Annotated in this window: 57 protein-coding genes (2 of these 57 cut by a window edge); 36 read left to right on the top strand and 21 right to left on the bottom strand. The window is 36.3% G+C overall.

Translation table 11 applies throughout. The features are described from left to right. From K350_RS0115230 to K350_RS29010, 4 genes are all read left to right on the top strand, one after another. Positions 1-1150, top strand: the 3' portion of a protein-coding gene (locus K350_RS0115230) for a DUF58 domain-containing protein (RefSeq protein WP_037575785.1). The gene continues 626 nt to the left of window position 1, outside the view; only the last 1150 of its 1776 coding nucleotides appear in the window; the start codon falls outside the window, past its left edge; the stop codon is at positions 1148-1150. 2 nt (positions 1151-1152) lie between these two features. Further along, entirely contained in the window at positions 1153-1725 is a 573-nt protein-coding gene (locus K350_RS31330; protein WP_051313180.1) for a hypothetical protein, read from the top strand. Then, complete coding sequence (locus K350_RS0115220; RefSeq protein ID WP_028980646.1) at positions 1712-3064, top strand: AMP-binding protein; 1353 nt, start codon at positions 1712-1714, stop codon at positions 3062-3064. The genes K350_RS31330 and K350_RS0115220 overlap by 14 nt, the downstream gene beginning before the upstream one ends. 265 nt (positions 3065-3329) lie before the next feature. Continuing rightward, positions 3330-3866, top strand: a complete 537-nt coding sequence (locus K350_RS29010) for an MgtC/SapB family protein (RefSeq protein ID WP_051313179.1) — start codon at positions 3330-3332, stop codon at positions 3864-3866. 112 nt (positions 3867-3978) lie between these two features. Here the strand turns inward: K350_RS29010 and mnmE are convergent, their stop codons facing one another. From mnmE to K350_RS0115175, 8 genes are all read right to left on the bottom strand, one after another. Then, positions 3979-5361, bottom strand: coding sequence for a tRNA uridine-5-carboxymethylaminomethyl(34) synthesis GTPase MnmE (gene mnmE / locus K350_RS0115210; RefSeq protein ID WP_028980645.1), 1383 nt, complete (start codon positions 5359-5361; stop codon positions 3979-3981). 10 nt (positions 5362-5371) lie between these two features. Then, a complete protein-coding gene (locus K350_RS29005) occupies positions 5372-5926 on the bottom strand; it encodes a thioredoxin family protein (RefSeq protein ID WP_081671022.1) in 555 nt (184 codons plus the stop codon). A gap of 111 nt (positions 5927-6037) precedes the next feature. Then, positions 6038-6937: a metal ABC transporter permease gene (locus K350_RS0115200; RefSeq protein ID WP_028980644.1), complete on the bottom strand. Its 900-nt coding sequence runs from the start codon at positions 6935-6937 to the stop codon at positions 6038-6040. Between the two features lie 59 nt (positions 6938-6996). After that, positions 6997-8289, bottom strand: coding sequence for a metal ABC transporter permease (locus K350_RS0115195; RefSeq protein WP_028980643.1), 1293 nt, complete (start codon positions 8287-8289; stop codon positions 6997-6999). Between the two features lie 138 nt (positions 8290-8427). Beyond that, entirely contained in the window at positions 8428-9222 is a 795-nt protein-coding gene (locus tag K350_RS0115190; RefSeq protein ID WP_028980642.1) for a metal ABC transporter ATP-binding protein, read from the bottom strand. A 21-nt stretch (positions 9223-9243) separates the two neighbouring features. After that, entirely contained in the window at positions 9244-10173 is a 930-nt protein-coding gene (locus K350_RS0115185; protein ID WP_028980641.1) for a metal ABC transporter solute-binding protein, Zn/Mn family, read from the bottom strand. Beyond that, positions 10170-10829 (bottom strand): metal-dependent transcriptional regulator, encoded by a 660-nt coding sequence (locus tag K350_RS0115180; RefSeq protein WP_028980640.1) that lies wholly within the window; start codon positions 10827-10829, stop codon positions 10170-10172. Before K350_RS0115180 ends, K350_RS0115185 begins: the two co-directional genes overlap by 4 nt. 83 nt (positions 10830-10912) lie before the next feature. Continuing rightward, positions 10913-12046, bottom strand: coding sequence for a glycosyltransferase (locus tag K350_RS0115175; RefSeq protein WP_028980639.1), 1134 nt, complete (start codon positions 12044-12046; stop codon positions 10913-10915). Positions 12047-12089: 43 nt separating this feature from the next. On the opposite strand from K350_RS0115175, the gene K350_RS0115170 reads away from it, so the two are divergent. After that, positions 12090-12896, top strand: coding sequence for a 2,3,4,5-tetrahydropyridine-2,6-dicarboxylate N-succinyltransferase (locus K350_RS0115170; protein ID WP_028980638.1), 807 nt, complete (start codon positions 12090-12092; stop codon positions 12894-12896). A gap of 1036 nt (positions 12897-13932) precedes the next feature. On the opposite strand, the gene K350_RS0115165 is transcribed toward K350_RS0115170, so the two are convergent. Then, positions 13933-14823 carry a 3-hydroxyacyl-CoA dehydrogenase family protein gene (locus K350_RS0115165; RefSeq protein ID WP_028980637.1) on the bottom strand — a complete coding sequence of 297 codons (891 nt, stop codon included), beginning with the start codon at positions 14821-14823 and terminating at the stop codon, positions 13933-13935. A 279-nt stretch (positions 14824-15102) separates the two neighbouring features. On the opposite strand from K350_RS0115165, the gene K350_RS0115160 reads away from it, so the two are divergent. The 14 genes from K350_RS0115160 to K350_RS0115095 all read left to right on the top strand — a co-directional run bounded on the left by K350_RS0115160 (position 15103) and on the right by K350_RS0115095 (position 26050). Next, positions 15103-15912 (top strand): MotA/TolQ/ExbB proton channel family protein, encoded by an 810-nt coding sequence (locus tag K350_RS0115160; protein WP_028980636.1) that lies wholly within the window; start codon positions 15103-15105, stop codon positions 15910-15912. Positions 15913-15930: 18 nt separating this feature from the next. Further along, entirely contained in the window at positions 15931-16521 is a 591-nt protein-coding gene (locus K350_RS0115155) for an ExbD/TolR family protein (RefSeq protein WP_028980635.1), read from the top strand. A gap of 60 nt (positions 16522-16581) precedes the next feature. Continuing rightward, positions 16582-17091, top strand: coding sequence for an ExbD/TolR family protein (locus K350_RS0115150; RefSeq protein WP_028980634.1), 510 nt, complete (start codon positions 16582-16584; stop codon positions 17089-17091). Positions 17092-17123: 32 nt separating this feature from the next. Then, a complete protein-coding gene (locus K350_RS0115145) occupies positions 17124-17951 on the top strand; it encodes an energy transducer TonB (protein WP_051313178.1) in 828 nt (275 codons plus the stop codon). A gap of 141 nt (positions 17952-18092) precedes the next feature. After that, positions 18093-18248 (top strand): hypothetical protein, encoded by a 156-nt coding sequence (locus K350_RS32540; protein WP_162144182.1) that lies wholly within the window; start codon positions 18093-18095, stop codon positions 18246-18248. A 1-nt stretch (position 18249) separates the two neighbouring features. After that, positions 18250-19191: a PstS family phosphate ABC transporter substrate-binding protein gene (locus tag K350_RS0115135; RefSeq protein ID WP_028980631.1), complete on the top strand. Its 942-nt coding sequence runs from the start codon at positions 18250-18252 to the stop codon at positions 19189-19191. A 16-nt stretch (positions 19192-19207) separates the two neighbouring features. Next, complete coding sequence (locus K350_RS0115130) at positions 19208-20767, top strand: tetratricopeptide repeat protein (protein ID WP_028980630.1); 1560 nt, start codon at positions 19208-19210, stop codon at positions 20765-20767. 157 nt (positions 20768-20924) lie between these two features. Next, positions 20925-21299, top strand: coding sequence for a TerB family tellurite resistance protein (locus tag K350_RS0115125; RefSeq protein ID WP_028980629.1), 375 nt, complete (start codon positions 20925-20927; stop codon positions 21297-21299). A 190-nt stretch (positions 21300-21489) separates the two neighbouring features. After that, entirely contained in the window at positions 21490-22092 is a 603-nt protein-coding gene (locus K350_RS29000; protein WP_037575782.1) for a DedA family protein, read from the top strand. A 74-nt stretch (positions 22093-22166) separates the two neighbouring features. Continuing rightward, positions 22167-22427: a hypothetical protein gene (locus K350_RS0115115; RefSeq protein ID WP_028980628.1), complete on the top strand. Its 261-nt coding sequence runs from the start codon at positions 22167-22169 to the stop codon at positions 22425-22427. Positions 22428-22433: 6 nt separating this feature from the next. Next, positions 22434-23936, top strand: a complete 1503-nt coding sequence (locus K350_RS0115110; protein ID WP_028980627.1) for an OmpA family protein — start codon at positions 22434-22436, stop codon at positions 23934-23936. Positions 23937-23939: 3 nt separating this feature from the next. After that, positions 23940-24986, top strand: coding sequence for a Gfo/Idh/MocA family oxidoreductase (locus tag K350_RS0115105; protein WP_037575780.1), 1047 nt, complete (start codon positions 23940-23942; stop codon positions 24984-24986). Further along, a complete protein-coding gene (locus K350_RS0115100) occupies positions 24979-25476 on the top strand; it encodes a YkgJ family cysteine cluster protein (RefSeq protein ID WP_028980625.1) in 498 nt (165 codons plus the stop codon). Before K350_RS0115105 ends, K350_RS0115100 begins: the two co-directional genes overlap by 8 nt. 19 nt (positions 25477-25495) lie before the next feature. Beyond that, positions 25496-26050 (top strand): YdcF family protein, encoded by a 555-nt coding sequence (locus tag K350_RS0115095; RefSeq protein WP_028980624.1) that lies wholly within the window; start codon positions 25496-25498, stop codon positions 26048-26050. A 30-nt stretch (positions 26051-26080) separates the two neighbouring features. Here the strand turns inward: K350_RS0115095 and K350_RS0115090 are convergent, their stop codons facing one another. Genes K350_RS0115090 through K350_RS0115080 form a run of 3 tightly spaced genes read right to left on the bottom strand, consistent with a single transcriptional unit; the run spans position 26081 to position 29399 of the window. Then, positions 26081-27730 (bottom strand): leucine-rich repeat domain-containing protein, encoded by a 1650-nt coding sequence (locus K350_RS0115090; RefSeq protein WP_028980623.1) that lies wholly within the window; start codon positions 27728-27730, stop codon positions 26081-26083. After that, positions 27727-28824, bottom strand: a complete 1098-nt coding sequence (locus K350_RS0115085) for a SprB repeat-containing protein (RefSeq protein WP_028980622.1) — start codon at positions 28822-28824, stop codon at positions 27727-27729. The genes K350_RS0115090 and K350_RS0115085 overlap by 4 nt, the downstream gene beginning before the upstream one ends. Continuing rightward, complete coding sequence (locus K350_RS0115080) at positions 28821-29399, bottom strand: RNA polymerase sigma factor (RefSeq protein ID WP_028980621.1); 579 nt, start codon at positions 29397-29399, stop codon at positions 28821-28823. Before K350_RS0115080 ends, K350_RS0115085 begins: the two co-directional genes overlap by 4 nt. A gap of 105 nt (positions 29400-29504) precedes the next feature. Here K350_RS0115080 and K350_RS0115075 point away from each other — a divergent pair, with 105 nt between their 5' ends. Further along, complete coding sequence (locus tag K350_RS0115075) at positions 29505-30374, top strand: type IX secretion system membrane protein PorP/SprF (protein ID WP_051313177.1); 870 nt, start codon at positions 29505-29507, stop codon at positions 30372-30374. Between the two features lie 203 nt (positions 30375-30577). On the opposite strand, the gene K350_RS0115070 is transcribed toward K350_RS0115075, so the two are convergent. Then, positions 30578-30811 (bottom strand): hypothetical protein, encoded by a 234-nt coding sequence (locus K350_RS0115070; protein ID WP_028980619.1) that lies wholly within the window; start codon positions 30809-30811, stop codon positions 30578-30580. A gap of 223 nt (positions 30812-31034) precedes the next feature. Between K350_RS0115070 and K350_RS28995 the strand changes: the two genes are divergently transcribed. Next, complete coding sequence (locus tag K350_RS28995) at positions 31035-33893, top strand: T9SS type A sorting domain-containing protein (RefSeq protein WP_037575777.1); 2859 nt, start codon at positions 31035-31037, stop codon at positions 33891-33893. 285 nt (positions 33894-34178) lie between these two features. On the opposite strand, the gene K350_RS31325 is transcribed toward K350_RS28995, so the two are convergent. The 3 genes from K350_RS31325 to K350_RS0115045 all read right to left on the bottom strand — a co-directional run bounded on the left by K350_RS31325 (position 34179) and on the right by K350_RS0115045 (position 36805). Continuing rightward, positions 34179-35009: an endonuclease/exonuclease/phosphatase family protein gene (locus K350_RS31325; protein WP_051313176.1), complete on the bottom strand. Its 831-nt coding sequence runs from the start codon at positions 35007-35009 to the stop codon at positions 34179-34181. 323 nt (positions 35010-35332) lie between these two features. Then, positions 35333-36049: a DNRLRE domain-containing protein gene (locus K350_RS0115050; protein ID WP_028980618.1), complete on the bottom strand. Its 717-nt coding sequence runs from the start codon at positions 36047-36049 to the stop codon at positions 35333-35335. A 42-nt stretch (positions 36050-36091) separates the two neighbouring features. Beyond that, positions 36092-36805: a DNRLRE domain-containing protein gene (locus K350_RS0115045; protein WP_028980617.1), complete on the bottom strand. Its 714-nt coding sequence runs from the start codon at positions 36803-36805 to the stop codon at positions 36092-36094. A 95-nt stretch (positions 36806-36900) separates the two neighbouring features. Here K350_RS0115045 and K350_RS31320 point away from each other — a divergent pair, with 95 nt between their 5' ends. From K350_RS31320 to K350_RS28980, 4 genes are all read left to right on the top strand, one after another. Next, the gene (locus K350_RS31320; RefSeq protein WP_028980616.1) at positions 36901-37518 is read left to right on the top strand and encodes an RNA polymerase sigma factor; all 618 of its coding nucleotides are present in this window, start codon (positions 36901-36903) and stop codon (positions 37516-37518) included. Positions 37519-37520: 2 nt separating this feature from the next. Next, on the top strand, positions 37521-38141 hold the full coding sequence (locus K350_RS0115035; RefSeq protein WP_028980615.1) for a hypothetical protein: 621 nt from the start codon (positions 37521-37523) through the stop codon (positions 38139-38141). Positions 38142-38151: 10 nt separating this feature from the next. After that, positions 38152-38910 carry a hypothetical protein gene (locus tag K350_RS0115030; RefSeq protein WP_028980614.1) on the top strand — a complete coding sequence of 253 codons (759 nt, stop codon included), beginning with the start codon at positions 38152-38154 and terminating at the stop codon, positions 38908-38910. Positions 38911-39033: 123 nt separating this feature from the next. Continuing rightward, positions 39034-39774 carry a phosphatase PAP2 family protein gene (locus tag K350_RS28980; RefSeq protein ID WP_051313175.1) on the top strand — a complete coding sequence of 247 codons (741 nt, stop codon included), beginning with the start codon at positions 39034-39036 and terminating at the stop codon, positions 39772-39774. A 1-nt stretch (position 39775) separates the two neighbouring features. Here the strand turns inward: K350_RS28980 and K350_RS0115020 are convergent, their stop codons facing one another. Further along, positions 39776-40618 carry a phosphatase PAP2 family protein gene (locus K350_RS0115020; protein WP_162144181.1) on the bottom strand — a complete coding sequence of 281 codons (843 nt, stop codon included), beginning with the start codon at positions 40616-40618 and terminating at the stop codon, positions 39776-39778. Positions 40619-40706: 88 nt separating this feature from the next. Between K350_RS0115020 and K350_RS0115015 the strand changes: the two genes are divergently transcribed. The 3 genes from K350_RS0115015 (at position 40707) to K350_RS0115005 (ending at position 43013) form a co-directional block, all read left to right on the top strand. Continuing rightward, entirely contained in the window at positions 40707-41492 is a 786-nt protein-coding gene (locus tag K350_RS0115015) for a TIGR00266 family protein (protein ID WP_028980612.1), read from the top strand. Positions 41493-41674: 182 nt separating this feature from the next. Further along, on the top strand, positions 41675-42235 hold the full coding sequence (locus K350_RS28975; RefSeq protein WP_051313174.1) for a lipocalin family protein: 561 nt from the start codon (positions 41675-41677) through the stop codon (positions 42233-42235). Between the two features lie 166 nt (positions 42236-42401). Further along, entirely contained in the window at positions 42402-43013 is a 612-nt protein-coding gene (locus K350_RS0115005; protein WP_081671017.1) for an START domain-containing protein, read from the top strand. A gap of 2 nt (positions 43014-43015) precedes the next feature. Here K350_RS0115005 and K350_RS0115000 read toward each other — a convergent pair whose 3' ends face one another. Beyond that, positions 43016-43447 carry a DinB family protein gene (locus K350_RS0115000; RefSeq protein WP_162144180.1) on the bottom strand — a complete coding sequence of 144 codons (432 nt, stop codon included), beginning with the start codon at positions 43445-43447 and terminating at the stop codon, positions 43016-43018. 95 nt (positions 43448-43542) lie between these two features. After that, complete coding sequence (locus tag K350_RS0114995; RefSeq protein ID WP_028980609.1) at positions 43543-44640, bottom strand: PstS family phosphate ABC transporter substrate-binding protein; 1098 nt, start codon at positions 44638-44640, stop codon at positions 43543-43545. 147 nt (positions 44641-44787) lie between these two features. Between K350_RS0114995 and K350_RS0114990 the strand changes: the two genes are divergently transcribed. From K350_RS0114990 to K350_RS0114960, 7 genes are all read left to right on the top strand, one after another. Further along, entirely contained in the window at positions 44788-46014 is a 1227-nt protein-coding gene (locus tag K350_RS0114990; protein ID WP_028980608.1) for an OmpP1/FadL family transporter, read from the top strand. 13 nt (positions 46015-46027) lie between these two features. Further along, positions 46028-47365 carry an SGNH/GDSL hydrolase family protein gene (locus K350_RS0114985; protein WP_028980607.1) on the top strand — a complete coding sequence of 446 codons (1338 nt, stop codon included), beginning with the start codon at positions 46028-46030 and terminating at the stop codon, positions 47363-47365. A 521-nt stretch (positions 47366-47886) separates the two neighbouring features. Next, positions 47887-48588 carry a MotA/TolQ/ExbB proton channel family protein gene (locus K350_RS0114980; protein WP_028980606.1) on the top strand — a complete coding sequence of 234 codons (702 nt, stop codon included), beginning with the start codon at positions 47887-47889 and terminating at the stop codon, positions 48586-48588. Further along, on the top strand, positions 48569-48964 hold the full coding sequence (locus tag K350_RS0114975) for an ExbD/TolR family protein (RefSeq protein WP_028980605.1): 396 nt from the start codon (positions 48569-48571) through the stop codon (positions 48962-48964). Before K350_RS0114980 ends, K350_RS0114975 begins: the two co-directional genes overlap by 20 nt. A gap of 29 nt (positions 48965-48993) precedes the next feature. Next, the gene (locus K350_RS0114970; protein WP_028980604.1) at positions 48994-50607 is read left to right on the top strand and encodes an NADP-dependent glyceraldehyde-3-phosphate dehydrogenase; all 1614 of its coding nucleotides are present in this window, start codon (positions 48994-48996) and stop codon (positions 50605-50607) included. 80 nt (positions 50608-50687) lie between these two features. Next, complete coding sequence (locus K350_RS28970; protein WP_051313173.1) at positions 50688-52778, top strand: sodium-translocating pyrophosphatase; 2091 nt, start codon at positions 50688-50690, stop codon at positions 52776-52778. Between the two features lie 119 nt (positions 52779-52897). Then, entirely contained in the window at positions 52898-54343 is a 1446-nt protein-coding gene (locus tag K350_RS0114960; protein ID WP_028980603.1) for an amino acid permease, read from the top strand. Positions 54344-54473: 130 nt separating this feature from the next. On the opposite strand, the gene K350_RS31315 is transcribed toward K350_RS0114960, so the two are convergent. After that, positions 54474-55493 carry a patatin-like phospholipase family protein gene (locus K350_RS31315; RefSeq protein WP_051313172.1) on the bottom strand — a complete coding sequence of 340 codons (1020 nt, stop codon included), beginning with the start codon at positions 55491-55493 and terminating at the stop codon, positions 54474-54476. A gap of 187 nt (positions 55494-55680) precedes the next feature. On the opposite strand from K350_RS31315, the gene K350_RS0114950 reads away from it, so the two are divergent. Beyond that, positions 55681-56334 (top strand): class I SAM-dependent methyltransferase, encoded by a 654-nt coding sequence (locus K350_RS0114950; protein WP_028980602.1) that lies wholly within the window; start codon positions 55681-55683, stop codon positions 56332-56334. 73 nt (positions 56335-56407) lie between these two features. Here K350_RS0114950 and K350_RS0114945 read toward each other — a convergent pair whose 3' ends face one another. Then, a protein-coding gene (locus tag K350_RS0114945; protein WP_028980601.1) for a TonB-dependent receptor plug domain-containing protein crosses the window boundary here: on the bottom strand, positions 56408-57671 show its 3' portion. The gene runs 926 nt beyond the window's last position; the window shows 1264 of its 2190 coding nt (coding positions 927-2190); its start codon lies beyond the right edge, outside the window — the gene reads right to left on this strand; it ends in the stop codon at positions 56408-56410.

Below are 57671 nucleotides of genomic sequence, written 5' to 3'. Positions count from 1 at the left end.
TGGACGTTATGCTGCACTTATGTATCCTTATCTTATGGAAGATAAGGAGTATCAGAAAGGAAGACAATCATTTGTTCTGGTGCTGGATGCTGAACAGGCAGGAATGGGTGGAGGAGCATTGTCAGGCCTTACAGGAATTGATCCTGAAGAAATTGCCGGTGTTATAGATCCCAGAACTGAAGCTACAGGGGAAAATGGTAAAGGCCTTGCAGGTGGTCGTTTACCAGGTAAGAATGATAGTGGAGGCGAGGGACCCAGGCAAAGGTACATGAATCCGGGAAGATATATTGACCTTTTAAAACAGATTAACCCGAATGCTCAAGAACAAGAGCTCATCAATAATTATTACCGTGAAATAGCATTACCGCATTTGGTAGACTTTCCAACGGAAAACTCAACTCCCATATCGCTTTCTCTACCTGAAGGCACTGAAAGCTGGAATGTCGGAGACTCTTTAGATGAAATTGACTGGATTGAAACCGCAATTTCTGCTCCTGAAATTTTTCCAGGATTCAATACTGTAAAGAGGATTTATGGTGAAGATAAAGATGATAATGAAACTAAAATCCCATTAGATGTATATATAGGAATTGATTGTTCCGGATCTATGGGCAATCCCAGAGTACGCTTTTCTTGGCCTGTTCTTGCAGCTATCGTAATAGGGTTATCTGCTCTAAGGGCAGGTGCTAAAGTTATGGGTTGTCTTTCAGGAGAACCCGGCAGTTTTATGGAGACCAAAGGATTTAGCTCTTCTGATAAAGAGGTTTTAACTTTACTTACTTCTTATCTTGGAACAGGGTATTCTTTTGGTATTCCTCGTTTGAAAACTCCTTTTGACAAACCAGTGCAAAAGAAATCTCATATAGTAATTGTTACAGATGATGATATCTTTAGTATGCTCGATGCAACAAAAGATGCGAAGGATACTAGTGAGTGGGAAAGTAATTGGTCGATTATTGAAAGGGCGCTAAAAAATGCCGGAGGTGTTGGTACGCTTGTACTTCACTCCAATAGACAATGGAGACAGGAAGAGGTGAAGAGATTAATGAATATGGGTTGGCATATATATTATGTTACAAATGAACAGGAGTTGTTGGCTTTTGCTGCTGAGTTTTCACAGGATCATTACCACTTTAAAAAGCGCAGTTAACAATGGATGTATATTCATTAGTGAATCATTTAAAGAAATGTCCGGAGGAGTATTTGCAAAAGGTCAATGCAATGCCTGGAGACATGAGCCTTACAGAAATTCTTATAAAAGATACTTTCAGAAATTTATATGGAAGTTTTAATGTTTCTGATTCAGAGCTTCCTCCAGTAATTTCATTAGAGGGCCTTGATGACAGTTATCTCCAGTCTGTTCATATCGCTTGTTGGCTTTTTTCTTTTGATACGTTTAAAGGGGAAAAAAAACTTACGGATAAATTTTCTCTTTTTTTATTTCAGGATTTATCTGAAGTAAGTCCATTTGTGCCATACCGTCAATGGCTGGAGGATGAGGACAGAACTGAAGAATTTGTTCGCATTGCTTTAAAAAGATGCAAACTGATTCCTGATGGAGAAACGAAGGAAGAAGCTCATGAAAGGCTTGATGCATTGGATACGATTAAAAGAAATCAGGTTCTAAAAAAATCCAATAAAGCATTTGAGAGGATAATAGAGATCAGAAGAAAAATGGAAGAGGCAAAAGCCAGAGAAGCAGCAAATGTTTATGGCAGAGAATAAAAAGCCGGTTGTAGGCCTAAGTGATAAGGAACGATTTCCTTTAATCAGTGATCTGTCATTTCTGAATAAGCTTAGACAGGACGAGCTAGCTCCCTTGTTTAATTTCAGCAGCGGTGACAGACTATCTCATGATCATCTTGAGCGTGTCCGTCAATATGCTGAGAATATTCGAGTCAATAAGATATTTTGGGAAAAGGGAATTTTACCTGACTGGATCGAAACGTATACTTCGTGGTGCAGACACACTGTAGATTTTTACAGAAACAGGAAGAAACACTTTCTTGATCAACCTACTATTAATAGAAGTCATATAAGCGCCACCCCCTGGGAGTTTGTATCTGATGACGCAAGTATCGAGGATTTGTTGGTGTATCAAACTTCCGGAACCACAGGCGCTGCAATGGATGTGGTATTTGATCCGGTTTCTCAGGCTTGCTGGCTTCTTCAGTTGCAATCCATTCTTGATCTTTACGATATTAAACTAGATTATGGGTCAGATAAAGTTGCAGTAGCATTGATATGTTCCCAAAGCGCAACACTTACTTATGCTTCTTTATCCACTTATATGGATGGGGCAGGTGTATTGAAAATTAATCTTAATCCAGCAGACTGGAAGTCGCCTGTTCATAGAAGTCAATATCTTGAGAAATATAATCCTCAGGTCCTTACGGGGGATCCCTTTGCTTTCATTGATTTGCTTGAATTAAAACCCTGCCTAAAACCCAAAGCCATCGTTTCTTCAGCTATGAAGCTTACAGAAGGTACACGCAAAAGATTGGAAGATTACTTTAAATGCCCTGTATTGGACATCTATTCACTAACTGAATGCAGAATGGTTGCATTTGCAGATAAAGACAGGCATAGGGCTATTCGTCATGATCTGTATCTTGAAATATTTGATGAGCACAATGATGTTCTCTTGCCTTATGGTGAAAGGGGAGAGCTTGTTATTACTGGTGGCAATAATCCGTTTCTTCCTTTAATACGGTATCGTACAGGAGACTTCTGTTCACTGGAAATTGAAGATGGTATTCCATATTTGATTGATTTGGAAGCAAGAAACCCTGTATTGTTTTATACTAAAGATGGTAACAGAGTTAATAATATTGAAATCTCAAGGTCCATGGCAGAGCTGCCTCTGGCAGGCTTTAAAATGCATCAGTCAAAAGACTTTAAGCTGACTTTTAAAGGATGGAGTAATGAAGATCTGAAGAGTGAAATTTCAAAAGGAATTAGGACAATATTCGGTGATGGGATTGAGATAGAAGTATTCATTATTAATCCGGAATTAAATAATGGTCGTAAGGTTGTTGCTTATACGAGTGATTGGGAGGGATAATTGCATTTATGGTGCAATATTGTGCACATGTTCTTTTTCATAGTTGATTAAGGCTTGAATCTAAGAGACAAGTTTTAGCAAAGCCTGCATTAATAGAAGTAAGGGATAAATTAAAAAGAATAAAATAGGATTTCCAGTACAGAGATATGAACATTTGTCATAAACACAAGTATTGATATTACTATAAATTCAACTGGGGACAGATCAATTGGATTATCTTTTGAAGTTGGTAGATTACGCTTGGCCATAACAAAATAAAACACCTATGGAATTTATTGATGAACCTATTCAATTTGTTGGCTTTAGTTTAAAGACCTTTGGCCATTCACTATTACTGATATTTATTGCTTTGATTTTAGGAATACCAATTGGATGGGAAAGAGGGAAGGGCGTAAATAGTATAGGACTTCGTACATTTCCCATAGTATCTATGGCAAGTTGCGGCTTTGTAATATTGGCCAAAGGAGTAAGTCTTAGCAACGGAGATCCTTCAATACTTGGAAGTACGATGCAGGGGATGCTCAGTGGGCTTGGCTTTATTGGGGGAGGAATGATTATAAAAGAAAAGGGGGATGTTCAGGGGATTGTGACTTCAGCCAGTATCTGGAATACAGCTGCTATCGGTATGTGTATAGGATTCGGTAGAGCAGAGATCTCTCTTATTCTTTGTATTGTAAATTTTCTTGTTTTATTATTACTGACACCTATTTCCAATAAAGGTTATCTGGATCCCAAGGGAGGTTTATTTAAGGAGGTTAAGCCTAAAGGTAAGCTGAGTGATAAGGATGATGAAGCTCTATAGGAGGGATGTTTAATTATAGTTAAACTATAGATCCTTAGATATTGAAACGCACTGAAAGAAATAAAAAGACCAGCTATCAGAAGCTGGTCTTTTTATTAGATATATCTACATATTACTTTCCGATACAGAACTTACTGAAAATATTCCCGAGTAAGTCATCAGTCGTTATTTCCCCTGTTATCTCGCCAAGGTATATTAAGGAGCTTCGGATATCCTGAGCAAGCAGCTCACCAGAGATGCCATCATCCAGTGCTTCCAGAGCTGCTTTTAATGAATCCCTGGACTTTACAAGACTTTCATAGTGGCGAACATTGGTGACAATGACATTACCTGTTTTAAAGTTGGCAAAGTTTACCATTTCCACAAGGTTTGCTTTCAGTTCTTCAATGCCCACCTTCATAGCAGCAGAAATAAAGATGATGCCATCAAAATTTCTGAATTCAATAATGTTGGACTTATCCTTGTCAATCTTGTTACCAACCACTACGAGAGGGATATTATAGCTTTTTAATTCGAGAAGATTTTCTTTAAGCTCTTTTTCAGAAGTTGAATTAACATCAAACATGTAAATGATGAGGCTCGCTTGCTTCATCTTTTGCTTGGTCCGTTCAATACCGATAGATTCAATTTTGTCAGAGGAATCCCTCAGTCCTGCTGTGTCAATAAAGCGGAAACGAATTCCTTCCAGAACCATTTCATCTTCAATAAAGTCACGGGTAGTGCCTGGTATTTCAGAAACTATTGCTCTTTCTTCATTGAGCAATACATTGAGAAGAGTAGATTTTCCCGCATTGGGTTTACCTGCAATGACAGTTGGTACACCGTTTTTGATAACATTACCGACATCAAAAGAGCTGATCAGATGATCAATTACTCTTTTAATCTCATAAATAAGATTTTTTAATTGAGACCTGTCGGCAAACTCTACATCTTCTTCACTGAAGTCAAGTTCCAGCTCTATAAGGGATGCAAAGTTGATTAGTTGTTCTCTTAGTTTTTTTATTTCAAGCGAAAAACCACCTCTCATCTGATTCATAGCAGCTTGGTGAGCAGCTTCTGTTTCAGAATATATAAGATCTGCAATCGCTTCTGCCTGAGCCAGGTCGAAACGACCGTTTAAGAATGCTCTTTTGGTAAATTCTCCGGGTTTGGCAAGTCTTACACCTTTTCGGATTAGCAGTTGAAGGAGTTGTTTTACGATATACTCCGAACCGTGGCAGGAAATTTCAATGACATCTTCTCTGGTAAAGGAGTTAGGACCTTTAAAAAGAGAAACAACTACTTCATCTAAAATTTTCTCTCCATCCCGTATGGTTCCGAAATGAATAGTGTGAGATGCAGCAGTTGTTAAATCTTTACCTTTAAATATCTTTTGTGTTACAGGAATGGCTTCTTTACCAGATATCCTGATTACCGCAATGGCACCTACACCTGAAGCGGTGGCAAGAGCGGCAATTGTGTCTTCACTTTCTATGTTAGTACTATGGGGTTCCACTTAAAAGGGGTTAGTTGGCATCGGGACTATAAGATTGCTGAAATTGCTCCCAGGTTTTAGTCTTATAATGTTCCTCTCCGTAATAATGTAAAATTTTATCCAAAATATCAACATCCAAATAGCCCGGAACAGGAGAAAGGAGGTTTTCATTGCTGTCAAGATATACTGTCGTAGGATAACCGGTTGCATTAAAGATACTTCTGGCAAGGTCTCTTTCTGAAATATCTTTTCCTTTGTATTTTATCATTTTGCTGCTTTCTGCATTCAGTTTTACAGCATAATATTTTTTATTCAGATAACCGGCAATTTTGGGATCGCTTAGCGTTGCTTTATCCATTTTTTTGCACCATCCGCACCAGTCAGTATAAACATCTATAAATATTTTCTTTGGTTTTTTAGCATTCAGTTTAACTGCCTCATCATAGCTAAGCCATTTAACTTCCTCATTCTTATTTGGATACTTTGGCGAAATGTTGGTTGTATTACCGGATGATTTATGTAGAATAGTGAATCCTGAAAGAAATGCACTAATGGAAAGTGCAGAAATTATCAATACTTTTTTCATCTGAATATATTTAGAAAAAACTCTAAAGGTAACCGAAATATTAAGGATTTAGTTTTCGTAAACTTTCTGAAATCCTGTTTGTACAAATTATCAATAAGATTATTGAAAATTCTAAACTTTACTTTCATCAATGATCATTCCAATTTTGTCCAGTCGCTGTTTTTTTCTCATTAGTCCATACCTTGGTGAAAATATAAAGGCAATGGCAAATATTAAACCTGTCATTGTAGCCATTGCACCTGCTATTGATCCGTCAATCTGAGAGGCTAAAACATAACCTGAAATTGAACTAATAATACCGAATACTGCAGCCAAAATTAGCATTAATTCAAAACGGTCAGTAAGAAGGTAAGCGGTGGCTGCCGGAACAATCAAAAAAGCTACAACCAGAATTGCTCCTACTGATTCAAAGCTGGCTACCGTTGCCAGGGAAACCATGCTCATAAGGAGGTAATGCCAAAAAGCAGTACTATAACCGATAGCTGCTGCATAGGAAGAATCGAATGTGGTGACGAGCAATTCTTTATATGAAGTTAAAATCATAATTAATACAAGTATAAGAATGCTTCCCATGACCCAGACTGCCTGAGGGCCAAGGTTTAATCCATTGTCTGTAATCCATACATCTAAAGGTACATAGGCTATTTCTCCGTATAAAACACATTCCTGATCAATATCAACTTTATTGGCAAAAACAGAGATCAGAATTACTCCTAAAGCAAACAGCCAGGTAAAGGTTACACCAATCGAAGCATCTTCTTGCAGTCTGGCTTTTTTGTGAAGAAATTCAATAAGAAAAGTGGTGAGAATGCCTAGCAAGCCTGCGCCTATGAGCATTGGTATAGTCTGTCTGGAGCCGGATATCAGGAATGCAAGAACAATTCCAGGAAGTACGGCATGAGAAATGGCATCACCTACCATGGCCATTCTTCTTAATATCAGGTAGCAACCCAAAAGGCTACAGGTTACTGCAACTAAGGCCCCTGTAAGTATTATCCAAAATGAAGACATGTTTTCTGCTGCTTGATTTTTACTTTTAATTATATAATCTCAATGAACCCCAATAAACTTTAAAATTCTTTATATGGAATTTTCGTATCATGAGGATCTACTTTTGGATATTTTAGCTGTTCCAGAATTTTTGCTTCAAGCTCTGGAGTTATGATGTGTTCAATCGTTTCTGCATCATCATGTACATGGTCAGGAGCAAGCTGAAGGTATTGTGTGAGGTATAATTCCCAGAGCCTATGCAATCTTGCAACCCGTTGACCTTTTACTTTACCAGCTTCGGTAAATTTCCAATTATCTTTAGTTTTAGAAAGAAAGCCCTGATCAGTTAATCTGGAAAGCCCTTTTTTCAAAAGATCTTTTCGCATAGATCTGCGCTCAAGCAGGCAAGTAATAGATCTTGCTGTAAAGAAGTCCTGATCTTTTTCCCCCATCTGAAAGAAGAGCTTCAGAATATTTTCGTCTGTGATTTGTTTCTGGTTTTTTATCTGCTTGCGCATCCTTGCAAAAACGCCTTTGACAGGAGCGAAAGTAAAGGATATAATTGCAATCATTGAAATTACCATTACGATCCAGGGACCCGTTGGCATGGAAGGAGCAAGGTAGGAAATGTAAGCTCCGAAAATTCCGGAAAAAGCACCCATAATTGCTGCCACCAACATCATGATGCTGAGGTTATGAGTCCAGTATCTTGCTGCAGCAGCCGGCGTAATGAGCATAGCTGCCATTAAAACTACACCCACAGCCTGAATGCCAGTTACGACAGCCAGCACAGTAATGGATGTGAGGATAAATTCCAATACTTTAACTGGCAATCCAATTGCTTCTGCAAAATTTCTATCAAATGAAATGAGGGTAAATTCCTTGAAAAAGAAAAATACACCTATTAATAGAGTGATACCTACAAGTCCAAAACTATAGAGATCTTCAGGCAGAATGGATGCTGCTTTTCCAAATAAAAAACTGTCTAATCCGCTTTGATTCGCATTTCCACCATGTTGAATAGCAGTCAATAGCAAAATCCCTATTCCAAAAAAAACAGAAAGAACTATACCAATTGCACTATCTTCTTTAAGTTTAGTTTTGGAAGTAATAAATTCCACCAGAAATATGCTAAATCCCCCAGTAATAAAAGCACCTATTAGAAGTACAAATGGATTTTTTTCTCCTGTTAATAAAAAAGAGAGGCAAACTCCCGGCAATACAGAGTGAGCTACAGCATCCCCGATCAAAGCTCTTTTTCTCAGAAAAGTAAAACATCCCACCACTGCTGAGCAGACGGTCATAAGTATAGAACCTACTACAACATATCTTATATTCGGGTCGGTGAATGAGAAGAATTCAAAGAATTTCATATGGTTGTGAAGCTGAAATCTAAAAGCAGAAAGCTTAAAGTCATTTCGTTTATTTAATATTTATCAGCAGTTATATAATGTTCTAAATTTTCTCTCTTATGGACAGCTTTTTTAACTTTCAGCCTTAAGCTTTCCCCTTTAAGCTTTATCCTCGCGGGAAGGGAATTGCTGTTTCTCCAGCAAATCGCCCACTTTGGCTAGTACAGTCAATTTTCCCCCGTAAGTTTCCTGAAGAAGGTCCTGAGTAAATACTTTTTCGGTAGGTCCAGAAGCTACTAAGCGCATGTTTAATAATAAGACCCAGTTAAAATAAGTGACGGCGGATTGTAGATCGTGATGAACAACCACAACTGTTTTACCTGAAATTGTCATGTTTCTGAGAATCTCAATGATCGCAGCTTCTGTAGCAGCATCAACTCCCGCAAATGGCTCGTCCATAAAATAAATATCAGCATCCTGAGCCAGAGCTCTGGCGAGAAATACCCTTTGTTGCTGACCTCCTGAAAGTTGTGAAATCTGTCGGTTTGCAAAATTTTCAAGACCTACTTTTCTTAGACACTCCATCGCCACTTCCTTATCGGCTTTTCTTGGTCTCTTAAATAATCCGATCTGACTGTATCTCCCCATTAACACTACATCCAATGCCGAAGCAGGGAAGTCCCAATCAACAGATTCTCTTTGTGGTACATAACTCACTTTTTGTCTCACCTCATTAAGGTCTTTACCAAATAATTTCACAAAGCCACTGCTAAGTGGAATTAGTCCCATGATTGCTTTAATTAGTGTAGATTTACCCGCACCATTAGGTCCAATTATCCCAGTAAGTGAGCCTGCAGGCAGGGTTAAGTCTATACCCCATAAAACTGGTTTCCTATGATATGCCACTGTAAGATCGTGAACTTCTAATATTGGGTTTGGAACCTGAATAATCATAAGTGTTTGATATATATGGTTTTATTTTAGGGCTGAAGTGATCTTTTGAACATTACTGGTAACCATTCCAATATATGTGCCTTCAAAGGTGCCCTGTGCACCCATAGCGTCACTGAATAATGTACCTCCAATTGAAATTTCATGTCCTTTTTCTTTTACTCCTTTTACTACTGCTTCTATAGCTTTGGGAGACACAGAAGACTCTACAAATACAGCTTTAATTTTTCTCGCAACAATGAAATTTACGAGTCCTGTTATATCATTCAAGCCAAAATCAGAGGAGGTGGAAATTCCCTGTAAGCCTTTCACCTCAATTGAATATGCCTTGCCGAAATATCCGAAAGCATCATGAGCAGTGATCAAAACCCTTCTTTCCTGAGGGATAGATTGGATTTCATTTTTTACCCACTGATCTAAGGAGTCAAGTTGATTTATATACCTTGCAGCATTAAGCTCATAGAAATCTTTTTTAGAATTGCTGATTTTAGCAAGGCTGTTATAAATTTCCGCGACAGATTTTGTCCAAAGGTGTACATCAAACCAAATATGCGGATCAAAAGCATCGGCAAACTGAGGAGCAGTCATTAACAGGTTATGAGGTATACCGTTGGAAACCGGAATTACAGGTTTGCTTTTGGCTAACTTTTCCAGAATTTCAGCCATTTTTCCCTCCAGATGCAATCCGTTATAAAAGATGATATCAGCTTCTGAAAGCTTCTCAAGATCTCCATGGGTCGCTTTATATAGGTGAGGATCAACTCCTGGTCCCATGAGCGCAACTATGTCAGCAGAGGTATCAGCAATGTTTTTTACTGCATCTGCTATCATACCAGTAGTCGTTACAATTAACAACTTTTTCTTTTTTTCGGAAGCTTTTTCGGTACAGGAAAAAATGGATCCTGAAAAGGTAATTAAAAGTATTGCGAATAAAATAAATTTGTATTTTTTCATGATTCGGCAATGAGAATATTTTTAGCAACTTCGCTGGATACAAGTATTGTTTTTTTATTATCAATCAGAATTTCTAGAGAACCGTCGAATTCAATTTTATCCATCACCTTAATTCTTGCCCCGATATAAATTCCAGCTTTATCAAGATATTGGAGAAATAAAGGGGAGGTCTCTTTCAAGCCTATAACCTTTCCCTGATTATGTAAGTCAGTTTCTGACAAGGGAGCATGTTTCTTAGCTTTCATTTCTCCGCGTTCGTTTGGAATTGGATCGCCATGAGGATCAAATGGAGGAAATCCTAGAAACTCATCTAGCCTTTCTATCAGTAAGTTAGATTGGATATGTTCAAGTTGTTCAGCAATTTCATGCACCTCATCCCAGTTAAACTTTAACTTTTCAACCAGGAAAACTTCCCAAAGCCTGTGTTTTCGGATTATCTGAAGAGCAATCATTTTGCCGCTTTGAGTTAATGAAACTCCTTGATACTTGATATAGTTAATGACTTCTTTTTGGGAAAGTTTTTTTAACATGTCACTGACAGAAGCTGGCTTGGTGTTTAAAGCATCAGAAATGGCATTGGTGGATACGTCAATTTTGCCATCCTCTGAAAGGTGGTAGATGGCTTTTAAGTAGTTCTCTTCTGTATAACTCAGCATGATTCAAACTAAATGTAATACAAATATATAAAAATTTAGGTTTGTCTAAAAAAAAGTTTAGATATATTTTAGTGTTTTGATTGTTAGGTGTTTAGTTTATTCTTAATGACTTGAAGCAATTTGATTTCTTCAGAGTTCCAGGTTGTATTTTGAGGTTTTGAAGTGTAAAAAACGTGTTTGCTTAATTTCTCTAAAAGGTCTTCAGGATTTGATTTATTGAAGTCATAGGTGGTGGCAGCATTATAAGAGCCTGTAATTGAGGTCCAAATAGGATTTGGAGGGATAATCATTGGAAGATAAAATGAAAGGTATTCATATAATTTGGTCGGGATACAATTTTCAGTACTTTTATTCGGAAGATAGCTGAGGATTCCTATATCTGAATTTTGAATTTCATTTAATATTTCTGAGTGGGCAACAGGTGAATCACCTCCGATAAGATTGATGAAAGGATAGTCTTTAATTTCTATTTTTATTTTTTTAAGTATTTCATTTTTAGGAGAATATCCTATTACAGTTAAAGTGATATTTGAATTTATTTCATGTAGTTTTTTTACAAGTTCAATTGTTTTGAATATTCCATAGACCTCAGCAATTGTTCCTGAATACAAGAATCGGAGACTATTCTTAGGATTAAGCTTAATTTCTTGTTTAATGACAGGTGTAATTCCCTCATTTTTAAATTTATTTTCAACAACACAGCTTTTGTTTCTGGTAAAAGAAAACTCCGATTCATAATTTCTCTCCGCCAAAAAATAAAAATCAATAAAAGGTCTTGTCAGAATTTCCAAAAGCCGAACTCCGCTGGCAATAATATTTCGAACTAATGGTGGAAATGTTGGAGTGAACCGAATATTTCGGTAATAGTTTTCCTGAACATCATAGATTAAAGTTGTACCATAAATTATTTTATATAATATACTAACTAACAGAATTTCATGGGTGGTAATGATTGTCACTTGAGGTTTTACTTTAAGTAAAAGTCTCAATAATTTTATCTGAACACTTAACCTGGAAACATGTAATCTGGAAGCTGAAAATAAGGTATGAAAGAATATTTGACTTTCAGGAATAAAATTTTGGGTAGGCGAAAATCCGGCAATATGAATTTCCACATCATTGAGTTTAAGTAATGATTTTGCAAATTTTTCGTACATTCGGGTCTCATTTACCGGTTTGAGCACCGAAGCCAGAAGTATTTTGGCTGTTTTACTCATTGACACTAAAATTAATACTTTTATATTTTAATACATTTTATAAATGAAAGAGATTATTGAAAGAGCCTGGAATGACAGAAGTATTTTGAATGAGCAGGAAGTGCAAATTGCAATCAGAACCATTGTTGAAGAGTTGGATAAAGGTATCAGAAGAGTTGCTGAGCCTACTGAAAGCGGATGGCAGGTAAATGAGTGGATTAAAAAAGCAGTAATTCTTTATTTTCCGATTCAGAAAATGAAGGTTACAGAAGTCGGTCCTCTGGAATTCCATGATAAAATGGAGCTTAAAAAAGGATATGATAAATTAGGTGTAAGAGTTGTCCCTCACGCTGTTGCAAGATACGGAGCGTTTCTGGCAAGAGGGGTAATTATGATGCCTTCTTATGTAAATATCGGTGCTTATGTAGACGAAGGAACAATGGTTGATACATGGGCAACTGTAGGGAGCTGTGCTCAGATTGGAAAAAATGTACACTTGAGCGGTGGAGTTGGTATAGGTGGTGTTTTAGAACCTGTACAGGCTGCTCCCGTAATCATTGAGGACGGTGCATTTATTGGATCAAGATGTATTATTGTTGAAGGTGTTCGTGTTGGAAAAGAAGCTGTAATAGGTGCAAATGTTTGTCTTACAGGAAGTTCTAAAGTTATAGATGTAACGGGCGATAAACCAGTTGAGTATAAAGGATTTGTTCCGGAAAGATCTGTAGTTATTCCAGGATCTTATACCAAAAAATTCCCTGCTGGTGATTTCCAGGTTCCATGTGCATTGATTATTGGGAAAAGAAAACCAAGTACCGATCTTAAAACATCACTGAACGATGCTTTAAGAGAAAATGATGTAGCAGTTTAAAAACTTTAACATTGAAATTAGGGCCCTGAAGTTTCTTATGAAATTTCAGGGTCTTTTTTTGGAAAATATATTAAATTCTTACTTTAATATTTATATGTTAAGTGTTTTTAAATGAATTGTTTGTGTTTTAAATTGTAAGATTCATATGAATGATTATTTGTCAGCCCTAAGGGTTAAGATAAACATTTCAGAAAAAAATTAAGATTTCAGAATTGTGGTTTTACTCCAGGTTGTAAAGCCATTTTTTTTAAATATCAGATGAGTGCTATCAAAGGCCATTGTTGTTTATTGTTGATTTTGTATTATTTCTTGTTGAAGTAATAGTTATTTTTTTTCGGAATATTGGATCTTTTTAAGGAGGATAAGCTTCAAAGGATAGGCTCTGGGTGTTGCATCTGTTTACTTAATGATTGCAATTTCTTTTGCTAGTGTATATGATCTGATTTAATATTATCAAACCTGGATACATGGGTTACCCTTGAACATAGGTCTGGAAAGTTATACTGAATGTATTTATTATAGTCTGAGTATCCTTGGAGGACAAGATTCAATTTATGATCATCCTGGTAGGCTAATTAGAAATTTGAGAATCGTAGAATCCTTTTGGGAAACTTGTTCGTGATCTTGATTGTAGGAAAATTTCTATCCGCCCCGATAAAAAACTGACAGATTGCAGGTGATTATAAAATGATGGTAGTCTACACTTCCAAACCGACAGTTTTTAAGGTTTAGATATATAAACGATTGTTTAATTTAATGATTGCCCTTGCTTTTACCAGTTTATATGACCTGATCATTTTGATCAATCCTTATTATATGGTTATTTTATAAAGGGAGGTTTTTCCGGCTATTCTGAATTGATCTATTATAGTATCAATCATTGATAAATGATATCAAATCCATTGCCTAATGCTTCTATTTTAATCAAAAAAATAGATACCCTAGGAGCTCTTTGTTGCATTGCTCATTGGTAACTTAATAAGCAAGTCAAAAAGTAATGATTTATAAAAATACACTATATAACTATAGTGTACATTTATAAAAATCTTTCAGCTGGAATCAATTTATCTTTTCCACTCTTATTATAATCATAAAATCCTATCCCTGACTTAACACCTTTATGACCGGCTTCAACCATATTTACCAAAAGAGGACATGGAGCATATTTAGGATTTCCCAGTCCTTCGTGAAGTACTCTCAGAATTGCCAGGCAAACATCAAGACCGATAAAATCAGCCAATTGCAATGGACCCATGGGATGAGCCATTCCAAGTTTCATGACTGTATCAATTTCAGTAACTCCCGCAACTCCTTCAAAAAGGCTAAATATGGATTCATTGATCATTGGCATAAGGATTCTGTTTGCCACAAATCCGGGATAATCGTTAACTTCAACAGGTATTTTTTCCAACTTCCCGGAAATTTCCATTATTGTTTGGGTTGTCAATTTTGAAGTTGAATACCCATTAATCACTTCCACAAGTTTCATGACAGGTACAGGATTCATAAAATGCATCCCGATTACTTTGTCAGGTCGTTTAGTTACTGCGGCAATTTTGGTAATGGAAATGGAAGATGTATTTGTGGCTAAAATGCAAGATGGAGGGGCTATAGAATCCAATTCACGAAAAATATTTAATTTAACGTCTTGGTTCTCTGTGGCAGCTTCAATAACCAAATCCGCATTTTTTACTCCATCATTTAATAAAGTAAAAGTTTTTATTTTTGATAGAATTTCAGATTTCTGCTCGGGTTTTATTAATTCTTTTTTAATTTGGCGGTCAATATTTTGCTGAATGTTTTTCAATCCGGCTTCGAGTGCACCGGCAGATACATCACAAAGGCTTACTTCATAATCGAATTGAGCAAAAACGTGAGCTATTCCGTTGCCCATTGTACCCGACCCGATAATTGTTATATTTTTCATGCAATAAATTTGAAGGTTTTGGTGTTATCAAAAAATAAATGTTTGAAAATATTGTTATGAATTTAGCATAAAAATAGACTCAAATTTTTTTTTAATTGAAAAGGAAGTATATTTGTCTATTATCTCTATAAGGTAATAGAGTAATTGTTTGGTAGTTATTTAGATTGATTATAAATTATTTTAACAATTTCTTAACATTTAATAGGTATCTTTATTATAGGTATAGTATAATTTTGTAAACAGATTTATAACAGAGTTCAATAGTCATTTAAAAACAAAATGGAAAATCAAACTTCTTCTACGGGAAAATTTAATTCCTGGTTCGCTGTGGTAGCCATCGTATTGGCAATTCTTTTCAGTTTCATTCTTTATTACAATGTATTGGGCGATCCGTCTAACTTTCAGGGCGACAATATCAATAACCATCCCAAAGAAGGAAACTATCTTGGTGTAGTTTACAAAGGTGGTTTGATTGTACCAATACTTATGTCTTTCCTTTTAATGGTTCTTGTGTTTTCGGTTGAAAGAATTATTACAATTGCAAAAGCATCAGGAAGTGGATCTGTTAACTCTTTCATCAGAAGAGTAAAAAGTCTTCTTTCTTCAAATGATATCAGAGCTGCTATCGAAGAGTGCGATAAGCAAAAAGGTTCTGTAGGAAACGTTGTTAAGTCGGTTCTTTATAAATATGAAGGCTTATCTAGAGAAACTGGCCTCAACAAAGAGCAGAAACTTGTAGCAATCCAGAAGGAGCTGGAAGAAGCTACATCTTTAGAGCTTCCAATGCTAGAGAAAAACCTTACAATTATAGCAACACTTGCATCAGTTGCAACTCTTACAGGTCTTCTAGGTACTGTAATCGGTATGATTAAAGCGTTCGCAGCTCTTGCTACTGCTGGTTCTCCAGACGCAGTTGCTCTTGCAAACGGGATCTCTGAAGCTCTTATTAATACTGCACTGGGTATTGCTACTTCAGCTTTAGCGATCATTGCTTACAACTTCTTTACAAGCAAAATTGATGATCTAACCTATAACATTGACGAAATAGGATTCAGCATCACTCAATCATTTTCAGCAAGTACTAAGTAATCAAAAAGCAGGATAATCATGCCAAAAGTAAAAATTCCAAGAAAAAGCATTTCACTGGACATGACAGCCATGTGTGACATGGCCTTCCTGCTGTTGACCTTTTTCATGCTCACAACCAAGTTCAAGCCAGAAGAGCCTATCGCTGTCGATATGCCATCTTCAATTTCTGAAACCATTCTTCCGGATGCCAATATCCTGACGATTTCTATCGGTAAAGAAGGAAGAGTATTCTATGGTATGGACGGTCAGGAGGCTAAAAGAGAAGTTTTAAAAAACATCTCTTCCAAGTATGGTATAACATTTACACCTTCGGAAGAGAAGAAATTTATCTTGATGTCTTCATTCGGGTCAACAGTGAGCGATCTTAAAAAGGTGTTAAGTTCAAAAGAAGCAGAAAAGAAACAATCTGGTATTCCGATTGACTCTACCAATAATCAGTTAAGAGACTGGATCCTATATTCTGCAAGAGCTGACAAACAGCTGAAAGTCGCCGTGAAAGGAGATAAAGAGACAGACTACAAGGTGGTATCAAGAGTTATTGCTATTCTTCAGGAATTGAATATCAATAAAATCAAATTGATCACTACTATGGAGGCAAAACCTCAGTAGTCAGTTGCTCCAAAGCATATATTTAAAAAAATCAGTTAGTACTATAAAATCTAACCTAAAATGGCAGAAGTAAATACCGGCGGGGGTGGTGGTAAGAAAGGTAAAAAGAGAAGTAAGAAGGTTTCTACAAAGATAGATATGACACCAATGGTGGACCTTGCATTTCTCCTCATTACATTCTTTATGCTTACTACTACCTTCAATAAACCGAAGATTATGGAGGTAAAGATGCCAGTGAAAAAGGAGGACAATACAAAGACCAATTACAAGGAGTCCGAAACTATGACACTGGTGCTGGGAGAAGAAAACAAAGTCTTTTATTTCATGGGTCTGAATAATCCTAAAGTAGAATCAGCGGATTTTTCTGATCAGGGTATAAGAAAAGTATTATTACAGAAAAACAAGTCTATAGCTGAGTTTAAAGTAATAATAAAGGCGATGGATACTTCCAAATACAAAAACATGGTAGATATTCTTGATGAAATACACATCACAGGAGTAAAATACTATGCGATTGGCAAAATCTCTCCGAAGGATATTGAATTAACCAAAACAGTTCAGGGTAGTTAGTTTATCCGGAATAAACATCTAAATTAAAAATTATGAGCATCCTGGAAGAAACGGAAACGATTTCGGTTAAGAAAACAGAAATAAATTCCCAGGCAACCCTTAATGACATTGTTTTTGAAAATAGAAACAAAGAATACGGTGCTTTTATTATAAGAAGGGAGTATGGACGTTATGTTACCTCTGCAGTAGTAATTTCAGCCATAGTGTTTTTTGTGGGATTGGTATCTCCTCTTATCTATAACAAATATGCGCCTGAGGAAAAAGAGGAAATTGTCGAAGAGGTTGATCTTGAATTGATGGAGGTCAAAGACGAGAAACCTGAAGAGGAGATTCCTGTTGAACCGCCACCGCCTGCAGAGGAGCCTCCAAAGGCTGCAATGACCGAATTCCTTGAGCCTGAAGTAACTAAAGATGAACAGGTAGTTAAAGATCCTCCTAAAAATGAAGAGATTGTTAACCCTGGACCTGAAACTCAGGAAGGAGATCCAAATTTAAATACCGTTATTGATGGCAATGGTACTGGAAATGCTGTAGTTGAAGCGCCAGTATCTAATGAACCTCTATTATACGTTCCTGAAATGCCAGAGTTTAAGGGGAATATGGAAGAGTTTTTCAGAAAAAATGTGGTATACCCTACAAAAGCTCAAAATAACGGTATTGAAGGTAAAGTATTTGTACAGTTTATTATCAACACTGATGGTACTGTTACTGATGTTAAAGCTATCAGAGGTATTGGTTATGGCTGTGATGAAGAAGCAGAGCGTGTAACTAAAAAGATGGTTTGGACTCCTGGAAAACAAAATGGAGTTGCTGTGAGGATTAAAAAGGTTTTACCAATCCATTTTAAATTACCGGATTAAAATATTAATCTTGTCAAAATTTCCTTAATCAGATTGTTGTTTTTTCAGGTCTGATTAAGGATTATCTTTTTATAACAGAATAGTTTTATTTTAAAAGTCAATAAGGTAGTGCAGAACGCTTTTTTTTATTTCAAATTACTAATGGCCTTTTTCTATTTTGGAATTGGCATTTACTTCATTGTTTACCATAAAACAATACAGTTGCTAAGTCCTCAGATGAACATAGGTCTGGGAGCATTACTTATCCTATATGGTGGATTCAGGGGATACAGAGCTTTTAAAGATCGTGAAGAATAAAATGCAATTAAATTTTCGGATATATCAGCTTTTTATTTTGCTATGTCTGGCATCTTCCTGCAAAGAGAAAAGTAACAAGAATATTGATGCACCGGAAGACACTCCGACAAGAGGGAAAATCCATATTTTTTCTGACGCTTCCTTTAAGCCAGCGCTTCTTCCCGAAATAAATACGTTTGAAGGTATATACACCAATGCTAAAATAGGCATTACTTTCACTTCTGAAAGAACAGCAATTGATTCTTTTCTAAGAGGCCAAACTGAAATGATAGTCGTTGGTAGGCCTTTAAATGAAAAGGAATTATCTCCTTTTAAGGCGAAAGGAATCAAAGTTATTCAAGATGTAATGGCTAAAGACGCAATTGCTTTGGTCCTTAATAAAAATTTTCCAGATTCATTATTAAGCATTAATCAGCTCACTGATATCCTTTCTGGCAAGATAAAAACCTGGAAGGAAATCAATCCTTCTTTCCCATCGGGTAAAATAGTAATCGCTGCAGATCAGGGGAACTCTGGAAACTTGTTTTTCCTTAAAGATAGTCTGGGATTGGATATTAAAAATGTAGAGATTTTTTCTGCAGACTCAGTTGCTGGAGTTATAGATTATGTGAAAAGTCATAACAATGCAATGGGAATCATAGGCATATCTTGGTTGAGCGACGCCGATGACAAAGATTCTAATAACTATTTCAAACAAATAAGGGTCGCAGGTCTATATAAAGACAACAGAGACAAGTTTGCATTACCCTTTCAAGGGAATATTGCTGACGGCTCGTATCCATTGAAAAGAAACATATACTTGATCTATAGTGGGGCAAGAACTGGCCTGAGGACTGGCTTTGCTTCTTTCGTTCTAGGTGATCGGGGACAGAAAATAATCCTTAAAACAGGAATAGTACCGGCAAAGATGCCAGGTAGAGATATAGAGTTTAAGTACGAATAAAAAATTTTACCAAGCAATGAGAAAAGGTATTTTAGTTGGATTTGCATTAATGCAAACATTGATGATGAATGCTCAGACTGTGCAGGATGCTACTAAAAGCATAGAACTAGAGCAGTATGAAAAGGCCAAAAAGATTTTGGTGGAATTGGGTAAAAAGGATCAGAAAAACCCTGAAATAGCTTTCCAGCTTTCTGATGTTTATTATCAAACAGGAAATCTGGATTCTGCAAAGATAGTGGCAGAGCAGGCACTTGCAAAAAATGAAAATGCTCTTTACTATGTTGCCTTGGGAAAATCAGTTTATGAGAACAATGATAAATCAGGTGAAAACTATTTTGAAAAAGCTTTAGCTTTATCAAAATCCAAAGATCCCAAAGTCCAGGCTGGTATTGCTGAGTTTTATATTAATTCAGTTAAATACAGAAATGCTGATAAAGCCATTTCATTACTTCAAACTGCGATAAGTAAGGATGATAAAAATCCGTATTACTATTCTTTGATGGGGGATGCATACCTTGCTAAAAATGACGGTTCCAAAGCAATTGAAAGTTTTAAGAAAGCTTTGAATGCCAAACCTGGCTTCCCTATGGCATATCTTAAAATCGGAAATATTTACAACAAGGCAAGAAATTATAACGAAGGCTTAAAATATTACAATGAAGGCCTTGAAAAAAATCCGGATTATGTATTGTTTCATCGTCAGATAGGGGACTTATACTACCGCGCCAAACAATATCAAAAAGCTATTGCCAGCTATAAGGTATATGTCGAAAACACAGACAAAAATGCTGACAATGATTTTCGATATGCATCATTTCTTTTCCTGAATGAAAACTATAAAGATGCCTTGGCAATATTTGAAAACCTTAAGAAAAATAATTATCCAAATCCAATTTTGTACAGACTTCTTGGATATAGCTATTATGAAACAGGCGATGTTCCAAAGGGGCTTGAGTATATGAACGAGTATTGGAAAAAAACGAATGACAAGCTGGTTATAGGAACGGATTATGAGTACATGGGTAAAATTTATTCTAAATCAGGAAATGACTCACTGGCTATAATCAATTATAAAAAAGCAATTGAAAAGGATACTTCAAAAATTGAGTTATACAGTGAAGTTGCAGGGATGTATTTTACAGGTAAGCAATATGGCAAGGCGGCAGAGATGTTTGCAATCAGACTTACCAAAATTGCTCCTACTGCCCAGGATTACCTAAATTTGGGTAAAGCATATTACTATGATAAAAACTATTCTTTAGCTGATTCTGCTTTTGCTAAAATAGTTGAAATTATTCCAACTTCCTCAACAGGATACCTATGGAGGGCAAGAGCAAATTATGCAGGAGACGTCACGCCTGATAAAGGCAAAGCCAAACCTTACTATGAAAAAGTGATTGAATTAACACAGGCAGATGTACAGAAGAATAAAAAAGAACTTATTGATTCTTATGCATATCTTGCTTATCACTATTCTCTGAGTAAAGACAAAACCAAATCCAATGAATACTGGACTAAGGTATTGGAACTTGATCCTGAAAATAAAATGGCTAAACAAGCGCTCGGAAAAAAATAACGGAATTTTAGAAAAAAACTAATTTAAAAGGTGCCTGAAGAAATTCAGGCATTTTTTTTGTGTTATAGTTTTATGTAGAATTTCAAGAAAAAATGTAACAAATCCGGATTGAAATCGATTGTTATATTTATATAGAATAGGCCAAAATCAAGTAAATATGTCGACACAAAATATTCACGTAGCTATGGGAAGCCTGGCATACTCAATTGCAAAGGCTGATGGTGCAATTCAACTAGAGGAAAAAGAAACGATTAAAAACCTGGCGCAAAGGGAGTTTCAGCTGGGAGATAGTGATATTGAATGGATTGACCAGATGTTCAATAAGTTGGAAAAGGCTAATATTCCTTTAGAAGATGCGTACAATTACGCATTAGATACCCTTGAAGCTAACAGGTTTCATTTTGATTTTACTCAAAGTATGAAATCAAAATGCATAAGTTTCATGGAAAGGGTTGCTGAAGCTTTTAATGAAACATCAGTAGAGGAGAGATCTATTATTTCCAGGTTTAAGAAGGATGTGCAACGCTTTTAGTTTTCTAAAAGATTGCATCTAGTATACCGGCCACAGCAAGGAAAATGATCAATACACCAATTAAGGCAATTATGACAATTGTTCTTATTATTGTTCCCATTTCTTTGTTTTGGCTTAGTTTTAATATTAACTAAACAGACCTCTTCATTGTTAAAATACGAGAAGATAATTGCATTTAAATTTTTAGAATTTGGGGCCTGAATCAATTATTGAATTTGGTGGATTTGCCATTCTTCTGGTACTCGTATTTTTAGAGACTGGTTTGCTCATTGGCATATTGATCCCCGGTGGAGAAACGCTTCTTTTTACAGCAGGACTTTTGTCCGGAAGTGAGGTGCTTAATGTGCCTTTACCACTTTTAATGATTACCCTGACATTAGTCTCCGTTGGCGGAGATCTCACAGGTTATACAATAGGCATGAAAACCAGAAGGCACCTGTTTAACAGAGAAGATAGCTTTATTTTTAAAAAAAGTTACCTAGACAGAGCCAAAGCATTCTATAGAAAATATGGGCCTGTTGCAATTATTATAGGACGCTTTTTCCCAATTATCAGGACCGTTAATCCACTAATGAACGGCGCTATAGATCAGCCTTACATGCGCTTTTTTACCATGACTACGATTGGTTGTACCATTTATGTAAATACAATTATTCTGGTTGGTTTTTATCTGGGAAAAACGTTCCCATTTTTAAAAAGCTATCTTGAAGTAATTCTCCTTGGCATCGTTTTAATATTTATTCTCCCACTTTTAATCAGAATCAGAAAGGAAAAGAAAAACAAGGAAGGTTAATTCAAATTATTGAATAATTTTGTTCCCTCATTTATCATAATAAATCTCTCCTGAAATAGAGAAAATATAGCAGAATGATTGAAATAGTTGTATTGTATTTCTTATTGAAGAATATAGGTAAACTGGCAAAAGAAAAAGGGCAATCATCCATGCAATGGATGGTCTTTGGTTTTCTTGCATGGATTTGTGGTGAACTAAGTGGTATTGTTTTAGTGCTCAATTTTATCGGGCAGGAATATTTTATTTTTAGTATGTTTTTTGGAATCGGAATGGCTTATCTCTTCTTTTTGATCGTAAAAAGTAAGTTACAGGGCCTCCCTGATTCTGAAAACTGATACTGTATGAAAAAAAAGCTATTTCTGGTCGTATTAAATTTTCTTTCCTTCATTGCCTTTAGTCAAAAAAACTCAAGTACCAATCTGCAAACCCTGGGCAATCCTGTAAATACTCTAGAAAGTTCTGAATTTGCTCCAACCATCAGTGCGGATGGAAATACATTGATTTTTGAATCCGATAAAGGTGGACGTTGGAGATTGTACATGACAACCCAGGTACAGCCAGGAGTTTGGTCAAAACCGGTGGATATAATAACTATTAATAATGTTGTTGGTCCCGATGATTTCTTAGGAGGGCCTTGTCTTAGCTATGATGGCTCTACATTGTTCTTTACCTCAAATATGAAAGGTGGCATGGGAGGTATTGATATTTGGTATAGCAAACGAACCGGCAATAACTGGAGCGCACCTAAAAATCTTGGTAAACCTGTTAATTCTGCCGGTTACGATGGCTTTCCTTCTTTATCTCCGGATGGTAAAATCCTTTATTTCATGAGAGCGGGTGAAAAAAATACCTCAACCGGCCAGCGGTGCTGCAAACTTTTTAAGGCCACAAGACAGGGAGTATTTTTTATAAATCCGATTCCTTTACCTTACCCGGTAAATTCCGGTTGTGAAGGATACCCAAGAATAATGGCAGATGGTAAAACGCTGATTTATTCTTCATATAAATCCGACGGAAAAGGCGGTTACGATCTTTATGAATCTAAATTTAAATATGGCAAATGGACTAAACCCGTGCCATTGGATTTTATAAATACAGCCAAGGATGATGAACTGATTTCCGTTCCTGCTTCAGGTGACGTTATTTACCTTTCATCTACTACAAGTAATAATAAGGACGATATTTATAAGGTGGAATTACCTGGTGAGTTCCGACCTGAAAAAGTGATTTCTGTCGAGGGGATTATAAAGGATGAAGAAACAAGCAAGCCAATTGCTTCAAGCGTTCAGCTTAATAATTTTAAAACCAAAGAAAAGGTATCGGAAGTTACCAATGATTCTGTTACCGGTAAGTATCAAGTATATATTGAGGAAGGTCAAACCTATGATTTTTCTATAAGCTCCAAAGGCCATACTTTTCATTCTGAGGTCTTAAAAGTTGATTCAGTAAAAAGGTATCAGAAGTTTGAAAAAAGCGTTAAATTGAAGCCTCTCAAGAAAAATACTTCTTTTGTATTAAATAATATTTTCTTCGATTTTGATTCTTCTTCTTTGTCTTCAACTTCCTTTTTTGAGCTGGACAGGGTCGTGGATCTGATGAAGGTAAACAAGAGTCTTGTCGTGGAAATCTCCGCACATACGGACGATAAGGGAAGTGATGATTACAATAATAAGTTATCTCAAAACAGAGCAGAATCAGTTGTAAAGTATCTTACTTCAAAAGGAATTAAACCTGAAAGACTCGTAGCCAAAGGATTTGGTAAAACTATGCCGGCAGTGCCAAATGATTCTGATGAAAACCGTGCAAAAAACCGAAGGGTTGAATTCAAAATATTGAAAATCTGAAATATGTCAATAAAGCCGATCAATACAGCAATAGCGGGATATGGAGCCGCAGGTGAATTTTATCATGCACCTTTTATCGCAAGTTCACCTGAATTTAAATTAACCAATGTTCAGGAAAGACATAAAGAACAATCAAAGCTGAAGTTCCCAGAAGTGAAGGTGCTCAGAACTTTCTCAGAATTAACAAATGATCCTGAAATAGAATTGATCGTTATTACAACTCCCAATGAGTTTCATTTTTCAATGGCCAAAGAAGCTATGGAGAAGGGGAAACATGTAGTAGTAGATAAGCCAATAACCGTTACTTCTGGTGATGCCGAGCAGTTAATTAAAATTTCTAAAGAGACAGGAAAGATCCTTACCGTATATCAAAACAGAAGACTTGATGCGGGTTTGCTTACAATTAAAAAGATAAAAGAAGAGAACGGTTTCGGAAAAATCAGGCACTATGAAGCACACTTTGATCGTTTTCGTCCTGCGATTAAAGATTCCTGGAGAGAGAAAGAAACCCCTGGAGGCGGCTTGCTATATGATCTTGGAGTACATTTGCTGGATCAGACGATTTATCTTTGGGGAAGACCGCAGACAATTACTGCAAAGATTGAAAGACAAAGACCAGACGCTGTAGTAGATGATTTCTTTGAGATAACTCTTCAGTATAGCGGATTCAAAGCTGTAGTAAAGGCAGGCATGCTTGTAGAAGAAAAAACACCTCAGCTTTATGTGGAAGGCTCTAAATTAACTTACTTTCGTTATGATCTGGACCCACAGGAAGCTGCTCTGAAACAGGGATTGTTCCCAAGAGATGCTGCATGGGAAAAAGAAACTGTTCCTACTCCAGGATTTGTCAGAAATACGGATTGTGAAGAATCTGAATATCCTTCTGAAAGAGGAAATTATCCTTATTTCTACAGGAACCTTGCACAGGCTATCAGAAATGGGGGGGAGCTGCTAGTAAAACCCGAAGAAGCCCATTATGTGATTAAGCTGATTGAGCTCGCCAAGGTAAGCAGTGAAGAAAAAATAACTATTGATTTAAGTAATGTTTAAACCGGAAGAAATAAAAGAGAAGGGCAAGGTTGCGGAGATGATTAATAAAAAGTTTTTTGATAAGCTGAAGAAAATTTCTCCAGATCAGCTGGACAAAATCGTGCATCCAGTTCATAAAGATGTTTTTGAAGAAGTAGATTGTCTTGCCTGTGCAAATTGTTGCAAAACCACAAGCCCTATATTTTATCAGGCAGATATTGAAAGGGTAGCAAGGAAACTAAGAGTGAAGCCTTCTGAATTTATAGATCAATATTTGCATTTGGATGAAGATAATGATTATGTATTGAATTCCTCCCCATGTCCTTTTCTTGATGGGGAGAATTATTGTCTGGTCTATGAATCAAGACCTACGGCTTGCAGAGAGTATCCTCATACCAATAGAAAAAGATTCCGTCAGATCCTTAGCCTTACTCTTAAAAATACTCAGGTTTGTCCAGCTGTCTATGAAATTGTAGAAAGACTGAAAGTAAAACTGGATTTTGGTAAATAGTCTTTCCTTTAATTTTTAGATGAAAAGAACTTTTAAATATTTAGCATTTGCCGTAATCAGCCTCTTTTTGACACAATCCATTTTTATTGCTGCAGACGGTCTTATGGACGATGAAGTAAAAACGGATTGTATTCTGATACTTGGTAATAAAGTTAATAAAGACGGAACACTTTCTCCGAGATTAAAAGCTCGCGTGGATAAAGGTCTTCAGTTATTTCGTGAAAATCCATCATCAATCATTATTGTTTCCGGTGGTTTGGGCAAGGAAGGGTATTATGAAGGAACTGAGATGAAAAAGTACCTTATTGATCGGGGAGTTCCAGTTGACAATGTAATAGCAGATGATCTTGGAAATAATACTTTACAAACTGCTAATAATTATATGGAGTTAAGTAAGACGCATCATCTGAGTAGTGTTACTGTTGTATCTCAATATTATCATATTTCCCGAACTAAACATTTACTTAAGAAAGTTGGCGCCGGGCAAGTCTATGGTGTCCACGCGGACTTCTTCGAGTGGAGGGATTTTTATTCGATGTTTAGGGAATGTATTGCTTTTTATAAATACTGGTAAGTGAAAAGTTTCGAAAATGTCGATTGCCGGTTAACGAATTAAAGTAATATTGATTACTTTGTTTTCATCAACGACAATAGCATAATAACCAGCATCTGCCATTGAACCATCTGTTTTTGTTCCATCCCAGACAGCAGGAGCAACAAGCTCTCTGATTAAATTTCTTCCTGAATCCAGTATTTTAATTTTGCCCGGAACTTCGATAAAATAAGAGTCCATATAACCATCACCATTGGGACTGAATACAGCTTGACAATCTTTTGGTTTCTGAAGGGTGAATGATGATGTAGAACCTTTACAATTAAACTGGTCATTAACAGTAAATTTGTATATGCCTGCCTCCAGGTTATTGTAATGGAAATTATCAAGAGTAAGAGTATCAGCTTTTGTGACTGATTTGATGCCAAAACGATAAGGTGGAGTTCCTCCCTTATACTCAACTCCTTGCAACTCTATTGAATAACCTTCTTTGCAATTTTCAGAAAGAATATTTATTGATTTATAGGACAATTCAATACATGGCTTTACTGTCAACACCAAATTAGTACTTTTGAGTACCAGTGAAGGTAGGGCCATCAATCTTATTTCCTGATAATATTCTCCAGACTGCTCTGGAGTTAGAGGAGATAAAGTGAGCGCTGAGGATTTATTGGTATTGTCAGCAATCCCATTTTTAAACCATTGATACGTTACAGGTAGCGTCGCATCGACCTTCGGATCATATATGAAAGGTTCGGTTTGGTCTTTCAACTCTAGGTTCTGATCAATTATAAAGGGCTTTTGAGGAGTATAAATGAACTTGCTAAACTGAGGGTGATTTTTAAGAGGTAAGATGTCTTCAAACGTGAGATAATTATCAGAAATATTCACGTTGTCCAAGTTGAATTTTGCTAGCAGATCCGGAAGGCTAGATAACTTGTTATTTGAAACATTAAAGACTTTTAGAGTTGTATTAGCTTTAAGGTCTGATAGATCTTTCAGATTGTTGCCTTGTATAAATAATACTTCCAGAAAGTTCAGATCTTTCAGACCTATGATGGTGTCTAATCCAAGATGGTTTAAATGTAGCTGTTTAAGATTTTTTAAAGCAGATACATTTTGAAATACAGGCATCGGATTATTTCCGGCAACAAGTATTTCCAAATTTACATAACCTGAAAGATCAGGCATTTCCGTCAATTGATTATTGCCACATGACAAAGTTTTTAAATTTGCAGAAGGAGGAGGTAAAGCCGGTAATTTTTTAAGCTGGTTATTATAAACCTGAAAATCCTCTAAATTAACAAGAGTAGTCAGATCGGGTAATTCCGCGATATTATTATTGTACAGGTATAATAATCTCAAATTAGTAAGTCGTGAAATATCCGGAATTGTTGTAAGGTGATTAAAACCCAATTTGAGTGTATAGACGTTGGTAAAGTAAGATATTCCGTTAGCATCATTAATGTTTGAGTATTCCAGATTCAGCTCACCATATAAATCTTTTGCCTTAATAGTATCCAGCTTACCATCTTTCATATAAGCAGAATAATCCTTCTCAAGTTTTGCTCTAAGGTTTTCGTCAGGTATTTCAACAAGATTATCCTGTGCACTGACTTTAAAGCCAACCAAAACAAAAGCTATAAAAAGGAAAATCCTTTTATACTCTAACTTTCTTATTTTAAGGTTACTCAAAATCATCTTAATACCGTAATCTGTCCGTTTTCTTTTTGACCATTTGAATATTCCACTATATAAACATATAATCCAGCTACTGCCAGATTACCTGTCATATCAGTTCCTGTCCATTCCGCTATTTCACCCTGGCCTGTTTTTGTCTTAAATATAAGCAATCCTGCTCTATTGTATATTGAAAGTGTTCCAGGTTCTTCTGAAGAAACCGGAATTTTCAAAGTCTCACCGAATTCCGGACTGAAACTGAATGTTTGCTTTTTATAACATTCTTTTTCGGATACCAATACTGATTTTTCTTTCACACAGCCTGATTGATCTTTGACTTTGACTACATAGCTGCCCGGCCTTAGATTTGTATAACTTGATAAAGAAGAAAAATTTCCGCTACCGTTAAATTCGTAGGAATAGGGTGCTGTGCCACCTTTAATGCTGTTTTCTGCTACTTTGATTTCTCCGTTGGAAGCTCCGCTACAAGTACTTGTTGAAGATACTGTGAAATTAATATTTACACCTATACAAGGATCTGATTTTTGGTAAGGAAGTGGATTTGTAGTTAAAGTGTCTAATATAATTGTATTAGTTTCTTTCTTTAGAGTTGTCTCCTTCTTTTGCTCTTCCTGAATCGTATCTGACAAGCGTTCAGGAGATTTATTACTATTAGGTTTTATGGTAAGGTCTTTCTTATTAGCCCTTTTGTTTTCAGATAATAGAGGTAATTCGCTTCTAGAGAATGAATCATTATTGATGATTACCTGCTTTTCTGTTGAGTTTTTTACTGAAGGCGTCTTTTCGGATTTGTTATTGATTGAGAGTCCAATTCCAGCAGCTGCACTAATAAGTAAGAGGAGTGAACCTCCCAATAACCATTTATTAGTGTTATTTTTTTGATCCAGCTGTTTGATGTCTTTTTTGATCCTTTCTCTTAGGACGTCTAACTCAGCGCCAAGTACAACCTCGTTAAGCAATTGTTGATTTTCAACTTCAGTTCTAAATGTGGGATCTTCAGCAAGAGCTTTTTCAAATTTCAATAAAGCATCATCGCTCAGTTCCCCGTTGAGGTATTGATCAATCTCAAAGTAATATTCAACTCCTTCTTTCAATGCTTTAATAAATTTAAAAGATTCTTATCCTCATTTACCAGTTTTTGCAAATACTGCTTACACCTGTAGTTATTGGTCTTAGCTACATTTTCACTTGCATAACCCATCTTTTCACTGATTTCCTTCATGCTTAATTTCTCAAATATAGAGAAGCGAAGGATCTTCTGACACTTTTCATCCAGTCTCTCAAATACCAATCTCATTGCAGAAGACTTTTCTTTGGTGATTAAATCTCCAAGATGATCAGAGTTGTCGGAAAATTCACTTTCCATCAGACTCAGATCTTTATTTTGAATACGTTTGTCCCTCCGTACTTTATCAATCCATAGATTGCGGGAAACAGAAAAGATAAAACCGTCAATTCCATATTGTTGGTTAAATTTATTTTGCTTCACCTGATTAAAAAAGATTACAACTGCATCCTGAAAAATATCACTCGCTTCTTCCAAAGAACCATTATTCTGAAGAACATACCTTCGGACCTTTTTTAAAGTATGTTCGTAAAGATAATCAAGTACAGGGTCATTTTCACCCTGTTGGATACATTGTATAATTTTTGAATCTATTTTATTCACACTTCCTGATCCTACGATTTGAAAATAAAAAAGTAAACACTAGCTTCACGGCTATTATTTTTAATTTTACGAGAATAACTGTTAAAAATTACAGAAATTATTCCTGTGTCCGGATTCAGACTAATTATATTAGTAATTTTTATTATTCCTTCTTTTGCCAGAGGTCAGTCCCGATCTGAAGTTCCGGATCTCTTCGATCAGTTTTTTAATAATTACTATTTGCTAAATCCTGCAGCTACAGATACAAGCTATAAGTTTAAAATCAGGGGAGAAAACAGAACTCAGACAGGACTTTTTGAGGGTATTAGTAAGCTTTATGCTGACGCAGATTATAAAATAAGAGATAAAGAAGGACGATCTCAATTCATTGGATTGCAAGCCGTAAATTTTAAAGAAGGTGATTTCATAAACAGAAGCAGGCTTTATGGAAGGTATTCCTGGAGAACAAATCTTTCTGAATATTCTTCATTATCAGCTGGTGTGGCTTTAGGAATAGTGAATTACAACTTCAGAGGTTCTCAGGCCGGGGCAGGAGGAAGCTCAACTGTTATGGACGGAAGTGTAGGTATATGGTATAGCTGGAAAAGACTTTATTTAGGAATTGCAGGTCAGCAAATATTAAGGAATAAGCTTCAGCCTATCAATCAGCAGTTTCAGTTGGATCGCTATTGGAATTGTAATATGTTTTATAGTTTTCAAGTCACTCAATTTCTTGACTTTAGTCCGCATTTATATACAAGATTGCAAAAAGGAACTGATAATGTACAGCTCGCAGGCATTTTTGATATTTATGATTTGGTAAGTGCAGGGGTCAATTTAAAGTATAAAAGAGGGATCGCATTTATTGCTGGGTTCAAAAACTTAAATATTGGAAACTCAGCTTTTTCATTATATGCGTCTTATATGGCTGGTACAAATAGCCCTTCAATATTGGATGACAATGCTGTAGAATTTTATCTCAGTTTTCAGCGCTAAAACAATATTCATCAGCACCTCCAGAATTTCTTTTTCTATAATCCAATCAGACTTATTCAGAATTCTATCCGGCTTACTCTTGGAGCTATAGTGCTTAAGCACTGATCTTAGGTGCTTAAGCAAAAATCTTCCGTGCTTATACACCAGTCCTGCGGGGGGCTTCCGGAATTTCGGGAAGTACTCCCGGGAGCTCCGTGGAGGCTTCAGGAAGATACAGGAGTACTTCCCGGATTTCTGTGGGGACTTTCGCGCCTTGCGTATGCACTTCCGGAGACTTCGTGCTTAAGCACGGAACATTGGTGCATAAGCACAAAACTTCCGTGCTTAAGCGCCGAAGCTGCGGATGTACTTTCGGAATTTCGAAGTGTACTTCCCGAAGCTCCGTGAGAACTCCCGGACCTTGCGTGGGAACCTCCGGAGCCTCCGTGCTTAAGCAAAGATCATCGGAGCTTAAGCACTTCTTCCAGAAAAGCAGAGAGCACTTCCTGAATCTTCCAGGAGTAATTTCTTTTTTTGGATTGAATTAAGGTCATTTTCTTTGACAAGGGTAATAAATAAAAAAATCTATAATTTTTTTTTCATTACCTGTTTACATTTCATTTTTCTCTCCGTATTGGGTTTAAATTTTTCAGATAAAGAAAAGTTAAATCTGGACATTACATGAATAAAAGACTATTCTTATTACAAATTTTACTTTTTTTAATTTGGACTCAACAGTTCGTATTAGCACAAAATGCCAATAACTGGAAAAATGTAGCAATAGGAGCAGGTGGGTTTGTCTCCAGTATCATTACAAGTAAGACCGAAGCTAATTTAGTTTATGCAAGAACGGATGTGGGTGGTGCTTACAGATGGGATGCAGTTAAGAATGTATGGATTCCTCTTACAGACTGGGTTTCTGACAGTGAAACAGGATATCTTGGAGTAGAGGCCTTAGCAATAGATCCCCAGGACTCGAAGAAAGTTTATATGCTGGTTGGGATAGACTATTTCAACGGAGGAAAAACAGCTATCCTTCGTTCCAGCGACTACGGAAATACTTTTACAGTAACAGAAGTAACATCTCAATTCAAAGCACATGGCAATGGAATGGGACGTCAGAATGGTGAAAAGCTGGTTGTAGATCCTAATTTGAGTACTTTACTTTTTTGTGGAACCAGAAGAAATGGACTTTTTAAAAGCACTAATTCAGGCGCTGCCTGGAGCAAAGTAAGTGGTTTAAATGTTTCCAGCACTCCTAATGATAATGGTATCAGCTTCGTATTGATTGATCCAGCAAGTGGAACTAAAGGCAGTGCTTCAAAGATAATATTTGCGGGCATTTCACAGACAGGGACTAACCTATATGTAAGTAAAGATGGAGGGGCTACTTTCAATGCTATTTCTGGTGGTCCTACCAACTTTATGCCTCAAAGAGCAGTACTTGCTGCTGATGGAAACCTTTTCATTACTTATGGCAATGGAGCAGGTCCGCATGGACACTGGAGTCTACCGGAGCCTATGGATAATGGAGCGATCTGGAAATACAATACTAAAACAGGAACATGGACCAATGTAACACCTTCCGGTTATGCAAGAGCTTTCGGAGGAATTTGTGTTGACCCAAATAACTCAAACAGGCTTGTTGCATCAACGATAAATACCTACATGCAACAAAATAGCGCATGGGGTGACAGAATATTCCTGAGTACAAATGGTGGAACTTCATGGACTGACATCTTTTCAAAAGGGCTTACGCTAGATCAAAACGATTGTCCCTGGATTGCTGATCAGGCCATACATTGGGCAGGTTCAATTGAATTTGATCCCTTTAATACTGCAAAAGTCTGGGTGACTTCCGGAAATGGTGTTTTTAAGACGGAAGATATTAACGCTTCAAAGACTACATGGAAATTCATGCAAAAAGGCCTTGAGGAAACAGTACCACTTGACATGGTGAGTATTCCAGGAGGACCTTTAGTTTCAGCAATTGGAGATTATGACGGATTTGTTCATACTGATATTATAAAATATTATTCAAGACATACTCCAACTACCGGGACAACTACAGGTATTGCATTCGCATCTAAAAAGACAAGTACAATGTTACGTGTTGGTAATGACATGTACTACTCCACGAATCAAGGTGCAAGCTGGACAAAGTGTAATAAAAACGGTTTGAGTGGGGTTAAGGGAAGTGTAGCAATATCCTCCGACGGAAAAGTATTCCTGGCCTGTCCTGAAAATTCCTCCACAACTTATAGATCTACTGATAATGGAAATTCATGGACGGCTTGTTCAGGATTAAATATATCCGGAGCTTTTCCTGTTGCAGATGCCGAGAATGCTAACAAGTTTTACGCGTTCAATGAATCTAACGGAGCGATTCTGGTGAGCACAGATGGAGGTATTTCTTTCAGCACTTCAGGAAATGCAGGATCAGGAGGAGCGAGAGTAATTCGTACTACTCCAGGTAAAGAAGGACACTTATGGGTGCCACTTTGGAATGGTCTCGCACGCTCAACAAATTCAGGTCAGTCATTTACAAAAGTTAATAGTGTTACTTATTGCGGTGCGGTAGGTCTGGGTAAAGAAGCTCCAGGCAAAAGCTATCCTACTCTATACATATGGGGGACGATCAATAATGTAATAGGTATTTATCGCTCTATAGATGAAGGGGCAAACTGGGTTAGAGTAAATGATAACGAACATGAGTTCGGAGGACCTGGCAATGCCAAGATGGTGCAGGGAGATATGAATGTATACGGAAGAGTATATATGAGCACTGCCGGAAGAGGCATAGTATATGCTGAAACGGGAACTCCTGATTGTGCAGGAGTAGTAGGCGGTTCAGCTTATCTTGATAATTGTAGTACCTGTGTTGGCGGAACCACCGGAAAACAACCATGTATGGCAGATTGTAACGGAGATTTTGGAGGTACAGCTTTCAAAGATAACTGTGATGTCTGTGTGGGAGGAAAAACAGGCAAAACAGCCTGTGTGAAAGATTGCAATGGTGTTTTTGGTGGAACTGCATTTAACGATAATTGTAATATTTGTGTAGGCGGAAATACTGGTAAAGTGGCCTGCGTAAAAGATTGCCATGGTGAATATGGCGGAAAAGCTTATTTGGACAACTGTCAGACCTGTGTTGGCGGTAGCACGGGGATGACAGCTTGCTCCAAAGATTGTAACGGTGATTGGGGCGGAACGGCTGCATTGGATGTCTGCAATGTATGTGCCGGGGGGAAGACAGGAAAGGTACCTGCCGTGAATCAAAGTGAGTGTACTATCACATCCATTGATAATACTCAATCTGATGAAATGGTATCAATTTACCCAAATCCTTTTAATGCTGATTTTACTATAGCATCAGAAGGGCAATTTAATTATTCGATAATTAATTACACTGGAAATATAGTTTCAGCAGGTATTGCAGAAGGTCAATTGGTATTGGGAGCTGAACTTTCAGCAGGCATGTACCTTGTAAAAGTTGAAAAAGGCGGTAAGACCTCAATCAGCAAGATTGTAAAATACTGAGTTAAAAAGTCTGGTTGATAGATGAATGAGTGAAACGACCCTTCCGGGTCTTTCACTTTTCGTTACACCTGCAAATCATTAAGCAAGGATTCTAATAAGTAGATCTTAAATTTAGGTTGATAGATAAATGAGTGAAATGTCCTGAAAGGGACTTTCACTTTTTCTCCTGAGCTTAATTTAAAAATGAATGATTTATGTTTACCGAATTCCCTTTTTCGGTGCTTAAATACAGGTTGATAGATGTATGTGTGAAGGATCCTTAACGGGGTCCTTCATTTTTTAAAGCTATTCAGAGAAGCTGTAACATCCTAGAATCGGCACATGGTCAGAAATACGTATGGTGTCGAATGTTTTGAAATTTTTTATCGATAACTTCTGAGGCTCGAAAAACTGATGATCAATTCTTAAAAATGCTTTATTGGGTAAAAATGTAAATCCAAAGCCATTTCCTTTTTCCTCAAAAGCGTTATTGAGTTTATCCTTCATATTCTGATAGACAAAACTATAAGGAGTTTCATTGAAGTCACCTGCTACAATCAATGGAATAGAAGTAGAATCAATAAAAGTGTTTAGTTTTTTTACCTGAGTACTCCTGATTTCACTTGTTTCTTTTAACCAAAAGGCATTTCTCAAAACCTTTTTAAACGGGAAGAAAGGATTTCCTTTTTTCAGATTGTTAGATTCAAAATGAACACTTACAATCCTTAGCACATTACCTTTTAACAGTACATCAGCATAAATTCCCTTGTTAAAGTCGCTTCTCCCTTCAAATACAAGTCCACTTCGAATGATCGGGTACTTAGAGAAGATTGTAACTCCAACTACGTTCTTTTTAGCCGACACAACCTGGTATGGATATAATGTTTCCAGGAAAGGGCCACCCTTTTCTGGGAAAAACTCCTGCAGACAGACAAAGTCAGTATTTTTTCCGGAGATCACTCTTTCCAGATTTTCTTTGAATCCCAGTTCATGAGCAATATTATATCCGCTGACATTATATGAAAGGACGGTAAAGTCACAATTTGATTCTGAGGTTTTATTTACTCTGTTTATTCTAAAAAGGGTAATAAAATAAAAAAATGAAAGCAGAAAAAATACCGTTCCAACCCATTTCATTTTTGTTGTCTTCCTAAAAAGAAACAGAAATAGAATTATGATACAATTAAAGAAAACGAATACTGGAATTAATAAAGTAGCGATTTCAGAAATCCAAAGTATGTGAGGGGGGATATATAATGAAATCAAAGAAAAGGCGAATATGAGGTAAAAAAATATCAAAAGGCAATTGCCCATAAAGGCAAGATTACTTTTTGAAAAACTAAAAACTGAACTCATAATAAATTTTTAATATTTATCTTCCTTCAAAGAAGCGACTCGAAACGCGAATTTAGAGATAAAATTCAACAGGCTTTAGAAAATGAATAATCGTCAATGATGAATTAATTGGAAGGTATCAATCGAACCTTAAGATAGGGTTGTTTCGCCCTTCCAGCATTTATTGAATAAAAAACAAATGACTGATAAAATTCAAAATCTCCCTCTGTATACATTCGGAAAAGAAATCCGTTGTTTTCATCCTTTTTATCCTTTCCGGCAATTTTTTTTACAAGCGCTGTCAAATCCAGACGCATGATAGGTGGGAAATCGGAGGGGATGTTAAAATATAAATATTCATCTGGCAATGGTGAAATACGAGGTTGATGTACCCAGGTTAAATCTTCCAGATCCCAGGAATCTTCTACCAGACAAACCTGGATATAATTCGGGATTGAATCTATACCTACATTATCCGGAACTTTGTTATCAGAGCCGTTAGGTTTGGTATGGAGAACTAAAATTGCAGATTCTATTTCTTCATTATCCTTGATTTCTGATAGATCTAATTTTAAATATGTCCGATAGCTCACAGGCTCTCCAAACCTTGTCCATTTCGCCACAATATTATGGATATCAAATCTTCCATTAAGGTTTTCAAGAGTAACATGAGAATTCAGATAAGCGTCTCCATCAACTTCTCCCTTTGTGGTTAATGGTTCTCTTATCTCAAGAGTTCTTTCAATATTTTCTGCCGGAGGACAGCAATGGTGCTCACACGCTGATAGTATTGACCATAATGTAGCTATGCAAAGGACTATTCGTTTTCTATAATGAATCATAGTTCTTCAAATGATTGGAGTCTGATGCAAATGCTAATGTGATTAATAGTTAGATTTCAATTGTACTCTTAAATAGGGCTGTTTTGATACGTCAGCATTTAGAGAATAAAAAACAAATGAACGGTATGGAAATGCATCTGCCTCTGGCATCATTTTGAAAAGAAATCCATTGTTGGGGATTTTTTTAGTGTTTCCAGCTATACTCTTGATTAATTTTGTCACATCTATTCCTATTACAGAGGGGAAATCTTCCGGAACACTGAAAACTATATAATCTTCCGGCAATTGTGAAAAAGTTGGCTGGTTGGCCCAGCTTAACGTCAGCAGTTCCCAGGAGTCTTTAACAAGACATATCTGCACATAATTTTCATCAAAAGTTTGATTAACGATATCAGGTACTGAACCATCCGAACCGGAAGGTTTAGTATGAAGTAATAAGGTTGCTGAAATTATTTCATCATCCGTTTTTATATCAGAAAGGTCTAATTTGAGATATGAGCGGTAACGTGCAGGATCTCCAAATCGGGTCCAGTTGGCAACTATATTATGCTGATCCCCACTGCCATTAATATTTTCCAGAGTTGGGTGAGAGTTTAAATAAGCATCTCCATCACCCTTGGAATTTATGTCCTGCCTTAATTCAATGGTCCTTTCAAAACTTTTTTGAGGTATTGGACAATGATGTTCACAAGAGGATTCAAGTAGAAATAAAAAGAATAAAACAGGAAAAATGAAAGGCTTTTCTGATATAATCATATTTTACTCAAAAATGGGTATTAAGTCCTTCAATATCTGTTTTTTTTGTAAATTTTGGAATATAATTTATATTTTTGTTTTCCAACACTTAATTAATGGAGCTATCAGATAACGAAATCGTTAGAGGTTGTGCGAAAGGGGATTTAAAATCTCAGGAAGCTCTATTTAAAAAATATGGTCCTGAGTTGAAGAAATTATCTTTCCGGTATTCCAAAAGTGTTGAAGATGCAAAAGATATTTTTCAGGAAGCTTTCATCAAAATTTTTAAAGATATAAACTCTTTCCGCAATGAAGGGGCTTTAATAGGATGGATGAAAAGAGTTACTGTAAACACCGCCATTTCTTTTTACCGAAAAAAAAGCAATTCCGGATTTTTTCATTTATCAATAGAACTGGAATCCGAAGAAGAACAAGGAGGCAGAGAGAGTAGTTTACAAAAATATTTTAATGAAACGGAGGAAATCGAAGACGAAGATTTTAGCGAATATGAAAAAGCTTTGTCAAAACTTTCTTATGAACAATTAATAAATCTTATAAAGTCTCTTGATCCTCCGCAAAATATAATTTTTAACATGTTTTATGTTGAAAATTATTCTCACAAGGAAATTGCCAAGGAATTAAAAATTAGTGAAAATAATTGCAGAACTTTACTTCATAGGTCCAAAAAGAAATTAAAGGATTCAATAAGAGTATTAATATACCATACAGTATAAGCATGGAGGACCACAAGGATATAGGTATTTTAATTAAGAACCGTCTGAAATATGCGGAGAAAGAGAAATCTTTTGACTTTGATGGAGAATGGCAGACAATTAAACCTATTGTCCTAAAGAATAATTTTGCTACCTGGAGAGCTAGTACTTTTAATATTTATTATTTGATTTTTATTACAATTTCAATAACTCTAATTCTTTTTTATCTATTCATTGGACCTAAGCAAGAGGTAACTGAAAATATAAAAAAGGATGGAGGAGAAACCATTACCATAAAGAAGTGGAATATTGCTGGTAAAACGGCTGGAAATGATAAAGATTTAAGTTCGAGTAATCATTCTGGATCCAGTCAAATCAATAAATCAGGTCAATTCACTTCTGCTGTTTCTATAGAGGTGAAAGATTCTGCGGATAAAAATTCAGTAGTTCCGGTTGTATCATCATTTCAGAATGCAGATACTTTAACAAACTTTAGAGTAAATTTAGAATCACAAACAGTGCAGCCCAATCCACCGCTGCAGGAGTCTAAAAAGAACAAGCCTGTAATAACTTTAAACAAGCAGGATACAATCATAAAAACAGATACATTGAGGAAAGTAAAAACCAAAAAGATTTTTAAATAACATCCTATTTATGAGACTTGTATTTTTTACTTTTTTGCTTTCAATCCAATCAGTTTTTGCGCAGGTAGATACCCTGTTTAAACAAGGGGTCGAAGTTGATACCATTATCATAAAAAAAGCTCCTGTTACCGTCTCCCAACAGTTTGTTGTAGATGAATATCTGTATAAAGAAGTAGAGCATTTTTTCTATATCAAACCATATATATCTTATCTATATTTCCAGAATTATTTGTCCGGTAATGAAGGGGTATTGGGGCAAGCCTTCTGTTATAGCGTCAGGGAAAAGAATAGCTATAATTTAGGAATAGATTTAGGGTACAGTATTAAAAGATTTAATTTTCTTATAGGTTATTCTTTTCAATCTTACAGCGAAAAAGTTTTGCTTTACAAGGAGAACAATTCTTATCAAAACCATTTTGTGCAGAACCTCATTTCAGCCAAGGTATCTATGGATTTGAATTATAAGAAAATAAAAATAGCTCCAGTAGTCGGGTTGGCTTATAATGTTGCTGTTTCAGCTAATACGGTATATCCTGTTTTAAAGGATAATGTCATTGCTTTTGAAAAAACAAATGATTTCCAAAAATCAGGTACTTCATATGCTCTGGCAGGTCTGGAGTTGAAAGCATTTAACTCTAAACGAATGAGCCCTTTTGCCAGTGTAACTTATATGAGAAGCTTATTTGCAGAAGGAAACGATGGAAAATTTAGTTTCTCATATACCAAAAATATTTTCATTTGGTCTTTAGGGCTTATGATTAAGTTCTGAGTTTCTGGACTTAACTTTTTCCTGTTTTTAAAGAATATTCCTAAACCACTCTCGTTTCTATTTCAGTTCAATTCAGCTATTTGCTAATCAAGGTTACTGACCAATTAATTATTTGTTTTCAGCATGGACCTGCGTTTATATCTATTCGTTTTTCTGTTTTTATTTAATACTCTCGGTTTACATGCACAATCTGATTCAAACACAGTTGTGCTGAAAAAAAAATGGTATCAGAAAAATTCGGTGAAATATTTTGCAGCACCTGCAATTTTAGTAGGTTATGGAGTTTCCGTCTCAGGAAATCATGGTCTATACAGCAGTATAGATGCCAAAAAAGATATTCATCATTTGTTCCCTGATTTTTCTACGGATGCAGACGATTATTTAAAATATGTTCCATATGGTCAATATGTATTGCTGAAGTTACTGGGAACCCCTTCACAGCATGATTTTTTCAATGTGGCACTGCTCATAATCAAGTCTAATATAATCGCTTCTGCCATGGTTTTCCCATTAAAAAATATAGTTGGCAGGGAGCGTCCTGATAAATCTGATTTTATGTCTTTCCCATCAGGACATACAACTGACGCTTTTGTGGCAGCGGCTATTTTACATCAGGAGTTTAAAGATATAAGCCCTTGGATAGGTGTTTCCGGATATGCAGTTGCTGCTTCAGTAGGAGTTTGTAGAATGTTAAATAATAAACACTGGCAATCCGATGTCCTGGCAGGGGCCGGAATTGGCATATTATCTGTTCATCTTGCTTATTTGACACATCTCAACCGTTTCCATTTACCCAAAAAACTTACAATTTCACCTATGGTAAGTTTTCATGCGAAAGGAATTGGAATAAATTACCGGTTTTAAATCAGAATTTATAAGTCATTGCAAATCCTTGGCAAGGACCAATTATAGGATCAAATGACATATTTTTGTTCTTTTTTCGAGGTTTGTGAAGTTCAGGAACTACAATTCCTATAGCAGCCCCGGCTATTGTTCCAACAATCAGGTCTGAAGGGAAATGCATACCAGCCTTATATCTATAGTAGGCTGTTATGGCAGGAGGAATAATTGCCAGACCATAGAATACAGGTACAAGTTTAGATCCTTTGTGATAATCAGCAAATACTTTTGCCGCAAAAAAAGAACACGTAGCAGCAGCAGCAGCATGGCCTCCATAAAATGAGTTTTTGGAACCGTTTCGGGTTCGTCTTTCCATGCTTTCATTTGGATTATAAACATAGGGGCGGTATCTGTTAATTCGGCCTACTCCCCAGGAATAACAATTGGACATAAGGGAAACCGTAGTCAGGTAAATTACTCCTATCCTAACTGCATCCTGCCTGATTTTTTTATCAAACAATAATAGTCCTGGCAAAATAATAGTCGTTGTAAGAGTTATATCGGATATGTGCATGGCTTTTTCTGCAAATGCGGGATTCTGCCTGGTAGCTCCTCGGTCAAATTTTGGAACATCTTCAGGACCTAATGTAAGAACGGTTGCTTCATCTATTCCCTTTTTCCCTTTTAAAACACGAACGCCATAATAATTAGAGACTAAACCACCAACTATAATAGGGGCATCGATATACCATTTTACTCTATATATATGCTGTTTGCTTTTTTTTTCAATTGAAACAGAATCTATTTGTTGGCTAAAAGCTTGAAAAAACACAAAGCAAAGAATAAAGTGTAGATAAATTCTTTTCATGGATCGAATAGGAATGGACTTTGTATTTAAATCAACTTTAGAATTAAAGATTTTGTTAAATTCGTATCTGTCAAACATAATAATTTATATGAAAAGCAATCACGAAATAGATTACAAGATTTATGGTGAGGAAATGCAGTTTGTAGAAATAGAACTCGATCCTCAGGAAACTGTAGTTGCTGAATCCGGCAGCTTTATGATGATGGAAGATGGGATAAGAATGGAAACTATTTTTGGTGACGGATCTCAGCAACAAGGAGGATTTCTTGGAAAGATTTTTTCTGCAGGAAAAAGACTTCTCACCGGTGAGAGTTTGTTTATGACTGCTTTTACTAATGGTGGATCTGGTAAAAAGCATGTTAGTTTTGCTTCTCCTTATCCTGGTAAAATAATACCTATGAACCTAGCAGAATTGGATGGTAGATTAATTTGTCAAAAAGATGCCTTTTTGTGTGCTGCTAAAGGTGTTTCTATAGGAATTGAATTCCAGAAAAAACTGGGCACCGGACTTTTTGGAGGTGAAGGATTCATTATGGAAAAGCTGGAAGGCGATGGCTTTGCTTTCGTGCATGCAGGAGGGATGGTTACGGAGAAAACACTTCAGCCTGGTGAAGTACTTAAAGTGGATACTGGTTGTATTGTAGCATTCACCAGTGGAGTAGATTATAATATTGAATTCATAGGAGGAATCAAAAATTCACTTTTCGGTGGTGAAGGCTTGTTTTTCGCGACATTAAGAGGACCTGGAAAGGTTTGGGTACAATCTTTGCCAATAAGCCGACTTGCTTCCCGTATGCTAGCATATGGTATTGGTCAACGCAGAGAGGAAGGTAGTATTCTCGGCGGTTTGGGCAATCTAATCGATGGAGATTAAAGTTTGATTGGTTGTGATAAAATAAAAGAGATTGGCAGACATGTCAATCTCTTTTTGTTTTTATCTTCCATTCAGAACTCTTTGGCTGCTTGAATTATAGATGATCAGAGTTAGATTACCATACTGAATTGTTATTAAAAACAGTCTTAATGCAGTAGTCGTTATTCTTTTATAAAGATGAAATGATGGAAAAGGAAATCAGATGGGGATCGGTTCTAGGGGGAGCAATTGCAGGAGCAATTTTAGGATATCTTATGAGAAGAAAGCCAGCTCCGCTCAAAGTAGAAAGAAAAATTGATCTGAACAGGTATCAGGGGAAGTGGTATGAAATAGCTGCAATCCCTACCAAATTTGAAAAGGGTTGTATCAATGCTACATCGGAATATTCTTTGGAAAAAGATGGAACATTCAGAATTGTTAATGAATGTCGTGTAACTGAATCCGGTAATCTTAAAAAGTCGTTCGGTAAAGCCATTTTGAAAGACGCTGGCACCAATTCAAAGTTTAAGGTTAAATTCAGAGGTCCATTTAAAAGAGATTATCAAATCCTTTCTGTAGGAAATGAGTATGAGTATGCATTAGCCGGTGATGAGTCAAGAACCAGGCTTTGGATATTGTCCAGAAAACCTGTATTGTCAAAGAATGTAGTTGATCAATTAATTGATAAAGCAAAAAATGAAGGATTTGATATTGGAAAGATTGTTTTTATTAAACACAATCATCAGAATGAGCCATGTTACTAAAAAAAGGAATATAGAAGAACTTATTTTATCGTTTTAAGCTTTTTATCCCAGAATGTATATTTAATCTTATTTTAATCGTAACATATACATAATGGCTTAGTTAATAAATATTAAGTTATTTTTTAAGTTGGCAATAATATAGTTGAATAGAAAAACATAATTAAACGTGATCAAACTAACATTTTCCCTGCTGTTTTTAAATTTGTTATTGGCCTTTACTTCCACAAGTGGTGATTGGGAATTAAAGAAGGAGGAAGAAGGAATTAGAATTTATACTGGAGATAAAGATGCAGGAATCAAGAAAATTAAAATTGAGACCAGTATAAACTACCCTGCCTCTAATGTACTTGAAATACTTAAGGATAAGGAAAAATATACCAATTGGGTTTATAAATGCAGTGAAGCTAAGTTATTGAAAAAGGTAAATGAAAACGAATACTACCATTATCAGATGACGAGTGCACCTTGGCCTATACAAGACCGAGATATGATTGTTCATCTTAAAATTTCTGAAAATAAATCAACTGGTGAATATACACTGACAGGAATGGGAGTGCCAGATTACCTTCCTGAAAGAAGCGGTAGAGTGAGGATTAAACACTACCAGACACTTTGGAAAATAACTCCGATTACTCAGAATTCCTGCCAGGTAATTTATGAAATGAGAGTTGATCCTTCCGGAGCAATTCCAGCATGGCTTTATAATCTTGGGTCTACAGAAGGTCCGCTGATTACTGCTCAGAATCTTAGAAAAGAAGTGGAGAAAAGGTTCCATTAATTTCACCAATTTCCAAGCAACTTTCTTAAAAGAACAATCTGACCTGTATGGTAAGCTGTATGATCACAGATTAATATGGCTTCCCTTAAAAGGTTTTGTCCTGTGCCATGTGGGATAGGCGCCAATAGATCAGCAGAAGGGTTTTTGATGAGATTAACAAAAGAATTCCTGTCCTCTTGAAAATAACTGAGACAATCTTGCCATTCCTGTTGTGTAGGTTTTGCATTTGAAGGCCAGTAATCATCAGGCCACTTTGGCTCTTTATATTGATTGTTGGTGCAGAATTCAAGAATATCTTTTTGTGTAAACTGAATATGCGAACTTAGTTGCCAGATATTATAAGGAAATGTTTTTTCTGATTTCCCTGCTGTTTTATAATCTATACCCTCAACAGACCCTGCAAATGAAATATGGGCCTGTTCCTTGGTCAGCATATTTAAAAGTTGGATTCTGACGTCTTTTTGTTCATCTTTCATTAAAGAAAAACAAGGAACGGAATCTCTTGTTTAATGAATCCGGAGCCTTTTTCTTATTGAATTTCTTTATGATGTTTCCCACTGATTAAAGAACTGCTGACAGGTATATACCCTTCATTGAAGATTATTTCTTTTCCTTCATCACTTTTTATAAAATCAATAAATGCTTTTAATTTTATGTATGTATCAGCGGTGTAATAGAGGTATAAAGGCCTTACAAATTTATAGTGGAAATTCTCCACATGTTCATTCCTTAATTTTATGAAAGATTTTCCTTTGTCAAAGGAGATATCAAGTGGTTCTACTGAATAATTCAATTGAGCAAATGAAACATAACCAATTGCATTTTGATATTTTCGAACGGAATCAATTATGTCCTTACTGTTTTTAAGAGATACTGTATTTTCGGAGAAGCTTTCATTGTCCAGTATTTGTTCTTTAAAATATCGATATGTACCTGATGTGGTATCTCTTCCAAAGATGCGTATATGCTTATCAAGGCCAGTGCTTACTTCCCATTGTTTAATATTACCTGTAAAAATTTCTTTCACCATTTCTTTGGTTAAGCCCTTAGCTTTATTGTTTACATTCACAATGATTGCAAGTGCATCACCACCGAGATATAGTTCAACAAAATCAAGCTTTCTTTTATGAAAATCAAATTTATGATTCTCATTCATGATTGCAGAAGTCATGGCTATATCTGCATCCTGCCTTTTTAAGGCTTCTATACCAGACTGGCTTCCGGCAGCTTCTAAATGAAAGGCATATAATTTATTTCTCTTTTCAAATCTTGAGATTAACTTTTCCATAACAGGAGCAACAGTAGTGCTGCCTTTGATGGAGATTTGTATCTGATTGATATGTCCATGAGTAGTATCTTTTACAGAATCAGTAACAGGTTTTTCTAAAACTGCTGATGAAAGATTCATGGTATTAGTGCCCTCACAGGAAAGCATGAATAGGGCAATGAATAGCAATAATAATTTGTTCACAAATGCGGTAATTTGTTCGAAAATAATTAATTGAATTAATTTGGCAAAAGAATTTATCTTAAGATAAATATGTGTTACAACCTGTATTTCCGTACCTTTTAAGGTAATTCCCCAATGCTTGAGATAATTATAATAATAAAGACCTTCATATTTCAAATTTAGGTTTTAAGTAAGAATAATATTCATCTGAAAGACTGATTTAATGATTATTTAACAGCATTTTTTTAATTTCAAGTCAGATTCACTCTGAAACAAAATATCAGGACTACCAGTTATAGCATCAATTTTTAAAATCAATTTAACATGAAAAAACTATTATTTTTTATGATATTTCTCTCAGCTGCCGGATTGGTTAAGGCTGGAGGATACCAGGTAAATCTTATTGGGGTAAGATATGTCGGAATGGGACATATTGGCACAGGACTTACAATGGATGCCGGTTCTATATTCTTTAATCCGGGAGCTTTGTCTTTGATAAAAGACAAGTATAGCTTTACAGGAAGCATTAGTGGTATATTTTCTTATACTCAGTTTCGCTCCTCCAACGCTGGTTTTACAGCAAGGACAGATAACCCTTTGTCTACTCCTTTTTCAGTATTTGCCAGCGCCAAAATTACTGATAATTTAAGTGCGGGAATAGGAGTATATACTCCATTTGGCAGTTCCATTGTATGGGGTGATAATTGGGGAGGAAAATATTTGATCCAGGATATCAAATTAAAAGCAGTTTTTTTTCAGCCAACAGTTTCTTACAAAATAGGTGATAAGCTTGGTATTGGAGCAGGGCTAGTGTTTGCTTATGGTAAAGTAGATCTTCACCGCGCTATACCTGTCACTTTTGCAGATGGAAGCTCTGGTCAGGCAAATCTAAAAGGTCATGCAACCAATTGGGGATACAATTTGGGGATATCATTTAAACCTATAGAAGCTCTGACAATTGGCTTGAACTACAGATCCAAAATAAAGATGGACTTAAAGGATGGCGATGCCAACTTTACAGTACCATCATCTTTATCCGCTAATTTCCCAGCAGGAAATAAATTTGATGCCACTCTTCCATTACCAGCTACTTTCAGTGGTGGTATCTCATATAACATAAATGATAACTTCCTTATTGGAGCTCAGGTTGATTATGTCAGATGGAGTGCTTATGATTCGCTTATCTTTGACTTCAAACAAAATACCCCATCACTACCTGATTCCAGAAATCCAAGAAAGTATGATAACACATTTATCTTCAGACTAGGAGGTCAATACAAAGCTAGTGATATGCTTACAATAAGACTAGGCGGATATTATGATGAAACTCCTGTAAAAAAAGATTATGAAAACCCTGAAACTCCTGATGGAAATAGAATTGGGCTATCTGCAGGGCTTTCCATTTATCCTACAGAGAGATTAAGTATAGACTTGTCATTTTTATTTGTCAATCAGCTGAAACGTGATTCGGAGTATAAACCAGCAAATTTTAAAGGGGCATACAAAACCTATGCATATATTCCAGGAATTGGCTTATCATATAATTTTTAATCAGAAAGGAACTATGAAACTTAAGATAGCGCATCTTTATTTAGCTCTCGCAGCTTTATCATTTGGATGCAAACCGGATATAAAAGAAGATATTGCAGTCACTTCGGGGTCTGCAAATTTTTCAAAATATGTGGCCGTGGGAAATTCTCTGACGGCGGGTTATTCTAGTGGTGCCTTGTATATACAAGGACAAACATATGCTTATACCAACATCCTTGCACAGCAATTCGCATTGGCAGGCGGAGGACCATTTAAGGTTCCGTACATGGTAGACGAGAATGGGATAGGGGTGCAAAACGGTCAATTAGTTACTAAAAGAGTATTAGCTCCTGTAACTGACTGTAAAGGGGTAACTTCTCTCTCACCTGTGTTGGCAGGCCAGCCTAATCTTGCAAACCTTAATCCAATAGGAGGTCAGGGGCCATTTAATAATATGGGTGTTCCAGGAGCAAAATCTTTTCATTTGCTTTCCCCCCTTTTTGGCAGAAGCCCGCTGGGAGCAAATCCTGGAAATCCATTTTATTTTAGGATAGCAAGCAATCCGGGAGTTTCAACAGTAGTAGGAGATGTAGTAGCTCAAAACCCTACATTTGTTTCTATATGGATTGGAAATAATGATGTGCTGCTATATGCATCGACAGGAGGTGAAGGGGGGGGAGATAGTATTACAAATCCAGTTGCATATTCTCAATATCTGAATACTATAGCAAATTCAGTATTGGCAGGAGGAGCCAAAGGAGTGATAGCGAACATTCCTGATATTACAGATATTCCATATTTTACCACTATACCTTATAATGGTTTAGCGTTGACATCACAAACCCAGGTAGTTGCTCTGAATCAAGCTTATGGTCCTTTAGGAATTACTTTCAATCTGGGACAAAATCCTTTTATCATCAGCGATAAGAATGCTCCAGGAGGCCTGAGACAAATAAAAAGCGACGAATTAATATTGTTAACGATTCCTCAGGATTCCATAAAATGTTATGGTTGGGGAAGTCAGACTCCCATTCCAGGTAAATATGTGCTTGATCAAACGGAGATTGCCAATATTAAATCAGCAACTGCAGCATATAACCAAACCATCCTGAATGTAGCCCAGCAAAAAGATCTTGCCTTTGCAGATATGGCTTCAGTAATGAGTTCCCTTAAAACAGGGATAACATTTGAAGGTCTTACATTTACAGCAACATTTGTAACAGGAGGAGCATTTTCCCTTGATGGAATTCACCTTACCCCTCAGGGTAATGCAATAGTTGCCAATGGCTTTATCAATGCTATAAATAATAAATATGGCTCAACTTTGCCTCAGGTAAATGTAGCTTCATATCCGGGAATTGTTTTTCCATAAAAAAACTTAAATCTTTTGATTGGAGGTTGTCTGACTTTCGGACAACCTCTTTTTTTTTCTGTTTTAAAAGGAATCAATAATTAAGAATCATAATCTCAGGATTTAACCTATATACTTGTCTAAGTGAAAAATATCATTGTTAGGGAATTAAGTTAAATTCATATATTTGCCGCTAATTAAATTGGGGATATAGTAATATTACATTCCTAAAGTTGAAAATTTAAATGTAAGGTGTTGAAAGTTTGAAGTTTATAAGATGGGTGAATGGTGTTTCTGCATTATTAACCCTAGCCTTAATTTTATCAAAGATTAAAGAAATCAAAAAAAACTCCTGAATTGGCTATTATTATTCCAATTTGGGAACTTAAATGAGCAATAAAGGGATTTATAATTGCCGCAAGAATCAAAACTTGAAATTTAAAATAGAAACTGACGTTTATAATACTAACTGTATATCTAAGTATTGATAATCAGATATATAATTAAAGAGATAATCACTAAAACAAGGACTAAATTTAAGTATGACTATTTTCCTGCAAATGGACTCAGCTTTAGTTGCCGCTACAGCTGCCAGCTCAACTCCTAAAGAAGGACTTTCCTACCTCCAATTGATCATGATGGGTGGTTTAATCATGGTTCCAATTCTTATACTTTCATTAATTTCATTTTACATTTTCATAGAGAGATATCTCTATATTAAAAATAATGCTCAGCCTGACAAAGGCCTTTTGTCAATTGTGAAGGAAAAGGTGCAGACAGGTAAAACAGCAGAAGCGCTCAGACTGTGCGAAAACTCATCTCTGCCTGTTGCAAGAATGCTTGAAAAAGCGATCATCCGTTTAGGTTCATCTATCAGAGATATTGAAAGCGCAATGGAAAATGTTGCAGCTGTTGAAGTTTCTAAAATGGAAAAAAACATGGGATTACTTGTCGGAATTGCAGCGGTAGCTCCGATGTTAGGATTCCTTGGTACTGTATTCGGTATGATCCATACATTCCAGGATATTGCTGCAAATGACAATATAAGTATCGGAGTTATTGCTGACGGTATTTATCAGAAAATGATCACTTCTTCAGCTGGCCTTATTGTAGGTATCATTGCCCATATTTTTTACACTTTGCTCAATACTATGATTGAGAAAAATGTAACAAGTCTGGAACTTCAGGCTATCGATTTCCTTGACATTCTACACAAACCAGTATATGAAGATCAAAAGGCGTAAAAAGGCTCATGCTGCGGTAGAAGCTGCAGCATTGTCAGATATTATGTTTTTCTTGTTGGTATTCTTTCTGATGTTGTCAACTCTGGCAAGTCCGGATGCAATTAAGGTATTGCTACCACAAGCAAAGACAGGTGCTGCGATTCCTAGACAGGTGGTAAACCTTACTGTAGATAAAGATTCTAAGATCTATATAGGCAAGGATGAAGTTAATTTTGATGTCTTGAAAGACCAACTGGAATCCACCACACAGGGGCTGGAAAACCCAACCATTGTGTTAAAAATGGACAGAACTCTTGAGGTCCAAAAACTTATCAGCATTATAGATGTTACTAATCAGTTGAAATTACCGGTGGTGGTAGCATCGGATAAAAAATAGAGAAACTAAACAGATAACAATAAACCAATATGAATTTTGAAAATCTTTTTCCAAAAGAGGAAAATATACCTGCTTCAGTAAAACTGAACGGACCTTTACACCAAAAGGAATATTTGATCAATGGAGAAATTAAGCATGCAGAAGGGGCAACACAAAAGGTTTTTTCTCCTGTTTGTATAGAAAAAGATGGAACCCTAACTCAGGTTGAGTTAGGAAGCTTTCCTCTATTAACGGAAAAGGAAGCATTTGAAGCTATGGATGCCGCGGCAAATGCCTACAAAAATGGAACAGGCGAGTGGCCGATGATGCATGTAGATCAAAGGATTAAAGCTGTTGAAAAGTTTACATGGAAAATGAAGGAGAAGAAGTGGGAAGTGGTAAACATGCTTATGTGGGAAACCGGAAAGCCACTTAAGGATTCCGAAAAAGAATTTGACAGAACAGTAGAATACATAAATGATACAATTAATGCATTAAAAATACTCGACAGAAAATCTTCAAGATTTGAAATTGAACAGGGAATCATCGGGAAAGTAAGAAGGGGACCGCTTGGGGTAGTGCTTTGTATGGGACCATACAATTATCCCTTGAACGAGACTTTCACCACTCTTATTCCTGCCCTGATTATGGGAAACACTATCGTATTTAAACCTGCGAAAATTGGTGTACTCCTACATAGACCATTGCTTGCCGCTTTTCAGGAGTGTTTTCCTGCTGGTGTTGTAAACATAGTTTACGGAAGAGGCAGAGCCACAGTCGGTCCATTGATGTCAACCGGTAAAATTGATGTATTGGCTTTTATAGGTACAAGTAAATCAGCTAACGTACTAAAAAGTCAGCATCCTAAACCAAATAGGCTGAGATCAGTTTTAGCTCTTGAAGCTAAAAACCCTGGTATTGTGCTTCCTCACGCAGATCTTGATAATGCTGTTAAGGAATGTTTGTTAGGTTCGCTTTCTTTCAATGGACAACGTTGTACTGCATTAAAGATCATTTTTGTTCATAATAAAATTAAAGATCAGTTCATTCAGAAATTTGTAACTGAGCTTGATAAACTAAAGAGAGGTATGCCTTGGGAAGATGGTGTTTCCATCACTCCGCTACCAGAGCCTGAAAAACCAGGATACCTTACTGACTTGATAAAAGATGCGGAATCTAAAGGCGCTAAAGTGGTTAACCCTAATGGTGGTGCAATTTGTAACACATACTTTAACCCTGCGATTTTATTTCCGGTAGATTCTTCAATGAAGATTTTCCACGAAGAACAATTTGGGCCTGCAGTGCCTGTAGTAGCATTTGATGATGTTCAGGAGCCTATCGATTATATTGTTAACTCTAATTATGGGCAGCAGGTGAGTTTATTCGGAAGCGATTCTAAAGACTTGGCTTACCTTGTAGACAGACTTGTGAATCAGGTATGTAGAGTGAATATTAACAGCCAGTGTCAAAGAGGACCGGACGTATTTCCATTCAATGGAAGAAAAGATTCGGCAGAAGGAACACTCTCTGTAGAAGATGCATTAAGAGCATTCTCTATCAGAACTCTTGTAGCTGCTAAAGAGATAGAACCAAATAAAGTAATTATAAAAGAGATCGTAAAAGAAAATCACTCCAGTTTCATGTCTACCGATTTTATCTTTTAGGTTTTGATTTAAATTACTGTAAATTTGATAGTTAATATAAATCTTGTTTACTAATTAATTAATAACCTAAACTAATTAAAATGGAGATTTTTGGAATTATCATTCTCGGAGTGTTAGCTCTGATATTTACTTTTTTTAAAACTAAGTGGGTGACCAGTCAGCCTGCCGGAGAAGGCAAAATGACTGTAATCGCTAAGCATATAGCAGATGGTGCTCTATCATTTCTAAAGGCTGAGTATAAAGCCTTGTCGATATTCGTCATCGTTATTGCTGGGTTGCTTTCATTTTTGGCTGAAGAAGAGAATTCACACTGGCTGATAGGAGTAGCGTTCCTGGTAGGTGCTTGTTTTTCAGCTCTTGCTGGTTTTCTTGGTATGAAAATAGCCACTAAAAGCAATGTAAGAACTACTCAGGCTGCCAAAACAAGTCTTTCCAAAGCCCTGGACGTGTCATTTTCAGGTGGTATAGTCATGGGGATAAACGTTGTTGCTATAGGAATTATTGGAATAAGTGTTTTATTCCTTCTATTCAGTAACATTCATTCTGTTTTAGGTGTTGAGCCGTGGAGAGTAAAAAAGGTACTTGAAGTAATGATAGGTTTTTCTCTAGGAGCTGAAAGTCTTGCATTGTTTGCCAGAGTAGGCGGGGGTATCTATACTAAAGCTGCTGATGTTGGAGCTGACCTAGTTGGAAAAGTAGAAGCCGGCATCCCAGAAGATGATCCAAGAAACCCTGCTGTTATTGCAGATAACGTAGGTGATAACGTAGGTGACGTAGCCGGTATGGGTGCAGATCTTTTCGGATCCTATGTTAGTACAATACTTGCAACGATGGTACTTGGACTCACAGTAGCACCAATGACCAAAGATATCTCAGGTACTAATCCTGCAATATTACTTCCATTGTTCCTTGCTGCTGCAGGTCTTATCTTTTCAATTATAGCTTCTTTTTTTGTAAAAGTTGGAGAAAAAGGAAGTCCTCAGGTAGCTTTGAATGTCGGTAACTTCGGAGCAGTAATTCTTACAGCAATTGCCTCTTATTTTATCATTGACTTCATGTTTGATAAACATATCAACATTAATGGATTGTCTGTTGATTCTGTGAATATTTTCTATTCAGTAATCATAGGTTTGTTAGTTGGTACTTTGATCAGTCTTGTAATCGAATATTACACTGGAAAAGACAGGGGCCCTGTAACTATGATTGCACGTCAATCTATGACTGGAGCTGCGACCAACATTATTGCAGGTCTTAGTGTGGGAATGTTCTCTACAGCGATTCCAGTTGTAATTCTATCTTTAGGTATCATATTTGCCTTCAATATGGCTGGCCTTTATGGTGTAGCAATTGCAGCATCAGGAATGATGGCTACTACAGGTATCCAGCTTGCTATAGATGCATTCGGACCAATTGCTGATAATGCAGGTGGAATTGCAGAAATGGCAGCTTTACCAAAAGAAGTCAGAGAAAAAACTGATGTTCTTGATTCTGTAGGAAATACAACCGCTGCAATCGGTAAAGGATTTGCGATTGCTTCCGCGGCACTAACATCTCTTGCAATGTTCTCTGCATATATGGAGACCTCAGGTCTTGAAGTAATTGACATTGCGAATGCTAAAGTACTTGCGGGATTACTGATTGGAGGAATGACACCATTCCTGTTTTCAGGTTTTGCAATTCAGGCTGTAGGACAATCTGCAAATGCGATGGTGGAAGAGGTTAGAAGGCAATTCAGAGAAATCAAAGGTATCATGGAAGGAAAAGCAGAAGCAGATTACGAGAAATGTATAACTATTTCTACCAAAGCAGCTCTGCGCCATATGATTTTGCCTGGTGCAATTGCTCTGACATTTCCACTTATAGTTGGTTTTACTCTTGGTAAAATGGCTTTAGGGGGGTTCCTAGCAGGAGTGCTTGTTTCAGGAGTTATGATGGCATTTTTCCAATCAAATGCAGGCGGTGCGTGGGACAATGCTAAAAAGATGTTTGAAACCGGAGTTGATATCAATGGTAAAAAATACTTTAAAGGCTCAGATCCTCATAAAGCTGCAGTTGTGGGTGATACTGTAGGAGATCCGTTTAAAGATACATCCGGACCTTCATTGAATATTCTTATCAAGTTGGTCTCAATTGTAGCAATGGTTATTGCTTCCTTGCTTTCAGCAAGCTAAAAACAGCTCAACTTATTAAAAAAGCCCTGTAATGATTAATATTACAGGGCTTTTTTTTATTTTTAACTTTTGTTTTATATTTTAAGGTGTTAAGAAAAAAGAATTTTTAAGTCAGAAGCATGAAATCGAATAACAGTTTGTTCAGGACAAAGCCACTGGAAGAGGTGTTAAAGGACACGACAGAAGGTCCGCAGCTCAAAAAGACTCTGGGGGCATTTAACCTGGTAACATTAGGAATAGGTGTAATTATCGGAGCAGGTATATTCTCTCTTACCGGTATTGCAGCGGCTAATAATGCCGGTCCTGCTGTTACAATATCTTTTATGATTGCCGCTTTGGGCTGTGCATTTGCAGGACTTTGTTATGCAGAATTCGCTTCTATGCTACCGATTGCAGGTAGTGCCTATACCTATTCTTATGTTACTATGGGCGAATTTATAGCCTGGATTATCGGTTGGGATCTGGTCCTTGAATATGCTGTTGGAGCTGCTACCGTGGCAATTAGCTGGTCAAGATATTTAAGCAAATTGTTCCATTTATACAATGTAGATCTGCCAGCTCAATTAATGATGTCTCCATTCGATTCTACGATAGTTAATGGCCAGACAGTGAATGGAATCATAAACCTTCCTGCTGTTTTTATTACAGTTCTAATGTCTTTAATTTTGATCAGAGGTACCAAGGAGTCTGCAAGACTGAATAATTTTGTAGTTGTTCTTAAAGTATCCGTAGTTTTGGCTTTTATCTTCCTTGGTTGGGGATATATCAATAAGGAAAATTATATTCCTTATATTCCGGAAAACACAGGAGCATTTGAGCATTTCGGTTGGACAGGAGTGGTCACGGGAGCTGCTGTTGTATTCTTCGCCTTCATTGGGTTCGATGCTGTGTCCACTGCAGCGCAGGAAGCTAAAAATCCTAAAAGGGATATGCCTATTGGAATTTTAGGATCACTTGTTATTTGTACGATCCTTTATGTTCTATTTGCCCATGTGATGACAGGTTTGGAAAACTACAAGAACTTTGTGGGAGAAGCTGCGCCAGTGGCAAAAGCTATTGAAAATACTCCTTATAAATTTTTTCAGGAAATGATCATTATAGCTATTCTGGGAGGATATTCCTCTGTGGTTATGGTTTTATTGATGGGGCAGTCCAGAGTGTTTTATACCATGTCTAAAGACGGATTATTGCCATCTGTATTCTCTGATTTACATCCTAAATTCAAAACTCCGTATAAATCCAATATTCTTTTTGCTGTATTTGTTGGTTTATTCGCAGCATTTGTGCCTGTTACTGTCGTGGGAGAGATGAGTAGCATTGGGACATTGTTTGCATTTGTACTTGTTTGTATCGGAGTATTAGTGATGCGTAAAACAAATCCGAATGCTCCCCGAGCTTTCAGAACACCATGGGTACCATTTGTGCCAGTAATGGGAGTTGTTGTTTGTTTTTATATGATGTATGCTCTTCCTATAGATACATGGATCAGATTATTTGTTTGGATGGGAATAGGGATGCTGGTTTATTTTGCCTACGGGAAAAAGAATAGCAAATTTGCTAAGTAAACAAATAACCAATCTTATTTAAAAAATAGTAGTGATGCTGTCTGTCTAAGGAATAACCTGGGACTTACAGCATCTGTTATTTTTAGCATTTGATATACAAACCATTTTGATCAATTTAGAAATGGTTTACTTATTTATTTTTTCCGGACAAGAATTTTGCTGTCGCGTTTTCGCCGCTTTTAATGAGTGTTTTAAGTTCTTTTTCAGATAATTTTCTCACTCTGGGATTGATTCCTGCTGAAGAAACTGAAACTGTCCGCTCCCAATCCTGAGGAATTAATGGTATTCTGTTAAGACTCTCAATGGAATAGATGTAAAATGCACTCAGATAATCAATAGTATTGTTGATTTCAAGCGTTGCAAGGTTGTGATTTATTGAGTCACTTATTATTTGAGCATCTGAGTCAATTCTGAATCCCAAAGTTTTATTATTTGGTATTCTTATTTTTCCTTGTAAAGAATCATTAGCATAAGTATCAAAAAGGAATATAGGAAAGTTGCCGGTAATACCTCCATCTACGACAATATCTAAATTTTTTCCGGATTTTTTATTTTTATAGCTGTTGCCTATATTATCAATAAATACTGCTTCAAAGTACAAAGGGATAGACATGGATGCTCTTACTGCATCTTTAATTTTCATGGATGGATACGTTTCCACAGAGAATACAAGCAGTTGCTGTTTGTTCAGACAGGTGCCTGTAACGTATAGATCCTTAAATCCATTTTTTTTCAGATCTGAAAAAGTAATATCAGCATTGCCTGTTTTTTTGCTTATAATTTTTTCAAGCCATTTGTTAAAAGTATCGCTTTGATACCAGCCAAAGCTGTTATTCATCCTGTAGATTCCTCCTATAAAAATGAATTTACCATCATTAAAACTTTGAAATTTTGTTGATGATATAATTTCATATATCTCAGAAGATGTGTATCCTAAAGAAAGCATTAAGGCTGTTATTGCCCCTGCAGACGTGCCACCTACTTTTTTAATATTACTTGTAATTCCAGCTTTTTCGAGTTCATATATTGCGCCGCTATAAGCTATACCCCTAATACCGGCCCCTTCAAATACAAGGTTTTCAATTTGAGTCTGTCCTGTTGAATATTGACTAATAGTTATCAATAATATTAAAAATAAAACTACTCTCATTTTTTTTTGATCAAATTTTTTAATTAGTAAAATATATAAATCTCAAGAACCCTGAATTGCAGAAAATATTATGCCAGTTTAATATCTTATGCGATACATTTGATTTTGATATTATTCAATCCTAAATAGATTGAAATAAGTATAAATAGCTGTAAGTTAGAGTTGAATATAACTATAATAACAGTCCATGGAAGAACAATATAAAGCATTTGCAAGTCAGTTAAGAAGACCAACGAATGAAGATGGCGTAAAGACAGGGGTTCATATGAATGAAGGAAACAAAATTATGAATCTGGAAGCCATTAAAGCAGTAAATCCCTGTGCTCACGACAGAATATTGGAGATTGGTATGGGCAATGGATTTTTTGTTAAAAATATAGTTTCTATACATCCAACCATAGTATATACAGGATGTGATTTTTCAGAGACTATGATTGAAGAATCCGAAAAGATGAATGCTGAATATGTCAAAATCGGGAATGTCAGGTTTCATCTTGCTTCAGCAGATAAGCTGCCATTGAAAGATAATTCATACAACAAGTTGTTTACAGTCAATACTATTTATTTCTGGGAAAATCCTATCACTACACTTAATGAATTTAAAAGAGTATTGACGGCAGATGGAGAATTGATTGTTGTGGTAAGACCTAAACATATTATGGAGAATCTTCCTGTGACTAAATATGGCTTTACGATGTATTCAAAAGAAGAGCTTATATTGCTCCTTTCGTCTAATAATTTTGAAGTATTGGACTCAATTGAAATAGAGGAGCCATCCAGAGAAGTGATGGGAACAATGGTTGAATTCGGAAGCCTTGTGGTGCGGGCTAAGCAGAAATAATTGTTTTTAGACCTTAAATAAAAAAAAGGGATTGCATTTGCAATCCCTTTTTTTATTTAAAAGTAATATGATTCTAATAATCAAAGTGGATACCAGCTAAATATAAACCGTGTATTAAATCAGATCCAAAAAACTCTCTGCTATCTTCATCAAATGCGTTTCTTGTATTTGCGAATATGTTTAAGTTTTTAGTTAACTGATATGATATTTTAGCGTTCAAGATTAACTTTCCATTTATATTACTGATGGGAAACTCATTGTAAGGAACACCATCCTGAGTAGAGGAAAGTGTGTATATGGAGTATTTGCTCATTAGGTATCCATTCACATTGACATTCCACTTGCTGTTTGGAGTATAGTTAGCATAAAATCCTCCATAAACATTTGGAGTGGCTTTTCCATCCACGTCAGATTGGGTCTCAGTTGTATAATTAGGATTCTGAGATCCTTCTGGAGACGAATAGTAAGGAGAGTAATTTTTAAGTCTGGTTTTTTGTATTGTTACAAAAGGTTTAATGTTGATTTTGTTTTTGCTAAGGGCCAGGTTCATTGCGATAGTTGCTCCATTTTGTACAGCCTTAAGATCCAGGTTTGTAATAGACATATTTACGAATACTACATTGTTAGAAACGGCTGGTGCTTCTTGAACCGTGCTGGAAAAGTTCTGAGCTACTTGATGGAATCCCGCAATATCTAACTGAAGATTTTCCATAAGCTGAAGGCGATATCCAATTTCTAACATGTCATTAGTAACCAGTCTTCTGTCTTTTGATCCAAGAACCCATATTTGGGTAGGAAAAGGATTGAAGGGATTAGGAGGAATATTGCCTACATTTAGTTTAGCATATGTATCATAAATAAATGAGCCACTATTGGAGCGAGCAGCAACAAGTCGTAAATTATTCTTTTCGTTTACTCTGAAATTCACGATACCCTGATAAGATAGATATAACTTTTCAGGAAACTTGAATTTATCGCCTCTAAGAGCCCCAATGAATCTAAATTTACCTAATGTATAATCTGCTTTCAATGATGCAGCAAAATTGAACATTGTAGCCTTATTATTAAAAATTCCGGACTTATTCTTATCTACGGTATACGGCGTATCATCTACTGAACTGTTTTGGTAATTGATAGCAGGACGAATGTTAAATTTATCCGTTACTTTTATAGTATAATCTATATAAGCATCGATATTTCTATACTTATATTGATATTGTGAAACGTCGCCAACTAAACCTTGTACACCATTTAATATGGAAGCTTGAACTAAGAAGCCTTTCAGTTCGCTTTTGATCATACCGTAGTAACTCTTGTTACTTAAGTATGTCATTGGA

Source organism: Sporocytophaga myxococcoides DSM 11118 (assembly GCF_000426725.1).
Taxonomy (GTDB): Bacteria; Bacteroidota; Bacteroidia; order Cytophagales; family Cytophagaceae; genus Sporocytophaga; species Sporocytophaga myxococcoides.
Note: the sequence above shows the minus strand (reverse complement) of the source record. Positions and strands in the feature narration are given on the sequence as shown.

Excerpts from the sequence above, each read along its gene's own strand:
- K350_RS31330 (WP_051313180.1), top strand. The coding sequence starts at position 1,153 with ATGGATGTATATTCATTAGTGAATCATTTAAAGAAATGTCCGGAGGAG.
- K350_RS0115220 (WP_028980646.1), top strand. The coding sequence starts at position 1,712 with ATGGCAGAGAATAAAAAGCCGGTTGTAGGCCTAAGTGATAAGGAACGA.
- K350_RS29010 (WP_051313179.1), top strand. The coding sequence starts at position 3,330 with ATGGAATTTATTGATGAACCTATTCAATTTGTTGGCTTTAGTTTAAAG.
- K350_RS29005 (WP_081671022.1), bottom strand. The coding sequence starts at position 5,926 with ATGAAAAAAGTATTGATAATTTCTGCACTTTCCATTAGTGCATTTCTT.
- K350_RS0115200 (WP_028980644.1), bottom strand. The coding sequence starts at position 6,937 with ATGTCTTCATTTTGGATAATACTTACAGGGGCCTTAGTTGCAGTAACC.
- K350_RS0115195 (WP_028980643.1), bottom strand. The coding sequence starts at position 8,289 with ATGAAATTCTTTGAATTCTTCTCATTCACCGACCCGAATATAAGATAT.
- K350_RS0115190 (WP_028980642.1), bottom strand. The coding sequence starts at position 9,222 with ATGATTATTCAGGTTCCAAACCCAATATTAGAAGTTCACGATCTTACA.
- K350_RS0115185 (WP_028980641.1), bottom strand. The coding sequence starts at position 10,173 with ATGAAAAAATACAAATTTATTTTATTCGCAATACTTTTAATTACCTTT.
- K350_RS0115180 (WP_028980640.1), bottom strand. The coding sequence starts at position 10,829 with ATGCTGAGTTATACAGAAGAGAACTACTTAAAAGCCATCTACCACCTT.
- K350_RS0115175 (WP_028980639.1), bottom strand. The coding sequence starts at position 12,046 with ATGAGTAAAACAGCCAAAATACTTCTGGCTTCGGTGCTCAAACCGGTA.
- K350_RS0115170 (WP_028980638.1), top strand. The coding sequence starts at position 12,090 with ATGAAAGAGATTATTGAAAGAGCCTGGAATGACAGAAGTATTTTGAAT.
- K350_RS0115165 (WP_028980637.1), bottom strand. The coding sequence starts at position 14,823 with ATGAAAAATATAACAATTATCGGGTCGGGTACAATGGGCAACGGAATA.
- K350_RS0115160 (WP_028980636.1), top strand. The coding sequence starts at position 15,103 with ATGGAAAATCAAACTTCTTCTACGGGAAAATTTAATTCCTGGTTCGCT.
- K350_RS0115155 (WP_028980635.1), top strand. The coding sequence starts at position 15,931 with ATGCCAAAAGTAAAAATTCCAAGAAAAAGCATTTCACTGGACATGACA.
- K350_RS0115150 (WP_028980634.1), top strand. The coding sequence starts at position 16,582 with ATGGCAGAAGTAAATACCGGCGGGGGTGGTGGTAAGAAAGGTAAAAAG.
- K350_RS0115145 (WP_051313178.1), top strand. The coding sequence starts at position 17,124 with ATGAGCATCCTGGAAGAAACGGAAACGATTTCGGTTAAGAAAACAGAA.
- K350_RS32540 (WP_162144182.1), top strand. The coding sequence starts at position 18,093 with ATGGCCTTTTTCTATTTTGGAATTGGCATTTACTTCATTGTTTACCAT.
- K350_RS0115135 (WP_028980631.1), top strand. The coding sequence starts at position 18,250 with ATGCAATTAAATTTTCGGATATATCAGCTTTTTATTTTGCTATGTCTG.
- K350_RS0115130 (WP_028980630.1), top strand. The coding sequence starts at position 19,208 with ATGAGAAAAGGTATTTTAGTTGGATTTGCATTAATGCAAACATTGATG.
- K350_RS0115125 (WP_028980629.1), top strand. The coding sequence starts at position 20,925 with ATGTCGACACAAAATATTCACGTAGCTATGGGAAGCCTGGCATACTCA.
- K350_RS0115115 (WP_028980628.1), top strand. The coding sequence starts at position 22,167 with ATGATTGAAATAGTTGTATTGTATTTCTTATTGAAGAATATAGGTAAA.
- K350_RS0115110 (WP_028980627.1), top strand. The coding sequence starts at position 22,434 with ATGAAAAAAAAGCTATTTCTGGTCGTATTAAATTTTCTTTCCTTCATT.
- K350_RS0115105 (WP_037575780.1), top strand. The coding sequence starts at position 23,940 with ATGTCAATAAAGCCGATCAATACAGCAATAGCGGGATATGGAGCCGCA.
- K350_RS0115100 (WP_028980625.1), top strand. The coding sequence starts at position 24,979 with ATGTTTAAACCGGAAGAAATAAAAGAGAAGGGCAAGGTTGCGGAGATG.
- K350_RS0115095 (WP_028980624.1), top strand. The coding sequence starts at position 25,496 with ATGAAAAGAACTTTTAAATATTTAGCATTTGCCGTAATCAGCCTCTTT.
- K350_RS0115090 (WP_028980623.1), bottom strand. The coding sequence starts at position 27,730 with ATGATTTTGAGTAACCTTAAAATAAGAAAGTTAGAGTATAAAAGGATT.
- K350_RS28995 (WP_037575777.1), top strand. The coding sequence starts at position 31,035 with ATGAATAAAAGACTATTCTTATTACAAATTTTACTTTTTTTAATTTGG.
- K350_RS31325 (WP_051313176.1), bottom strand. The coding sequence starts at position 35,009 with ATGAAATGGGTTGGAACGGTATTTTTTCTGCTTTCATTTTTTTATTTT.
- K350_RS0115050 (WP_028980618.1), bottom strand. The coding sequence starts at position 36,049 with ATGATTCATTATAGAAAACGAATAGTCCTTTGCATAGCTACATTATGG.
- K350_RS0115045 (WP_028980617.1), bottom strand. The coding sequence starts at position 36,805 with ATGATTATATCAGAAAAGCCTTTCATTTTTCCTGTTTTATTCTTTTTA.
- K350_RS31320 (WP_028980616.1), top strand. The coding sequence starts at position 36,901 with ATGGAGCTATCAGATAACGAAATCGTTAGAGGTTGTGCGAAAGGGGAT.
- K350_RS0115035 (WP_028980615.1), top strand. The coding sequence starts at position 37,521 with ATGGAGGACCACAAGGATATAGGTATTTTAATTAAGAACCGTCTGAAA.
- K350_RS0115030 (WP_028980614.1), top strand. The coding sequence starts at position 38,152 with ATGAGACTTGTATTTTTTACTTTTTTGCTTTCAATCCAATCAGTTTTT.
- K350_RS28980 (WP_051313175.1), top strand. The coding sequence starts at position 39,034 with ATGGACCTGCGTTTATATCTATTCGTTTTTCTGTTTTTATTTAATACT.
- K350_RS0115020 (WP_162144181.1), bottom strand. The coding sequence starts at position 40,618 with ATGAAAAGAATTTATCTACACTTTATTCTTTGCTTTGTGTTTTTTCAA.
- K350_RS0115015 (WP_028980612.1), top strand. The coding sequence starts at position 40,707 with ATGAAAAGCAATCACGAAATAGATTACAAGATTTATGGTGAGGAAATG.
- K350_RS28975 (WP_051313174.1), top strand. The coding sequence starts at position 41,675 with ATGATGGAAAAGGAAATCAGATGGGGATCGGTTCTAGGGGGAGCAATT.
- K350_RS0115000 (WP_162144180.1), bottom strand. The coding sequence starts at position 43,447 with ATGCTGACCAAGGAACAGGCCCATATTTCATTTGCAGGGTCTGTTGAG.
- K350_RS0114990 (WP_028980608.1), top strand. The coding sequence starts at position 44,788 with ATGAAAAAACTATTATTTTTTATGATATTTCTCTCAGCTGCCGGATTG.
- K350_RS0114985 (WP_028980607.1), top strand. The coding sequence starts at position 46,028 with ATGAAACTTAAGATAGCGCATCTTTATTTAGCTCTCGCAGCTTTATCA.
- K350_RS0114980 (WP_028980606.1), top strand. The coding sequence starts at position 47,887 with ATGACTATTTTCCTGCAAATGGACTCAGCTTTAGTTGCCGCTACAGCT.
- K350_RS0114975 (WP_028980605.1), top strand. The coding sequence starts at position 48,569 with ATGAAGATCAAAAGGCGTAAAAAGGCTCATGCTGCGGTAGAAGCTGCA.
- K350_RS0114970 (WP_028980604.1), top strand. The coding sequence starts at position 48,994 with ATGAATTTTGAAAATCTTTTTCCAAAAGAGGAAAATATACCTGCTTCA.
- K350_RS28970 (WP_051313173.1), top strand. The coding sequence starts at position 50,688 with ATGGAGATTTTTGGAATTATCATTCTCGGAGTGTTAGCTCTGATATTT.
- K350_RS0114960 (WP_028980603.1), top strand. The coding sequence starts at position 52,898 with ATGAAATCGAATAACAGTTTGTTCAGGACAAAGCCACTGGAAGAGGTG.
- K350_RS31315 (WP_051313172.1), bottom strand. The coding sequence starts at position 55,493 with ATGAGAGTAGTTTTATTTTTAATATTATTGATAACTATTAGTCAATAT.
- K350_RS0114950 (WP_028980602.1), top strand. The coding sequence starts at position 55,681 with ATGGAAGAACAATATAAAGCATTTGCAAGTCAGTTAAGAAGACCAACG.